The organism is Gaetbulibacter aestuarii (assembly GCF_039537665.1).
GTDB lineage: Bacteria > Bacteroidota > Bacteroidia > Flavobacteriales > Flavobacteriaceae > Gaetbulibacter_A > Gaetbulibacter_A aestuarii.
Genome location: NZ_BAABAY010000002.1, coordinates 57,672 through 115,342, shown reverse-complemented (window position 1 = coordinate 115,342; position 57,671 = coordinate 57,672). Strand labels below are relative to the sequence as shown.

General features: G+C 36.9%; 56 protein-coding genes (2 of these 56 cut by a window edge). 25 read left to right on the top strand and 31 right to left on the bottom strand.

What is annotated here, in order from left to right; all coding sequences use genetic code 11:
• Window positions 1-597: the 5' end (the start) of an acetyl-CoA hydrolase/transferase family protein gene (locus ABD682_RS09110; RefSeq protein ID WP_344740936.1), read on the bottom strand. It extends 669 nt beyond the left edge of the window; the window shows 597 of its 1,266 coding nt (coding positions 1-597); it begins with the start codon at window positions 595-597; the stop codon falls past the left edge of the window.
• Between the two features lie 125 nt (window positions 598-722).
• On the opposite strand from ABD682_RS09110, the gene map reads away from it, so the two are divergent.
• From map to ABD682_RS09095, 3 genes are read left to right on the top strand one after another with little or no spacing between them, the layout of a single operon-like run.
• The gene (gene map / locus ABD682_RS09105) at window positions 723-1,541 is read left to right on the top strand and encodes a type I methionyl aminopeptidase (protein ID WP_344740935.1); all 819 of its coding nucleotides are present in this window, start codon (window positions 723-725) and stop codon (window positions 1,539-1,541) included.
• 3 nt (window positions 1,542-1,544) lie between these two features.
• On the top strand, window positions 1,545-1,862 hold the full coding sequence (locus ABD682_RS09100; protein ID WP_344740934.1) for a cupin domain-containing protein: 318 nt from the start codon (window positions 1,545-1,547) through the stop codon (window positions 1,860-1,862).
• A gap of 5 nt (window positions 1,863-1,867) precedes the next feature.
• Window positions 1,868-2,632, top strand: coding sequence for a class I SAM-dependent methyltransferase (locus ABD682_RS09095; protein WP_344740933.1), 765 nt, complete (start codon window positions 1,868-1,870; stop codon window positions 2,630-2,632).
• A 5-nt stretch (window positions 2,633-2,637) separates the two neighbouring features.
• On the opposite strand, the gene ABD682_RS09090 is transcribed toward ABD682_RS09095, so the two are convergent.
• Together ABD682_RS09090 and ABD682_RS09085 are read right to left on the bottom strand one after the other, a co-directional pair.
• A complete protein-coding gene (locus tag ABD682_RS09090; protein WP_344740932.1) occupies window positions 2,638-3,618 on the bottom strand; it encodes an FAD:protein FMN transferase in 981 nt (326 codons plus the stop codon).
• The gene (locus tag ABD682_RS09085; protein WP_344740931.1) at window positions 3,619-3,996 is read right to left on the bottom strand and encodes a Na(+)-translocating NADH-quinone reductase subunit F; all 378 of its coding nucleotides are present in this window, start codon (window positions 3,994-3,996) and stop codon (window positions 3,619-3,621) included. It abuts the gene before it with no gap.
• Window positions 3,997-4,071: 75 nt separating this feature from the next.
• On the opposite strand from ABD682_RS09085, the gene ABD682_RS09080 reads away from it, so the two are divergent.
• The 4 genes from ABD682_RS09080 to ABD682_RS09065 all read left to right on the top strand — a co-directional run bounded on the left by ABD682_RS09080 (window position 4,072) and on the right by ABD682_RS09065 (window position 7,844).
• Window positions 4,072-5,511: an SLC13 family permease gene (locus tag ABD682_RS09080; protein WP_344740930.1), complete on the top strand. Its 1,440-nt coding sequence runs from the start codon at window positions 4,072-4,074 to the stop codon at window positions 5,509-5,511.
• A gap of 153 nt (window positions 5,512-5,664) precedes the next feature.
• Complete coding sequence (locus ABD682_RS09075; protein WP_344740929.1) at window positions 5,665-6,000, top strand: hypothetical protein; 336 nt, start codon at window positions 5,665-5,667, stop codon at window positions 5,998-6,000.
• 631 nt (window positions 6,001-6,631) lie between these two features.
• The gene (locus tag ABD682_RS09070) at window positions 6,632-7,084 is read left to right on the top strand and encodes a Na(+)-translocating NADH-quinone reductase subunit F (protein ID WP_344740928.1); all 453 of its coding nucleotides are present in this window, start codon (window positions 6,632-6,634) and stop codon (window positions 7,082-7,084) included.
• A 169-nt stretch (window positions 7,085-7,253) separates the two neighbouring features.
• A complete protein-coding gene (locus tag ABD682_RS09065; protein ID WP_344740926.1) occupies window positions 7,254-7,844 on the top strand; it encodes a diheme cytochrome c-553 in 591 nt (196 codons plus the stop codon).
• A gap of 67 nt (window positions 7,845-7,911) precedes the next feature.
• Here ABD682_RS09065 and nqrF read toward each other — a convergent pair whose 3' ends face one another.
• The 6 genes from nqrF to ABD682_RS09035 are packed head-to-tail and all read right to left on the bottom strand — an operon-like array spanning window position 7,912 to window position 14,074.
• Entirely contained in the window at window positions 7,912-9,222 is a 1,311-nt protein-coding gene (nqrF, locus tag ABD682_RS09060) for an NADH:ubiquinone reductase (Na(+)-transporting) subunit F (RefSeq protein ID WP_344741615.1), read from the bottom strand.
• 7 nt (window positions 9,223-9,229) lie between these two features.
• The gene (gene nqrE, locus ABD682_RS09055) at window positions 9,230-9,988 is read right to left on the bottom strand and encodes an NADH:ubiquinone reductase (Na(+)-transporting) subunit E (protein ID WP_344740925.1); all 759 of its coding nucleotides are present in this window, start codon (window positions 9,986-9,988) and stop codon (window positions 9,230-9,232) included.
• A gap of 52 nt (window positions 9,989-10,040) precedes the next feature.
• The gene (locus tag ABD682_RS09050; protein ID WP_344740924.1) at window positions 10,041-10,685 is read right to left on the bottom strand and encodes an NADH:ubiquinone reductase (Na(+)-transporting) subunit D; all 645 of its coding nucleotides are present in this window, start codon (window positions 10,683-10,685) and stop codon (window positions 10,041-10,043) included.
• A 3-nt stretch (window positions 10,686-10,688) separates the two neighbouring features.
• Window positions 10,689-11,459, bottom strand: coding sequence for a Na(+)-translocating NADH-quinone reductase subunit C (locus ABD682_RS09045; RefSeq protein ID WP_344740923.1), 771 nt, complete (start codon window positions 11,457-11,459; stop codon window positions 10,689-10,691).
• Between the two features lie 2 nt (window positions 11,460-11,461).
• Entirely contained in the window at window positions 11,462-12,685 is a 1,224-nt protein-coding gene (locus ABD682_RS09040; protein WP_344740922.1) for an NADH:ubiquinone reductase (Na(+)-transporting) subunit B, read from the bottom strand.
• 33 nt (window positions 12,686-12,718) lie between these two features.
• Window positions 12,719-14,074, bottom strand: coding sequence for a Na(+)-translocating NADH-quinone reductase subunit A (locus tag ABD682_RS09035; RefSeq protein ID WP_344740921.1), 1,356 nt, complete (start codon window positions 14,072-14,074; stop codon window positions 12,719-12,721).
• Window positions 14,075-14,237: 163 nt separating this feature from the next.
• On the opposite strand from ABD682_RS09035, the gene ABD682_RS09030 reads away from it, so the two are divergent.
• Window positions 14,238-15,485 carry a type IX secretion system plug protein gene (locus ABD682_RS09030; protein WP_344740920.1) on the top strand — a complete coding sequence of 416 codons (1,248 nt, stop codon included), beginning with the start codon at window positions 14,238-14,240 and terminating at the stop codon, window positions 15,483-15,485.
• 109 nt (window positions 15,486-15,594) lie between these two features.
• Complete coding sequence (gene apaG, locus ABD682_RS09025; protein WP_344740919.1) at window positions 15,595-15,981, top strand: Co2+/Mg2+ efflux protein ApaG; 387 nt, start codon at window positions 15,595-15,597, stop codon at window positions 15,979-15,981.
• Between the two features lie 108 nt (window positions 15,982-16,089).
• On the opposite strand, the gene ABD682_RS09020 is transcribed toward apaG, so the two are convergent.
• Entirely contained in the window at window positions 16,090-16,800 is a 711-nt protein-coding gene (locus ABD682_RS09020) for an NRDE family protein (RefSeq protein WP_344740918.1), read from the bottom strand.
• Window positions 16,801-16,948: 148 nt separating this feature from the next.
• On the opposite strand from ABD682_RS09020, the gene pruA reads away from it, so the two are divergent.
• Entirely contained in the window at window positions 16,949-18,577 is a 1,629-nt protein-coding gene (gene pruA / locus ABD682_RS09015) for an L-glutamate gamma-semialdehyde dehydrogenase (protein WP_344740916.1), read from the top strand.
• Between the two features lie 128 nt (window positions 18,578-18,705).
• Entirely contained in the window at window positions 18,706-19,692 is a 987-nt protein-coding gene (locus tag ABD682_RS09010) for a tetratricopeptide repeat protein (protein WP_344740914.1), read from the top strand.
• On the opposite strand, the gene rsmG is transcribed toward ABD682_RS09010, so the two are convergent.
• Window positions 19,689-20,318 carry a 16S rRNA (guanine(527)-N(7))-methyltransferase RsmG gene (rsmG, locus tag ABD682_RS09005; protein WP_344740913.1) on the bottom strand — a complete coding sequence of 210 codons (630 nt, stop codon included), beginning with the start codon at window positions 20,316-20,318 and terminating at the stop codon, window positions 19,689-19,691. The genes ABD682_RS09010 and rsmG overlap by 4 nt on opposite strands.
• 140 nt (window positions 20,319-20,458) lie before the next feature.
• Between rsmG and ABD682_RS09000 the strand changes: the two genes are divergently transcribed.
• The 3 genes from ABD682_RS09000 (at window position 20,459) to ABD682_RS08990 (ending at window position 25,633) form a co-directional block, all read left to right on the top strand.
• Window positions 20,459-21,559 carry a fatty acid desaturase family protein gene (locus ABD682_RS09000; RefSeq protein WP_344740912.1) on the top strand — a complete coding sequence of 367 codons (1,101 nt, stop codon included), beginning with the start codon at window positions 20,459-20,461 and terminating at the stop codon, window positions 21,557-21,559.
• Window positions 21,560-21,578: 19 nt separating this feature from the next.
• Entirely contained in the window at window positions 21,579-22,763 is a 1,185-nt protein-coding gene (locus ABD682_RS08995; protein ID WP_344740911.1) for a pyridoxal phosphate-dependent aminotransferase, read from the top strand.
• A gap of 179 nt (window positions 22,764-22,942) precedes the next feature.
• A complete protein-coding gene (locus ABD682_RS08990; protein WP_344740910.1) occupies window positions 22,943-25,633 on the top strand; it encodes a T9SS type B sorting domain-containing protein in 2,691 nt (896 codons plus the stop codon).
• 9 nt (window positions 25,634-25,642) lie between these two features.
• On the opposite strand, the gene ABD682_RS08985 is transcribed toward ABD682_RS08990, so the two are convergent.
• The 6 genes from ABD682_RS08985 to trkA all read right to left on the bottom strand — a co-directional run bounded on the left by ABD682_RS08985 (window position 25,643) and on the right by trkA (window position 31,672).
• Complete coding sequence (locus tag ABD682_RS08985) at window positions 25,643-26,221, bottom strand: YceI family protein (protein ID WP_344740908.1); 579 nt, start codon at window positions 26,219-26,221, stop codon at window positions 25,643-25,645.
• A 92-nt stretch (window positions 26,222-26,313) separates the two neighbouring features.
• The gene (locus ABD682_RS08980; protein WP_344740907.1) at window positions 26,314-27,579 is read right to left on the bottom strand and encodes a hypothetical protein; all 1,266 of its coding nucleotides are present in this window, start codon (window positions 27,577-27,579) and stop codon (window positions 26,314-26,316) included.
• A gap of 29 nt (window positions 27,580-27,608) precedes the next feature.
• Window positions 27,609-28,196 carry a YceI family protein gene (locus ABD682_RS08975; RefSeq protein WP_344740906.1) on the bottom strand — a complete coding sequence of 196 codons (588 nt, stop codon included), beginning with the start codon at window positions 28,194-28,196 and terminating at the stop codon, window positions 27,609-27,611.
• A gap of 194 nt (window positions 28,197-28,390) precedes the next feature.
• Window positions 28,391-28,657, bottom strand: a complete 267-nt coding sequence (locus ABD682_RS08970) for a hypothetical protein (protein ID WP_344740905.1) — start codon at window positions 28,655-28,657, stop codon at window positions 28,391-28,393.
• Between the two features lie 147 nt (window positions 28,658-28,804).
• Window positions 28,805-30,298: a TrkH family potassium uptake protein gene (locus ABD682_RS08965; RefSeq protein WP_344740903.1), complete on the bottom strand. Its 1,494-nt coding sequence runs from the start codon at window positions 30,296-30,298 to the stop codon at window positions 28,805-28,807.
• A 24-nt stretch (window positions 30,299-30,322) separates the two neighbouring features.
• Window positions 30,323-31,672: a Trk system potassium transporter TrkA gene (gene trkA, locus ABD682_RS08960; protein WP_344740902.1), complete on the bottom strand. Its 1,350-nt coding sequence runs from the start codon at window positions 31,670-31,672 to the stop codon at window positions 30,323-30,325.
• Window positions 31,673-31,808: 136 nt separating this feature from the next.
• Here trkA and ubiE point away from each other — a divergent pair, with 136 nt between their 5' ends.
• Both ubiE and porT read left to right on the top strand, forming a co-directional pair.
• A complete protein-coding gene (gene ubiE / locus ABD682_RS08955; protein ID WP_344740901.1) occupies window positions 31,809-32,534 on the top strand; it encodes a bifunctional demethylmenaquinone methyltransferase/2-methoxy-6-polyprenyl-1,4-benzoquinol methylase UbiE in 726 nt (241 codons plus the stop codon).
• A 3-nt stretch (window positions 32,535-32,537) separates the two neighbouring features.
• Window positions 32,538-33,263 (top strand): type IX secretion/gliding motility protein PorT/SprT, encoded by a 726-nt coding sequence (gene porT, locus ABD682_RS08950; protein ID WP_344740899.1) that lies wholly within the window; start codon window positions 32,538-32,540, stop codon window positions 33,261-33,263.
• Between the two features lie 21 nt (window positions 33,264-33,284).
• Here porT and ABD682_RS08945 read toward each other — a convergent pair whose 3' ends face one another.
• Window positions 33,285-34,013, bottom strand: coding sequence for a TrmH family RNA methyltransferase (locus ABD682_RS08945; RefSeq protein ID WP_344740897.1), 729 nt, complete (start codon window positions 34,011-34,013; stop codon window positions 33,285-33,287).
• Window positions 34,014-34,201: 188 nt separating this feature from the next.
• Between ABD682_RS08945 and tamL the strand changes: the two genes are divergently transcribed.
• The 5 genes from tamL (at window position 34,202) to ABD682_RS08920 (ending at window position 41,965) form a co-directional block, all read left to right on the top strand.
• Window positions 34,202-36,730: a translocation and assembly module lipoprotein TamL gene (gene tamL, locus ABD682_RS08940; RefSeq protein WP_344740896.1), complete on the top strand. Its 2,529-nt coding sequence runs from the start codon at window positions 34,202-34,204 to the stop codon at window positions 36,728-36,730.
• Between the two features lie 126 nt (window positions 36,731-36,856).
• Complete coding sequence (fbaA, locus tag ABD682_RS08935; protein ID WP_344740895.1) at window positions 36,857-37,924, top strand: class II fructose-bisphosphate aldolase; 1,068 nt, start codon at window positions 36,857-36,859, stop codon at window positions 37,922-37,924.
• Window positions 37,925-38,138: 214 nt separating this feature from the next.
• The gene (gene accD, locus ABD682_RS08930; protein ID WP_344740893.1) at window positions 38,139-38,996 is read left to right on the top strand and encodes an acetyl-CoA carboxylase, carboxyltransferase subunit beta; all 858 of its coding nucleotides are present in this window, start codon (window positions 38,139-38,141) and stop codon (window positions 38,994-38,996) included.
• 128 nt (window positions 38,997-39,124) lie between these two features.
• The gene (rpsO, locus tag ABD682_RS08925) at window positions 39,125-39,394 is read left to right on the top strand and encodes a 30S ribosomal protein S15 (protein WP_344740891.1); all 270 of its coding nucleotides are present in this window, start codon (window positions 39,125-39,127) and stop codon (window positions 39,392-39,394) included.
• A gap of 291 nt (window positions 39,395-39,685) precedes the next feature.
• Entirely contained in the window at window positions 39,686-41,965 is a 2,280-nt protein-coding gene (locus ABD682_RS08920; protein WP_344740889.1) for a polyribonucleotide nucleotidyltransferase, read from the top strand.
• A gap of 62 nt (window positions 41,966-42,027) precedes the next feature.
• Here the strand turns inward: ABD682_RS08920 and ABD682_RS08915 are convergent, their stop codons facing one another.
• The 8 genes from ABD682_RS08915 to ABD682_RS08880 form a co-directional block, all read right to left on the bottom strand.
• Window positions 42,028-42,417, bottom strand: a complete 390-nt coding sequence (locus tag ABD682_RS08915; RefSeq protein WP_344740888.1) for a hypothetical protein — start codon at window positions 42,415-42,417, stop codon at window positions 42,028-42,030.
• 15 nt (window positions 42,418-42,432) lie between these two features.
• The gene (locus ABD682_RS08910) at window positions 42,433-42,942 is read right to left on the bottom strand and encodes a hypothetical protein (RefSeq protein WP_344740887.1); all 510 of its coding nucleotides are present in this window, start codon (window positions 42,940-42,942) and stop codon (window positions 42,433-42,435) included.
• A gap of 28 nt (window positions 42,943-42,970) precedes the next feature.
• Window positions 42,971-43,348 carry a hypothetical protein gene (locus ABD682_RS08905; protein WP_344740886.1) on the bottom strand — a complete coding sequence of 126 codons (378 nt, stop codon included), beginning with the start codon at window positions 43,346-43,348 and terminating at the stop codon, window positions 42,971-42,973.
• A 111-nt stretch (window positions 43,349-43,459) separates the two neighbouring features.
• Window positions 43,460-44,266: an SDR family NAD(P)-dependent oxidoreductase gene (locus ABD682_RS08900; protein WP_344740885.1), complete on the bottom strand. Its 807-nt coding sequence runs from the start codon at window positions 44,264-44,266 to the stop codon at window positions 43,460-43,462.
• Window positions 44,263-45,249 (bottom strand): NAD-dependent epimerase/dehydratase family protein, encoded by a 987-nt coding sequence (locus ABD682_RS08895; RefSeq protein ID WP_344740884.1) that lies wholly within the window; start codon window positions 45,247-45,249, stop codon window positions 44,263-44,265. Before ABD682_RS08895 ends, ABD682_RS08900 begins: the two co-directional genes overlap by 4 nt.
• Window positions 45,246-45,917 carry a CPBP family intramembrane glutamic endopeptidase gene (locus tag ABD682_RS08890; RefSeq protein WP_344740883.1) on the bottom strand — a complete coding sequence of 224 codons (672 nt, stop codon included), beginning with the start codon at window positions 45,915-45,917 and terminating at the stop codon, window positions 45,246-45,248. Before ABD682_RS08890 ends, ABD682_RS08895 begins: the two co-directional genes overlap by 4 nt.
• 2 nt (window positions 45,918-45,919) lie before the next feature.
• Entirely contained in the window at window positions 45,920-46,567 is a 648-nt protein-coding gene (locus ABD682_RS08885; protein ID WP_344740882.1) for a DUF6134 family protein, read from the bottom strand.
• Between the two features lie 156 nt (window positions 46,568-46,723).
• A complete protein-coding gene (locus ABD682_RS08880) occupies window positions 46,724-47,890 on the bottom strand; it encodes a helix-turn-helix domain-containing protein (RefSeq protein WP_344740881.1) in 1,167 nt (388 codons plus the stop codon).
• 314 nt (window positions 47,891-48,204) lie between these two features.
• On the opposite strand from ABD682_RS08880, the gene ABD682_RS08875 reads away from it, so the two are divergent.
• The 4 genes from ABD682_RS08875 (at window position 48,205) to rpe (ending at window position 51,509) form a co-directional block, all read left to right on the top strand.
• Entirely contained in the window at window positions 48,205-49,206 is a 1,002-nt protein-coding gene (locus ABD682_RS08875; RefSeq protein ID WP_344740880.1) for a hypothetical protein, read from the top strand.
• 101 nt (window positions 49,207-49,307) lie between these two features.
• Window positions 49,308-49,682 (top strand): hypothetical protein, encoded by a 375-nt coding sequence (locus ABD682_RS08870; RefSeq protein ID WP_344740878.1) that lies wholly within the window; start codon window positions 49,308-49,310, stop codon window positions 49,680-49,682.
• Window positions 49,683-49,822: 140 nt separating this feature from the next.
• The gene (locus tag ABD682_RS08865; protein WP_027137161.1) at window positions 49,823-50,686 is read left to right on the top strand and encodes a sigma-70 family RNA polymerase sigma factor; all 864 of its coding nucleotides are present in this window, start codon (window positions 49,823-49,825) and stop codon (window positions 50,684-50,686) included.
• Between the two features lie 160 nt (window positions 50,687-50,846).
• Window positions 50,847-51,509 (top strand): ribulose-phosphate 3-epimerase, encoded by a 663-nt coding sequence (gene rpe, locus ABD682_RS08860; RefSeq protein WP_344740874.1) that lies wholly within the window; start codon window positions 50,847-50,849, stop codon window positions 51,507-51,509.
• On the opposite strand, the gene ABD682_RS08855 is transcribed toward rpe, so the two are convergent.
• From ABD682_RS08855 to ABD682_RS08835, 5 genes are all read right to left on the bottom strand, one after another.
• Window positions 51,506-51,931, bottom strand: coding sequence for a CBS domain-containing protein (locus ABD682_RS08855; protein WP_344740873.1), 426 nt, complete (start codon window positions 51,929-51,931; stop codon window positions 51,506-51,508). The genes rpe and ABD682_RS08855 overlap by 4 nt on opposite strands.
• A gap of 79 nt (window positions 51,932-52,010) precedes the next feature.
• Window positions 52,011-52,856: a zinc-dependent peptidase gene (locus ABD682_RS08850; protein ID WP_344740872.1), complete on the bottom strand. Its 846-nt coding sequence runs from the start codon at window positions 52,854-52,856 to the stop codon at window positions 52,011-52,013.
• A 608-nt stretch (window positions 52,857-53,464) separates the two neighbouring features.
• Entirely contained in the window at window positions 53,465-55,951 is a 2,487-nt protein-coding gene (locus ABD682_RS08845; protein ID WP_344740871.1) for a glycoside hydrolase family 2 TIM barrel-domain containing protein, read from the bottom strand.
• A 16-nt stretch (window positions 55,952-55,967) separates the two neighbouring features.
• On the bottom strand, window positions 55,968-57,578 hold the full coding sequence (locus tag ABD682_RS08840) for a sulfatase (RefSeq protein ID WP_344740870.1): 1,611 nt from the start codon (window positions 57,576-57,578) through the stop codon (window positions 55,968-55,970).
• 25 nt (window positions 57,579-57,603) lie between these two features.
• Window positions 57,604-57,671, bottom strand: the 3' end of a protein-coding gene (locus tag ABD682_RS08835; RefSeq protein WP_344740869.1) for a sulfatase family protein. The gene runs 1,501 nt beyond the window's last position; only the last 68 of its 1,569 coding nucleotides appear in the window; its start codon lies off the right edge, out of view; its stop codon occupies window positions 57,604-57,606.

Here is a 57,671-nt window from a genome sequence, read left to right as displayed (position 1 = left end):
GATCAGGCTGGCAATATAATCGCCGATCTTATCTTCAATTTCGGAAGGTTCGCCAAATTGATGTTCAGGAATAGGTTCATTACATGGTACGAAGTAATCAATTTCAGAATGATGAATAATCCCATCGCCATGAGTTCTAGGCATTTGTTCGTTAACCTGAGCGATCACAATTTTTGCATTTTGTATGGCCGCTAACGTAGCTTCAACAGATACACCTAAAGAACAGTACCCATGTTTATCAGGCACTGAAACATGGATCAGAGCGACATCCAATGGTAATATATTTCGTTTGAATAATAACGGTAATTCACTTAAAAAAACCGGAGTATACGACCCGTTACCCGCCGTTAAGGTATGACGGACATTTTTCCCAATGAAAAAAGAATTGACATGAAAACTCTCCTTGTAATCAGGATTAGCATAAGGCGCCTCACCTTCAACATGTAAATGACAAACCTCTACATGCCGCAATTCATCATGGCAATCACTCATGGCTTTCATTAATAATTGAGGTGCAGCAGCTGCTGCTTGTACATACACTCTATCGTTGTTCTTAATCACTTTTACTGCCTCGGCAGCACTTACATTTTTAAACATAGCATTATTAACTTTTTACGGTACAAAATTATTGATACAATCTATGAAAAAAACTGTCAAAAGTCATAAATCCATAAATATTTGAAGTTTTATTTTAAGTATCTTTGCACATATTTTGATGTATTATGATTCATGTAAAAACAAGAGAAGAAATTGAGTTAATGCGCGAGAGTGCTCTGATTGTATCCAAAACTTTAGGAGAGGTAGCTAAGGCCATCAAGCCTGGTGTTTCAACTTTGGAATTGGATAAAATTGCTGAAGAATTTATACGTGATCACGGTGCTGAACCCGGTTTTTTAGGACTTTACGATTTTCCAAATTCCTTATGCATGAGTCCCAACGCTCAGGTAGTTCACGGCATTCCTAATAAAGAACCTTTGAAAGAGGGCGATATTATTTCCGTTGACTGTGGTGCTTTGAAAAATGGTTTTTACGGAGACCATGCCTATACTTTTGCTGTAGGTGACATAGATCCGGAGACTGAAAAATTACTCCAGATCACAAAAGAATCCTTGTATGTAGGCATTCGTGAATTCAAAAAAAATAATCGCGTTGGTGATGTTGGCTACGCTATCCAAAAATATTGCGAAGACCATGGTTATGGTGTGGTTCGTGAATTGGTTGGTCATGGTTTAGGAAAGAAAATGCATGAAGATCCTGAGATGCCAAATTATGGAAAACGCGGTCGTGGTAAGAAATTTATCGAAGGTATGGTGGTAGCCATTGAACCGATGATCAATTTAGGAACCCATAGAATACAACAACATAGAGACGGTTGGACCATTACAACGTTAGACAATAAACCAAGTGCGCATTTTGAACATGATGTGGCATTAGTTGATGGTAAGCCCGAATTACTTTCAACCTTTGCCTATATTTACGAGGCTTTAGGCATTGAAAGTGACGAAGAAAATGAATTTCGTAAAGAGGCGCTTGTTCTTTAATTTATGAACTACAACATAAAAAATATTCCATCAAAAGAACTTGCTAAAGGCATTTCAGGACGTTATATCCATACCGATCATAATACTATCGGTTTTATTACGGTTGAAAAAGGAGCCATTCTACCGGAGCATTCACATATTCATGAACAAATTACTCAAATGGTTTCCGGAAAATTCGAAATGACTATAGATGGCGTTACTCAAATTTTAGAAGCCGGTAGCGTTTGTGTGATTCCTTCAAATGTAACTCATAGCGCCGTGGCGCTGAGTGATTGCGAAATTATCGACACCTTTTATCCTGTTCGGGAAGACTATAAATAGCGATTTTGAAATCTGTTTTTAAGTTCATACTAAATCGTATTCCAAGACCTGTTCTGATCAGGTTAAGCTATGCGGCAAGACCTGTTTTAGCGTTTATTTTAAAAGGAAAAAAATATACCGATCCTATTGATGGAAAACAATTTAAATCCTTGTTACCCTATGGTTATGGCAAGCAGCGCCCGAATGCCCTTTCCCCTTCTACGCTGAGTTTAGAGCGGCATCGTCTCCTTTGGTTGTATCTAAAAAATGAAACTGATTTTTTTACTTCTCCAAAAAAGGTATTGCATTTTGCACCGGAACAGGCCTTTTACAAACGCTTTAGAAAACTTAAAAATCTCGATTATACCACTACTGATTTGAATTCGCCTTTGGCGGATGTAAAAGCTGATATCTGCGATCTTCCATTTGAGAACAACCAGTTCGATGTTATTTTATGCAACCATGTTTTGGAGCATATTCCTGATGATACTCAGGCCATGAAAGAGCTTTATCGCGTTCTGAAGCCCGGAGGCATGGCCATTCTTCAAATACCACAAGACCTAAGTAGAGAGCAAACGTTTGAAGATAATAGCATTACCGATAAAAAGGAGCGCGCTAAAATTTTTGGCCAATATGATCATGTTCGCGTTTATGGAAAAGATTATTTCGATAAACTTCGTCACATAGGTTTTAAAGTAGATCCGGTGGATTATACCAAAACATTAACGCCGAAACAGGTAAAATCTTACTGCCTCGCTAATGGCGAAATTATTCCTGTTTGTTTTAAATAGTCTTATTACTCCGGGAAACCGTTTAGAGATTTTGTTTCCATTTTCTGCTCATTATTTTCATAAATGAAAAACACCTTCAACTCAGGATGTGTTTTTAGAAATTCTGTAACATTTTCTACTCCCATAGCTTGAAATGCCGTAGCATAGGCATCCGCAGTCATACAATCAGGAGCAATTACAGACACACTAAGAATATGGGTTTTGGTTGGATAACCTGTTTTCGTATCGATAATATGTGCATAACGATTACCGTTGTCGTCGATCTTGAATTTTCGATATGTTCCAGAGGTCGCTATGGCTTCATCCTTTAAAACAATAACTTTCGAATAGCTCTGAGACCCGTCAAAATTAGGGTCGTCAATACCAATGGTCCAACCCGAATGCCGTTCTAAATTTGTGCCTGAAACCCGCATATCGCCGCCAATATCAACTAAATAATTATGAATATTCTTAGATTCAAGAAAATTACTGATAACATCGATTCCATAACCTTTAGCGATCGCGTTAAATTCTAGATAAGTTGAAGACGGTTTTTCAATAATATGTCCTTTTCGTTTCACCTTATCAAAGCCTACAAATTGCATGAGGCTATCAATGGTTGTACTATCTGTTAAAAATTTATTGGTTTCTGCACCAAAATTCCATGCATTCACGATGTTTCCAATCGTTGGATCAAAAACACCTTTGGTATTTTCATAAATTTCCTTGGATGCCTTGAAAACATTTACGAAATGATCATCAACTGAATCAAGTTCGTTTCTGTTCAATTTTGAAATATCAGAATTCGGCTGATAAGTTGATAGAGACCCATTAATCACATCAAACAAACTATCGATCTCTTCAATATAATTAGTCTCATGAGGTGCGTAATATTGGATATTATAGGCAGTACCAAAAACAGGGCCTCGAAGTTTTACATTTTTGGGTTCCTTTTCACAAGAAAGGAAAGCCATTAATAAAATTATAAGAATGGTAATCTTTTTCATTTAATTCAAATTAGTTTCTAATACTTGCAAACCGTGGTATTCAATCAAAAAATCTTCATTTAAATAAACCGGTAAATTTTCACCTTCAGGATTACCCAAACCAACCCCCGCATATAATACTTTCGCATTCTTTTCTCGGGCATGTTTTTTAAAAGATTCCATCCAAACTACATCATAATTGTTTGGATTATTGGGTAATAAAACCGCTCGTACAATAACAAAAAAATAGTTGCTTTTTTTATCTATACACACAAATTGCGGATGCTTTTTAAGCTGACTATTAACCGCAATAAACTCAAACCCACGCTGTTCTAAATCCTTTCCAACGTGGTTCATAGCCAAGTTATGTAGTTCCTGCTTTGAAAGTGCTTTTCGCATGTTGCAAAATTAATACTATTATCAATGGCAATAAAATTTTGATTACATTTAAATATTAAATAACCAACTTCATTAATGGTGCATCATCCATACTCTAAGCAAACAGGTCTTTTTTTAGGTCCATTACTGTTTTTAATTGTTCAATTTTTACCTTTTGAAATTCTTTCCGCCCAGGCTACAACCGTAATAGCTACAGCCCTTTGGATGGTTTGTTGGTGGATTACTGAAGCCGTTTCCATTTCTGTAACAGCGCTATTACCATTGGTATTATTTCCGCTTTTTAAAGTGATGCCAATAGGTGATGTTGGCGCCAATTATGGAAGTCCCATTGTGTTTTTATTCTTTGGTGGATTTGTACTCGCCCTGGCTTTAGAGAAAGTGAATTTACATAAACGTATTGCTTTGAATATTATTAATAAAACCGGTACCAGCCCAAATCGTGTGGTGTTAGGTTTTATGATTGCCACAGGTTTTATGAGCATGTGGATTAGTAATACAGCGAGTACGGTAGTGATGCTTCCTATTGCCATGTCGGTCATTAAATTATTAATAAACGACGCTGATGGCTTTACTAAGGCAGACAAAAATTTTGCTTTGAGTGTCATGCTGGGTATCGCCTTTTCTGCAAATGCCGGCGGAATTGCCACCATTATTGGTACACCACCAAATTCTGTTCTTATTGGTTTATTGGAAAATGAATACAATATTCAAATTTCATTCTTAAAATGGATGATTATTGGTTTACCCATCACCATCGTTCTTATCAGTGTCATTTATTTTGTTTTAGTGAAGTGGATGTTCCCGAATAACGGCATAACATTTACAGCAGATCATGATGTGATTAAAGATGAACTACAAAAATTAGGTAAAACCACGCCGCATGAAAAACAAGTACTAATCACCTTTGGAATAATAGTATTTTTATGGGTCTTTCGAAGTTTGATCAATACGTTGATTCCGAGTTTAGATTTATCAGATACCATGATCAGCATCATTGGTGCTTTGGCTTTATTCGCTATCCCACACCATCTTAAACGTGGGGATTTTATACTGAAATGGCGTGATACCGAAAAATTATCCTGGGGTATCCTTATATTATTTGGAGGTGGTTTGGCATTGGCCAATGGCATGTCGGAAAGCGGCATAGTTGATGCTGTAGCCAATGCCATAGCCGAAAGTCAGATCAGTATTTTTGTTATGACTGCATTATTGATCACTTTGATGCTATTCATGACCGAGCTAATGAGCAACGTTGCATTAACAGCCGTTTTGGCTCCTGTAGTCGCCGGAATTGCTTTGGGCTTGAATATTCCAATACTTTATCTTTTAATTCCGGTTACCATCGCCAGTAGTTGTGCTTTTATGTTACCCATGGCAACACCCCCAAACGCCATAGTATTTGCGAGCGGCTACGTGAAAGTGAATCAAATGGCCAGAGTGGGTATCATTTTGAATTTGTTTTCCATACTATTTTTAATGCTGGTATTTAAATTCTTTATTCCCTTTGTTTTTTAAAAAATAAAACTTGTAAATTTAGTACCGCTATGGGTTTGATTTTAAGCCTATATAGCAACCTGCCCTCTTCATCTACCTCATAAATATTGAGATTTTCCCTGAGAAGATTAGAAGTTAAATTACTAGAACAAAAACAACATAAATCAATAATATATGAAATCCGATATTAATTCCTGGAGTAAAAAAGAATTAGAAACCTATATTTTTTTAATGTGCGCAAATGCAGATGACGTAGAAATGGCGGAAGAGCTCAACTTGATCAAATCCAGAGTAAACATAAAATCTTTTGAAAAGATCTATCGGGAATTCAAGAATGATTCGGAAGATGAACGTTTTGAAAAAATAGAAGCAGGAATAGACCAACATCATTATTCACATATGGAGCTTATGGAATTACAAAAAGTGATGCAACAAATTTTTATGAGAGATTCTAAATTAACCATGATGGAAGCCAACTTAAAAAAGATTCTAAACAACATGCTGTATTAATTTTTAGGAGATTCAATCCTTCCATTCAGACTTCCTTAATTTAAACCAAACATGAATAGAATCTTCAGTCCGGTACGTAAAACCTTATTTAAATCAGGGAAATTTACAGGGTAATTATCTTATGCTATAGGCGAAATTATACTGGTAGGTTTAGGAATGCTACATGTACACAGAAGGATCATTATGGAATGTGAACAAAAAATCCAATCGTTACAATATCTTTTTGGTGAAAGACCTTGGAAAAGAATATTACCTTGAATTTTGTTTTAGGGCGTAAAAAAGCGCCATCCAAATCTGCATTGAGAAGTATCGCAGACCTAATGAATGGCGCCCAACCACCAAAATTATTTTTGTTACTCGAAAATCCTTTAGAACTTTATGGTTGAATACTAACTTGTATCGAAGATAGATGTATTACTAACTGCGATAATTATTTTTTTGCGGAAATCAGCACTTTTCAAACAGTGACAAAAAAAAAGTATCGACAAACAGCATGTTTTTACCATTTTTTAATTTTTTTTCTAAATATTGAAAAAACCAGGACTTGGTAAGGTGTTTGTGTTTTGCAAAAAAACCGAATTGCCTAGGATAGTTTTCTGTTTTTTAATAATTTTAAAAAAAGAATTTTGTTATGACTACTATTCCTAATCGATTACAAACTGCTTTAGAGAATTTGTACAATGCTTTCCACAATGGGAATTTAAATCCGGAATGTTGTAAACAATGCGCTGTAGGTAATATTTTGGGTCAGACTGATTCCTGGAAACACCTTTCTGACGATCACGGATCTCTAAAACTGAACTACCTTGGGATGGTACATCAAAATTTAGGTCGAAAGTTTAATGGGTATTCGCCTCTGGAACTTTTACAGATCGAAGCTACTTTCTTAAAAGCTTGTGGCTTTCAGGTTCCACTTCACCACAAAAACAAAAAACCAAATAATCCAACGGATAAAGCAGTATTGTTCGAGGGCCTTTCTGCTGTAATAGAACTCCTTTGCCAACTGGACAATGTTCCGAACGTTATGGATTACAAAAAATTATTTGAGGTTGAAATTGATGAACCCAAATGTGTATTGGTTTAAACCTGATACATTCCGAATTTTCTTGAACAAACCGTTTCCCATTCTTATCGGTTTGTAGTGCATTAAGTATTTTTTTAAATAACGGAAATTTTTCCATCTTCTTTTATAAAAAACCTTGAGATTTATTTCTTAAATTAGAGTGTAAATTAACAACAAACCAGCTAATCTTATGACAACAAACCACCTCCTCATGGTAGCAGGTTGCTGCCTTGTTTTATCTGCATGTAATTCAAAAGATAAAAAAGAAAACATTTCGGAATATGAATCCGTAGACACTGAAATGACTGTCGAGGATCCCGTATCACGTGGCGAACACCTTGTGAATTCGATAGGATGCCATGATTGCCACACCCCTAAAAAATTTACTGAAAACGGAATGGAACTTGATTTTGATCGATTACTTTCCGGTTACCCGGCCGATGAAGTTTTACCTGAGTATGACCCTAACACGGCCAAGTCTTATATTTTGTTCAATATGGGACTAACTTCTGCCACCGGTCCGTGGGGAACCTCCTTTGCCGGAAACTTAACACCTGATGATTCAGGTATTGGTACGTGGTCTGAAGAGCAGTTTTTACGGGCTATTAAAAAGGGCCTGTATAAAGGTTTGGAAGGTAGCAGACCATTGTTACCCCCAATGCCCTGGCAATCATACAAAAATTTACCGGACGACGATCTCAAAGCTATTTTTGCATATTTAAAAAGTATAAAGCCGATAGAGAATGTTGTTCCCTCCCCGCTTCTTCCTAAAATGTCTTAGAATAAAAGGTTAAGCATAAAAAAAACCAACGCATGGCGTTGGTTTTTTATTTATTATAATTGAAGAATTAACCTCCAAAGTCATCAAATCTGATATGTTCATCAGGGATTCCGAAATCTTCTCCCATTTTCTGAACGGCTTTGTTCATTAAAGGTGGCCCACAGAAATATAATTCTATATCTTCAGGAGCATCATGATGATTTAAGTAGTTATCAATCACACAGTTGTGAATAAACCCTACAAACCCATCGCCTTCTTCATCGTTAATATCTTTCTTTACTTTCCAGTTATCTTCTTCTAAAGGCTCAGATAAAGCCATGTAGAATTTAAAATTAGGAAAATCCTTTTCTAATGATTTAAAGTGATCGATATAGAACAGTTCACGTTTAGAACGTCCGCCATACCAATAACTCACTTTACGTCCCGTTTTTACAGTTTTAAAGAGGTGATATAAATGCGAACGCATTGGTGCCATACCTGCACCACCACCTACATAAAGCATTTCACTTTCAGATTCATTAATAAAGAATTCACCGTAAGGACCTGAAATAGTTACTTTATCACCTGGTTTTTGTGCAAATATGAAAGATGATGCAACACCTGGATTTACATCCATCCATCCGTTTTTGTTACGATCCCATGGTGGGGTAGCTATACGAACGTTCAGCATGATCTCACGCCCTTCAGCAGGGTAAGAAGCCATAGAGTATGCACGTTCTACAACTTCATCATTTTTCATAACCAATGGCCATAAATTGAATTTATCCCATTCTTCCTGAAACTTGTCTGGTTTCTCATGTTCTTCAGGATGCGCTGTTATGTCGATATCTTTATATTTTATCTCACAAGGCGGAATTTCAATTTGAATATAACCACCAGCTTTGTAATTCATATCTTCAGGAATTTCAACTACAAATTCCTTAATAAATGAAGCTACGTTATAATTTCGAACAACTGTGGCTTCCCACTTTTTAATACCAAATACCTCTTCAGGAATGGTAATATCCATATCCTGTTTTACTTTAACCTGACATGCTAAACGAGCGCCTTCTTTTAATTCTTTTCTGGAGAAATGCGGTGTTTCCGTTGGAAGTGCTTCACCTCCACCTTTTAGAACGTGACATTCACATTGAATACAAGTTCCACCCCCGCCACAGGCAGATGGTAAGAATATTTTTTTACCACCTAAGGTTGAAAGTAATGATCCTCCGGAGCCCACTTCAATTTCTTTTTCACCATTAATGGTGATCTTTACAGGTCCTGAGGGTGATAATTTTTCTTTTACTACCAGTAATAGTGCTACCAACAGCAGGGTAATTACTAAAAACACCGATACTGTGGCTATTACTGTTCCTAATGTTTCCGAGGCTAAAATAATCATCTTATTAGTTTACATTTATGTTGTTTGCAATCTCTTTTTTATTTTTTACGTCGCCTTTTTTTGCATCCTCTTTTACGACATTATCAGTTTTAGGCATTGTTTCAACCTGAGCTGTTTTTTCTTCTTTTTTCTCAGCAGCATCGTCACTTCCTGTAAGCATTCCACCGAAACTCATAAATCCAATCGCCATTAACCCAGTAATGATAAATGTAATACCAAGACCTCTTAAAGCAGGTGGAACGTTTGAATATCTGATCTTTTCGCGAATAGCTGCAATAGCTAAAATGGCCAGGAACCAACCAATCCCGGAAGCAACACCATAATTTAAAGCTAAGCCCAAGGTTGGAATTTCTCTGGACTGCATAAATAAAGATCCCCCAAGGATCGCACAGTTTACCGCAATAAGTGGTAAAAAGATTCCCAGAGAGTTATATAATGAAGGTGAAAATTTTTCTACTACTATTTCCACGAGTTGCACCATAGTTGCGATCGTGGCAATAAACATGATGAATGACAAGAAACTCAGATCGTAACTTGCGTATTCCTCACCTAACCATTTTAAAGCACCGGGTTGTAATAAATATTGATCTAATAACCAGTTTAAAGGCACCGTAATTGCCAATACAAAGATTACAGCGGCACCTAAACCAATGGCAGTACTCACTTTTTTCGATACAGCCAGAAACGAACACATTCCAAGGAAGGTGGCGAATACCATGTTATCGATAAAAATAGATTTGAAAAATAACTCTATATGTTCCATGTTCATTTAATATTTAGTGTTGTGTCATAACTCAAATGACTCACAACTTTATTTAATCTTCTATAAGGTCTTTATTTCTGCTACGTTGTACCCAAATGATGATACCCAATACAATCAATGCCATGGGCGATAACAACATAAATCCGTTGTTTTCGTATCCAAAGGCGTATAATCCCGTTTTACTGATGGGGTCACCAAGTACAGGAATTCCTAATAAAGTACCTGATCCTAAAAGTTCTCTGAAGAACGCCACTATGATCAAAATAATCCCATAACCGGCTGCGTTTCCAATACCATCTAGAAAGGATCTCCAGGGACCATTACCCAATGCGAAAGCTTCAAAACGTCCCATGATGATACAGTTTGTAATAATCAAACCAACGAAAACCGAAAGCGTTTTACTGAGTTGATAAGCAAAAGCTTTAAGAATAAGGTTCACGATAATTACCAAAGCGGCAACCACAACGAGTTGCACAATAATTCTGATCTTGGAGGGAATTACATTTCGCATTAAGGAAATAACCACGTTACCCACACTCAAAACAGCCATTACTGAGATCGCCATTACAATAGCCGCTTTTAACTCGGCAGTAATCGCTAAAGCAGAACAAATACCTAATACCTGGATCGTGATCGGGTTATTATCCGCTAATGGATCTGTAATTAATTTTGCGTCTTTTTTTGATAAAAGTCCCATATTCTATTGATTTTCTAATTTTTTGAAATAAGGAATGTAAAGCTTCAAATCGTTCTTGATCATGGCTGTGATACCATTACTGGTAATCGTTGCACCGGAAAGCGCATCCACCTTATTATCTTTTTTATCTTCGTTATTTGGATCGCCATTACCTTTTACGACATTGATCCCTACAAAATCACCTTCATTATTTTTAAGGTTTTCACCTGTGAAATCATCCATGAAAAAACGTTTGTTCATGTTCGCTCCCAACCCGGGTGTTTCACCGGCATGATCAAAGTAAGCGCCTTCAACTACCATATCTTTATCCATGGCGACATAAGCCCAAATGGCATCCCATAATCCTTTTCCTCGAATAGGAGCGATGTAGAAAGTTCGTCCATCTTTTTCACCTATAAATAAAGGTAACTTACGAACACCTCCGTTTTTTGCGATTTCTTTTTGTTTTTTAACGTCAATTAGATAAGCCTGATCATCATCTTCAACCTTTAATCCATCAGGACCATTGGTTATAACAACTTGTTCTTTGATATACTTATTAAATAAGCCGGGTGCTTCTTTGGTAGAAACGAATTCAGCATTACTATCGCCTTCAACGTTCTGATTAATACCCATGGCATATAATATGTTTTGTTGCTTTTCTAAACGCTCATTTTCGGTAATGGTTGGCTCGAGTGATTTTGCAGCAAAGGCTAGCAAAGCACCAACAACGAACACCATAACAATAGCGAAAATTACGGTATAAGAATTTTTTTCTGTTCTACTCTCTCCCATGATTACGCAGTTTTAACTTTTAAACGTTTCATTCTTTTCTTAATATTCGCCTGGATCACATAATGGTCGATCGTTGGAGCAAATACGTTCATCAATAATATGGCTAGGAATACGCCTTCCGGATAAGCCGGATTGAATACCCGGATCATGATCGACATAAACCCGATAAGGAAGCCATAAATCCATTTACCCCTATTCGTTTGCGAGGCCGTAACAGGATCGGTAGCCATATAAACAGCTCCGAACAAAATACTACCAATGATAAGATGTTGCCAGAATGGAACACTCATTAATCCATAGAATTTACTGCTTTCTGTTATGATTCCTGCATCTACAATGCTATTAAAAATGAGACCCATACTTAGCGCTCCTATCACTGTAGAAAGCATGATACGCCAGCTTCCAATCTTGGTAAAGATCAGGAACAAGCCTCCAATGATGATTAAAAATTTTGAAGTTTCCCCCACAGAACCCGGTATCAAGCCCCAGAACATATCCCAGGTACTGTAGATAATTGAATCTTTCTGAGCGAAGGCCCCTAAAATAGTTTCACCAGAAATGGCATCAAGATTCTGACCGGCAGCAATGGCTTGATCGCGCGCCACAGCACCATGAACCCAAACTTTATCTCCAGACATCCAGGTTGGATAAGCAAAGAATAGAAAAGCTCTGATGGTAAGGGCAGGATTGAGAATATTCATTCCGGTTCCTCCAAAAACCTCTTTACCTATAATAACACCAAAGATCACTGCTATGGCTAACATCCAAAGTGGAATATCAACCGGAACAATCAATGGCACCAACATACCTGTTACCAAGTAACCCTCTTCAACTTCGTGTCCTTTGATAACGGCAAAAATAAATTCTACAGCCAAACCAACACCATAAGAAACAATTACCAACGGTAGAATGTTCCAGAATCCAACCATAAAATTATCTAAGGTCCAAAAGGACGCACTTAAAAATCCATGTGTAGCCTGAATTTCTCCCAAGGCACGATAATGCTGATATCCGGCGTTGAACATCCCGAAGATCAAACAAGGGATCAAGGCCATAATCACGGTATTCATTGTACGCTTAAGGTCGTCAGCAGCTTTAATATGAGTGCCGCCGTGTGTTACCTCATTAGGCGTGTATAAAAAGGTATGTAAGGCATTGAAGGCCGGAGCCATCTTTTTACCTTGATACTTTTCTTTAAGTTTATGTAAGTTTTGTTTTAAACCCATGTTATCATGTTTTTATTTCTCGTAGCTTGTTTTTTAACCAATTTCTTTAATCATCAGATCCAAACCTTCGCGGATGATTTTTTGATGTGGTTGTTTGGAAATACAAATAAACTCTGTTAATGCAAAATCCTCAGGAGCCACCTCATACATACCTAAAGCTTCCATCTCATCAAGGTCTTGATACATACAAGCTTTTAAAATTTGCATTGGATAAATATCTAAAGGAAAAACCTCTTCGTAATTTCCTGTTACCACAAAGGCACGATGCTCTCCATTAGTGTTTGTATCAAGAGCGTACTTTTTATTAGGTTGCAACCAGGAAAAGGTTAATGCTCTTGTTGTAGATACTTTATCGAAAACAGGTTTATTCCAACCGAACAATTCATAATCATCGCCTTCAGGGATAATGGTAATAAGATTACTGTAATATCCTAAGAAACCATCAGGTTTCACCTCACGACCGGTAAGCACATTTCCAGAGATCACACGCACGTGATTCTCCTTGGCAATACCTTTATCATATATAATCGTCGCAACTTCACTACACATTTTTGTTTTGAAATAGCGAGGTTTTTCAACCGCCGATCCTGCCAAAGCAACAATGCGTTCCGGATTGAATTTTCCCGTTAATAACAATTCACCAATAATGATGAGGTCTTGGGCATTTACAGTCCAAACAATTTCGCCTTTATTAATGGGATCCACTTTGTTTATCAAAGTACCTACATTCCCTGAAGGATGTGGTCCTGAAACGCGGTGCGTTTTAACACCATTCAGACTTGTTAAAGGCGAACTTGAATTTTTTCCAACAGAAACATGAACATCACCATCAGTTAATTTTCCTAAAGCCGTAACAGCTGCCTGTAACTCGGCTTCCTTACCTGTTAGCGTAAAATCTAAATCGGCTGCTAAGGGCGCACTGGCATAACCAGAGATAAATATACCCTTTGGGGTATTATTAGGTTTAGCAATAACATCATAAGGACGCTGCTTGATAAATGGCCAGCATCCTGAAGCTAATAGGTGTGCTTTAATTTTCTCCGCATCTGAAGATTCCAAATCAAACTTACCATGATCTACTGCATCCTGGGTTTTGTTCGCCTGGATCTTGATAGACATAATACGTCTTCTGGCACCGCGCTCAACCTCAACAACCTCACCGGCTACCGGCGACACAAATTTCATGTCTTCGTTGTCTTTGTTGTAAAAAACAGTTTCACCTGCTTTTAGTTTTGCACCTTCTTTTGCTATGAGTTTTGGAATAATTCCATGGAAGTCTTCAGGTCGTATCGAGTAAAAGTTGCTCACCACTGCAGTTTCAATGGTTTTTTCAGCTTCACCCTTAAGTTTAATGTCTAGACCTTTTTTAATTCGAATGTCGTTTGACATATGTCTTAATTGAAATTAGTTATCAAAAAAATCGGTGCAAAAATACGAATTAATAATAATAAATGTTTTAAAAGTGGATAACTTTTTTATTTATAATCATTATAAACAATACGACATATCTTAAGGTATGAAATTTGATTATATTTGTTCATAACCCTAGCAAATGACTCATAAATTACTTATTTATTGCACCCTGTTACTTTCATGTTTCAGCATGGCTCAGGTTCAGGAACTTAACCCTCCCGAGACCATTAAATCCATTACCTTTAAAAGCAAGAGCAATCCGCTTGGCGAATTACCAATCTTGAAACTAGGGGAAGCCTTCGATCTGGAGTTTGACGCTTTGGTTTCCCACGAACCGGATTTCTATTATACCATTGAACATTTCAATTACGACTGGACCCCTTCCGTGCTCGTAAAAACTGAATTTCTTCGCGGTGTAGATAATCAACGCATCCAAAATTACCGCAATTCCTTCAATACCTATGAATTGTATTCCCACTATAAATTAAGCATCCCAAATGCACAAACACAAGGCCTGAAAGTTTCCGGGAATTATCTGATCAGCATTTACGATAGTTCCGGTGAAAAGATTTTTTCAAGAAAATTTATGGTCTATCAAAATTTGGTAACACCCGGTATCAGTATTAAACGTTCCAGAAATGTAAAAACAATTGAAACCACACAAACGGTAGATATAGAGGTGTCCGGTGGCAACAAGATCAACAACCCAAAACAAACCATTAATACGCTTATCATTCAAAATAGCAACCTGAATACAGCCATAACAAATGTAAAACCGCAGTATACCATTGGTAATAAACTTATTTATCGATATACAGATAAAACGGCCTTCCCCGGAGGCAATGAATATTTATTTTTTGAAACCAAAGACGTGCGCTCGGCTTCACAAGGCGTGCAGTTCATCGAACTTGAAGATATTTACAATTCCTTCCTTTTTGTAAACCGCTCCCGAGCCCTGTTGCCTTACACCTATAATCCGGACATTAACGGGCGCTTTTTTATTACCGCTCTGGATACCGACAACCCTGAAGTGGAAGCCGATTATACCATGGTGCATTTTGCTTTAAATTATCCGGAGTTAACTGATGGCTCAAAAATATACGTGTATGGCAATTACAACAATTACGCCCTAGATGATTACAATCAAATGCTTTACAACCCGGAAACACGCCGATACGAAACCCAGTTCAAACTCAAACAAGGTTTTTATAATTACAAATATGTGGTTGTAACAGCCGATGGAAAATTAAACGAAGGCCAAATAAGCGGTAATTTTTGGCAAACCGAAAATGATTATAAAGTGCTTATTTACTATCGGGATTTGGGCGGTCGTTACGATCGGATCATCGGATTTAACCAAACCTCCTCTACCCACATCTCGAATTAAAACTACCATTTAGCTAAAAATTGCATCAAATTCGTTAAAATACATCACAAAACCACCAAGATTTATTACTTTTACCTCCGTAAACACATGGTTTATTTACAGTTAATACATGGTTCAACAAATAACAAGTGGTATAAAAATTTCGGTAGAGACAACCTTCGAGGGGTCGTTCTATAAAAATTACAAGATCCAATACGCCTTTGGCTATACCGTAACTATCGAAAATCAAAGCAAAGATTCTGTGCAGCTCAATGCACGCCACTGGGAAATTATGGATGCCCTAAATAATGTCGAGATCGTTACCGGCGAAGGCGTTATTGGCAAAAAACCCGTATTAAAACCCGGTGAATCTCATACCTACACGTCCGGTTGTTTGCTCGGGTCGCCATTTGGCGCTATGCACGGTCACTACGATATGATAAATTTCACCACTACCAAAAAATTTCAGGTTACCATTCCTACCTTCAAGTTAAGCGCACCATTCGCTATTAATTAGGGCGTTCCCCTGCGGGTCGTGCTTTCCGCTAAATCTTTTTTATCGTACCTCAAAAAAGGATACCGCTACAATCACTAACGCACTTTTCAATAAAATTTAAACCTATTTTTAAGATAATTGTAACCGCTGCTCCGTTATAACATCCTGTTGAAGGCTTTCAAAATGCATAAAAACATCAGAACCCTTTTTTTCAAGCTGCGTAATACTCGTAGTTTTCACAAATCCACGATCCATAATTACACCATAATCTTCAGTTTCTGCGCCGGCCGTTTTATGAAATTCAAGCACAGATTTTGCATCTAATTTAGAATTTGCTTTAAAATCATCAAACCATTCCTGCCGTTCCGATTTCATCTTGGGAGTGTACAACGGACTTGAAGACCAAATTTTAGATTCCATCGGTAGATCTGTAATGTATCTTTCATTTCCATCCCACACCAATTCCACACAACGCAACAAGATATTCCAATCTACCAAAATAGCAGTGAAAGGTTCAATATCGTGTAGATCATAATCCTTTAAAGTAGCATCCAAATGTTCAGCAAATAAAAGATCCAGGGCAATCAGCCCTCTGCTTTTGCGATATTCCGCTTTGCGTTCGTGTTTCTCAAAAGCGCCATTAAGCACACATACCAACCTACTTCGTTCACTTACCCCGATCCAGGTTCCACCGGAGCGCAAATCTTTTGGATATAAACCCGTTACCCCATGTCGACTGTAAAAATCCGGTGCTCCGGATGCCCTGCGCGGGTCTTCATCACGATTTGAGGTCAGGATAAAATCTAAATTATTTTTAGGAATAAAAGTTACAGTACACATATGATTTTTAGTCTTTAAGCTCAAAATAAACTTACAAAAACAGAATAAACTTTAACGTGCTTTTAAGGGTAAATCCATTCGACTAATCACTTTAAAATTCATAGATTTGTAAATTAATTAAAATTAGAAACGAAAAAACAAAAAAATTATGGGAAAAGGCTTTTTTAATGTGCCGATTGCAGTTAACGAACCTGTAAAATCCTATGCACCGGGATCACCGGAACGCGCCGAGGTTTTAGAGGCTTACAAAACAATGTTCAACAGCCAGGTGGAAGTTCCTTTACATATTAATGGTAAAGATGTAACCACAGGAAATACACGAACGATGTCGCCACCTCATGATCATAAGCATATTGTTGGAACCTATCATGTTGCCGATAAATCGCATGTTGAAGAAGCTATAGCCACAGCATTAGAAGCCCGTAAAACCTGGAGCTTAATGCCATGGGAACAACGTGCCGGGATTTTCTTAAAGGCCGCAGAACTGATTGCAGGTCCGTATCGCGCTAAAATAAATGCAGCAACCATGATCGGGCAGTCTAAAAATATTCACCAGGCAGAGATCGATTCAGCTTGTGAGTTGGTAGACTTTTTGCGTTTTAATGTACAATACATGCAGGAGATCTATGAAGAGCAACCTGAAAGCACAAGTGCCGCATGGAACCGTATCGAATATCGCCCATTGGAAGGTTTTACCTATGCTGTAACACCGTTCAACTTTACAGCTATTGCGGGTAATTTACCGTCTTGTATGGCCTTAATGGGTAACGTTGTGGTTTGGAAACCAAGTGATAGCCAGGTGTATTCTGCGAAAGTCATTATGGATGTCTTTAAAGAAGCCGGTGTTCCTGAAGGTGTTATCAACATGGTGATGGGCGATCCGGCTATGATTACCGGGGTTATCCTGAGCAGCCCTGATTTTTCAGGCTTGCATTTCACCGGATCAACAACAGTTTTCAAGAATTTATGGAAGCAAATCGGAAATAATATTCATAATTACAAAACGTACCCACGCATCGTTGGGGAAACCGGTGGAAAAGATTTTATTGTAGCACACAAAACTGCCAATGCTAAACAAGTAGCAACAGCTATTGCCCGTGGTGCTTTCGAATTCCAGGGTCAAAAATGTAGTGCTGCTTCTCGAGCTTACATTGCAAAATCTATTTGGCCGGATGTTAAAAAGTTTGTTATTGAAGATGTGAAATCCTTCAAAATGGGATCACCGGAAGATATGAGTAACTTCATCACCGCTGTAATCCATGAAGGCGCTTTTGATAAATTAGCAGGATATATCGATCAAGCTAAAAAAGATGATGATGCCGAAATTATTGTTGGTGGAAATTACGATAAGAGTAAAGGTTATTTTATAGATCCAACCATTATCGTTACCACAAATCCGCAGTACAAAACGATGTATACAGAGTTATTCGGACCTATCATAACCATTTACATTTATGAAGATGATGCATACTCTGAAACCTTAAAACTTGTTGACCAAACCAGTGAATACGGTTTAACCGGTGCTATTTTAGCAACAGACAGATACGCCATTACAGAAGCGACTCAAGCCTTACAAAATAGTGCAGGTAACTTCTACATTAATGATAAACCAACAGGTGCCGTTGTTGGGCAACAACCTTTTGGTGGTGCCCGAAATTCAGGTACAAACGATAAAGCAGGTAGTGCGCAAAACTTATTGCGCTGGGTGTCTCCAAGAATGGTAAAAGAAACCTTTGTAACTCCTACAGATTATCGTTATCCGTTTTTAGGAGAATAAAATAAAACAGCTGTTTTTGAAATAAAAAACCACCTTTTAAAGGTGGTTTTTTTCATATAAACCTCTGGTTTTATCGTATTTTTAATGGCATATTTTTTGTACATCATAAAAAAATTATTCTAACTTTAATGACACAACCACTTAGTTCCCCAATACATATGAATTGGAAAAAATTAATGCTTTGTTTATGCCTGATTACAGGTATGTCAGTTTTCGGACAGGCTAAAAAATTGATGCGTCAGGCAGATCGAGCTGACAATGTCGATACCAAAATAGAATTATATTCTCAGGCTCTTGAATTAGAACCTGAAAATTTAGACGCTTTGTTCTATAGAGCTTTGGCTAAAACTGAGCAGGGTGATATTTCCGGAGCTATCGTAGATTATTCCAAAATAATTCTGATCAAACCAGATCCTGACACCTATTTTAATCGAGGTAATTTACGATACAGTTTAAAGGAATTTGAAGGCGCTAAAGAAGACTACCAAAAAGCCTATGAACTCGATCCCGGTTTTGTGGATGCCCTATTCAGTTTGGCCTGCGTGAAATTTGACCTGGGAGACTATCAGGAAGCCATAAAAGATTACACAAAAGTAATTGAATTAAACTCCTATTATCCTAAGGTCTATACCCTGAGAGCTTCGGCTTATGAGGCTTTGGAAGACTATAAAAAGGCCATTGAAGATTACACCGTAGCCGTATTTGTTTTTGGTACTCCCGAAGCCTACATGAACAGAGGACAACTATTTTTAGGCATTAACTATTACAAGGAAGCCTACATTGATTTTAACAAAGCCATTAGTTTGGATAAAAATAATCCGTTTGGCTACTTTTACCGCGGCACCGCTGCGCTGATGCTTGGAGGTTTTGATGACGCTGCCGGTGATTTTCAAAAGGCACTGAGTTTCGATCCTAATGATTTCGACGCCTTATTGGGTTTATCCTTAGCGTATCTCCGATTGGGAAATACGAATTTAGCAAAACTTAACTTTGAAAAAGCTAAAGAGGTTCTCGGCATTTCCACAGATGATCCTGAAGCTTATGCAAGCACCTTTTGGTACCAAAATCAATATTACTTTTTTGTAAATAAACTACGGGAATTACAAGGACTTTAACCCCTGGACTTTAGCGGTAAATGCACCACTTTTTTGGTTTCAAAGAAGGGTTCATTAAAAAAAGAACTTAACTCGTAAACCTTAGCGGTTTCATAGGTTTGGAGTTCTTCACTGAGATCACCGCCCTTAAGGTATAAGATACCATTTTTGAGATTGTTATTCTGATTTTTAGCTATTTTACCTTTTACCCAATGCACAAAAGTAGGCATGTAAGCCACTGCTCTACTCACAATAAAATCATATTGCCCCTCGATATCTTCCACACGACTATGGGTGGTTTTAACATTACAGAGACCTAAACCGGCAACCACCTCATCCACTACTTTAAGTTTTTTAGCAATACTATCTACCAGATGAAAATTACAATCTGGAAACAAAATAGCCAGGGGAATTCCGGGAAATCCGCCACCGGTTCCAACATCTAAAATACGAGTCCCAGCTTTAAACTCAATAACCTTAGCAATGCCAAGAGAATGTAAAACATGACGTAAATACAATTCATCAATATCCTTTCGTGATACGACATTGATCTTCAGATTCCAGTCTTGATATAAGTCCTCTAAAGCCTTGAATTGCTTGATTTGTTCGTCAGTTAGATTAGGAAAATATTTTAGAATTAGGTCCATTCCTGTTAAATTTTCAACAAAAATATAGTTTTTAAATACATTATTTTACATCAAAACGTTATTAGTTCACTTGGTTTATATTTATATTTGCCATAGATATGATATACCAACCATCTAAATATCACATTTAATTTAATAGCATGACAAAACAAACAGTTTCATTTTCAAGAACAGATTCTGCTAAATTTTTTAGAACCCTGAATAAACGTGTGAATTCCTACTTCAAGGAAAATCAAATAAAACGTACCGGTAATTGGAAACTTTGGCTTAAAACCATCGTAATGTTCTCCATTTTCTTAACACCTTATTTTTTAATTTTAACTTTAGAGATCCCCGGCTGGGCGCAACTTTTGCTTACCATAGTTATGGGCATCGGAATGGCAGGTGTTGGCATGAATGTAATGCATGATGGGAACCACGGTTCATTCTCAAATAAAGAATGGATAAACCGATTAATGGGAAGTAGTATTTACATTTTGGCAGGAAATGTATACAACTGGAAAGTACAACACAACGTACTTCACCACACTTATACCAACATTCACGGCCATGATGAAGACCTTGATGCCGGACGTATTTTACGATTTACAGATCATTCCGAGTGGAAATGGTATCATAAATTTCAACACTACTACTCCATTTTACTCTACGGATTATTAACAATTAATTGGGCCATCACTACTGATTTCCAACAAATGAGACGTTACATGAAGCGTAAACTCTCTTATGGAAAATTTCCAAATCCTGTTTGGAACTGGAGTAAATTAGTGATCTCAAAAATTATTTATCTCAGCGTATGGATCCTTATTCCAATCCTGTTTTTAGATCTTGCCTGGTGGAAAATCCTTTTAGGCTTTTTTATAATGCATTACACCGCCGGATTAATCCTAAGTGTTGTATTTCAATTAGCCCATGTTATGGAAGATGCTGAAATGCCTTTACCGGAAAAAGATGGTACCATGAAAAATACCTGGGCGGTACATCAATTGCATACAACCATTAATTTTGGCACAAAAAATAGAATTGTAAATTGGTTTACAGGTGGTCTTAATCATCAGGTTGAACACCATATATTCCCACACATTAGCCACATTCACTACAACAAAATATCAAAAATTGTCCGTGAAACAGCTAAAGAGTTCAATCTACCTTACAACGAATATAAAACAACACGTAAAGCTATTATTGCCCATTTTAAACACTTAAGAGAAATGGGTATGAAACCGGCTTTGCAAGTTTAAATTGATGACTTTTAACTAAATGAATTTACTCTCAGAACGCATTTTAAATATGGCTACATCGGCGACTCTAGCGATGGCGGCCAAGGCTCGAGAACTCAGAGGAGAAGGCAAAGACATTATCGGACTAAGTTTGGGTGAACCCGACTTTAATACCCCGGATTACATAAAAGATGCCGCTATTGAAGCCATTAACGAGAATTACAATTCATATTCCCCGGTTGACGGTTATGGCGAGTTAAAAGAAGCCATAATCACGAAATTCAAACGGGATAATAATCTGAACTACACGCCAAATCAAATTGTGGTATCTACAGGCGCAAAACAAAGTTTGGCCAATATTGCCGGGGTGATGCTCAATCCCGGTGACGAGGTTATTCTACCATGCCCCTATTGGGTTAGTTATGCGGATATTGTAAAATTATTTGAAGGTACTCCGGTTGAAGTTCAAACGAGTATTGATAATGATTTTAAAATGACCCCGGAGCAGCTCGAAGCTGCCATTACCCCTAAAACAAAAATGATCTGGTATAGCTCTCCCTGTAATCCAAGTGGATCAATTTACAGTGAGGCAGAACTTCGTGCTTTAGCCGATGTTTTAGTAAAACACCCAAATATATACGTTGTTTCCGATGAAATTTACGAACATATCAATTATGTTGGCGGTCATGCAAGTATGGCGCAATTCGATGATATGTACGATAGAACGATTACCGTAAATGGTGTATCCAAAGCTTTTGCGATGACGGGTTGGCGTATTGGTTATATAGGCGGACCTGAAAAAATAGCAAGAGCCTGCAATAAACTCCAGGGACAAATTACCAGTGGGGCTAATTGTATCGCCCAACGTGCTACAATTACAGCTTTAATAGAGCCACCATCTCGTGTGCAATATATGGTCGATCAGTTTAAAGCGCGTCGTGATCTTATTTTAGATCTTTTAAACGATATCGAAGGATTTAAATCTAATACTCCGGAGGGTGCCTTTTATGTTTTCCCGAACGTTTCTTATTATTTTGGAAAAATACTTCGAGGAAAAACTATAAATAATGCCACAGACTTTTCGTTATATCTTTTAGAAGAAGCCTTAGTGGCTACCGTAACAGGTGAAGCCTTTGGAAACCCGGATTGCATTCGCATTTCCTACGCAGCATCCAAAGAACAAATTGTGGAGGCCTTAAAACGAATTAAGGCTGCTTTAAGTTAGACTGAAGAAACTTATAATTTAAAAAAGTTACCGTTAACGCGGTAACTTTTTTATTTACAACAATTTATAATTTGAATTCTAAAATACCACTTATCAAGTTTATTGATTGATCGTCCAATATTAAATAGTTTTCAATATTTTAATATTATTTTCACCAAAAAAAACGCTAAGTTCAATTTATGTTCATAAAACGATTACTAATAATTATTTCGTTTTTTACCTCTTCTATTGTTTTATCACAAAATGAAACGATCAATTGGTATTTTGGCGATTACGCCGGATTGAATTTTAGCGCTTTAAACCCTAGAGTTACCGTTTTAAATAATGGGGCTATGTCTACTCCAGCCGGGTGCTCCTCCATCTCAGACGACCAGGGGAATCTTTTATTTTACACGAACGGCCAAACAGTTTGGAATAAAAATCACGAAATTATGGATAAAGGCGACAATCTAGCTGCCGATATAAATAATTCTCAAACCTCGATCATTATTCCAAAACCGAACGATCCCAACACCTATTATATTTTTTTAACCAGAGAAAATAGTGCCACGAATCCTTTGGTAACATCAGGACTTTTCTATTCAGAAGTTACATTTTCCAATCAGTTTCCACTGGGTTCACTAACCATAAAAAACAGACGCCTTTTAAACACAACCACAGAAAGACTCACAGCGATACATGATATTGCAACGGAATCTATTAAGGTTATAACGTTTGGAAGTGAAAACAGCTCTGGAGACCCTCGAGACACCTTTTTCATCTATACCGTAGATAGCAACGGTGTAAATAACATTCCCGTAAAATCCAAGGTAACCCCAATAAAATCATCGAAAGGCGCTATGAAAATCTCCCCTGATGGAACAAAAATAGCCCTGGCAAATTATGATGGTGCCCAAATTATATTATACAACTTTAATATAGCCAATACTTCAATTACAGAAGATAGAATCGTTAGCCCTAATATTCCTTTTGTTGAAGTTTATCCATACGGTGTAGAATTTTCTGCAGATTCCAGAATTCTCTATTTTACCGGACACATTTCATCCAGTAGTTATTTATATAAATACCACATGTTTAGCAATGATCCACTTAATGAAAGGATTATTATTGCATCGTCTTCAGATTACTTTTTCGGAGATCTGCAACTGGCAGTAGATAACAAAATCTATGTGGCTAATTTTGATCCAAAAAACCCTCAATTATCAGCAGATTATTTAGGAGTAATCGAGGAACCTGAAAATGAATTTGAGGACTCAAAATTTGTTTATCAATCTGTAAATTTGAGTCCCAACGGATCTTTTAAAGGTTTACCTATTTTTATCAGTTCCTATTTTCAAAATAGAATTATTGCTGAGAATACTTGTGTGGGTGATCCTACCCCTTTTGAAACCGAATCGTATATGCCGGTAGATGCCATATCCTGGGATTTTGGTGACAATGCAACTTCAACGGACCTTATGCCTTCTCACGCCTTTAATTCAAGTGGAAATTACGTAGTTAAAGCCACCATAATGTATAATGGCAAACCCTATTACCTGGAAAAGAACATTAAGGTTTATGAAAATCCAATTATTGATCCCGGCGAGACATTAACGCAGTGCGGCACGAATTTGAATGATGACTCATTTTTTAATCTAACGGATATTTCGACCAAAATCAAAAATTATAAAAAAGATTACACCTATTTCTTTTACCATACCCTAAGCGATGCGCAGGATAATTCGAACATCATTCAGAACCCGGAAGCTTATCAAAATGACGGCACAACTGAAGAGCTTTTTGCCAGAATTGTAACCGTGGAAGGCTGTGATACCATTACTAATTTTTTTCTTGAAACCCTAAACGGAAATGTTATAGAAGAAACGCCCATTTATACCTGCGACGAATCCGACGCTATTCCTAATAATGGGATTGGGAGTTTCGATATGGCTACAAAAGAACTTGAGATCAGAGCGAGTCAAAACCTGCCGAGCAGTACAAAAGTTATTTTTTATCCAAGTCAAAAAGACGCGCAAACAAAAACTAACACCTTACCCTTATTTTATAAATCGGTTTCTACGGAACTTTGGTTTCGCATTGAAAATCAAAATAATGATTGTGCCGGAATAGGGCGTTTTGAGGCCACGGTAAATTCCGGTTTAACCCTAAATGTTGAAGAAAGCTACACATTATGTTATTCGAATGCCTCCTCAGGAATTAATTTAAATGGAGGAGCTACAAATGAAGCCTGGGAATGGCGCGATGAAAATGACAACATTATTTCTACAGCACAAAATATTTCATTAGCTAACCCAGGAAAATATTCTGTAAGTGTTTTAAAAACGGAGAATAATCTGGTTTGCAGTAGAACCGTAAAATTTATTATTAAAGAACCACCGATTCTTGTTTTTCAGGAACTAAAAGTAGAAAACAACCAGGTTATTATTGCCGTAAATGGCAGAAGTACTTACCAATATTCTTTGGATGGCACGACCTATGTAGGATCGGGGAAAACACATATTTTTCAGCAGGTAGAACCTGGTTTATACACGGTTTATGTAAGGGATATTTACAACTGCGAAGCACCTATTTCTAAAAATATAGCATTTGTTGGTTACCCGAGATACTTCACTCCAAATAATGATGGTATCAATGACATTTGGAAAGTGAAAGGTATTTCTTATGAATTCTATAACGGTGCTGAAATATTTATTTACGACAGGTTTGGAAAGCTTTTACATCGCATGGATTTAATTTCTAACCCCATGGGCTGGGATGGTACTTTTAAAGGAAAGAAACTGGAAACAAATGACTACTGGTTTAAAGTAATATTAACGGATAAAGAAGATCATCAAATAGTTACCATGGATCACTTTACTCTGAAAAACTAAAGTTATTATTTAGACTTCGGCTATATTCAAGTGCAGATCAATTTTAATAAATTCACTCACCACAATAAGACCTAAAGCTTTTCTTGGCGCTTCAATATTAAAATCGTTAATATTTAACTCCAAAGTACCGGTTACCACCATTTTATCCTGTTGATCAATTTTTAAAGGAATCTTATAAGAATTCATTACTCCGGAAATATGAATATCAACAATGGCATTTACGGTGTTAGAAGTATTGGTATCCAAAGAAACGGACCGAAGATTCAATACGATCTCAGGATAAGTATCGGCGTGAAGTAAATCGTAAAAATCATCATTCATATGTTTATTACCACAATCGAAACAACGGGTATTTAAAACTAAATGGGTTTCCTGAAACACCATTTTACCGTTCTCATTTTGAAAATAAACCGGAATAGGATTTTTTAAATTGGTGGCATCAAACTCACAACTGAACCGGTTGATGTTGGTTTTCCCTTTAATGACCAATTGACTTTCGGGCGCAACATAAACTCGGGTACGTTTGATGTAATCCGATGAGAATCCGAAAACACAAAAAACCAAAATTAAAATTACAAACCGTTTCATGGTCTTAAGGTATTAAAAAAAAAAACAAGCCTCTGTAATACTCATTCTAAATTTAGAATTTACAGAGACTTGTTTCATCATGGGCTAAATTTTTAGAAACTTATCACGGCCTCAGCGGTAAACCCGTCAAACTGACCGCCATCTAATATATCTCCTGTTGGGAAATCATTGTATTTCTGGTTCACATATTCTACTTTCATTAAGATGTTTTTGGTCATGAACCAACCGGCACCTAATTGAACTCTGTTAATAGTTGCATCAGTTCCGCCTAACAATTCCGCATCTACAGTATTATAACGTCCTCCTATGTAGAAGTTTTCGTCGTTTCCAAATCTATAAAGTAGTTCTCCAGCATATTGATTTGTTTTACGTCTGTCTACTTCATCTTGTCTTTTACCAGAAGTTAATTCCACTGTTCCAAAGAACTCTAATCCACCATATTTCAAGAATGGATTGATCATTACAGCTGTAATAGTGTTTTTAAACCCAGGATCAAAACGACCAGAACGGAAGTTATCACTAGTAGCGTCAGCAGCTTGCATCACATCATAATATCTGGCTCCTGCTCTATCGGCAGTGTATAAATATACACTTTGAGCATATCCTGTATTATATAAAGATCCTGTAAGTCTGAATCTAAAGTCGCTATCAATTTGTTTATCGAAACCTAATTTAGCTAAGAAGGCAGCCCCTCCTGTTGTTCCATTAGATTCTTTCACATTTTGATTTAATTTTCCATTTGAAAGACCTACCATTCCAAAGAAACCGCTAGGTGTTCTGTAAAGAACCTCAGCACCAACTTCAGTTGTAAATGAATCCATGATCAAGTTGCCAACAAATGGGTTATAAATGGCTTGTGCGTTATCAGTTCTTCTAAAATGTGCATCACCATAATTGTTTTCCATATGACCTATTTTAATAGTGGTTTTACTCATAAAATCACTTAATAAGCCCTCACTAATGAAATCTAAATTATCGATTTGGAAATATCCTCCTTTTACATAGGTTTCATGGTGGTGACGAGATGACAAGTAAGTTCTTAAATGCATTCTCACACCGGCAGCTAAAGCAACATCTAGATCAAGGTTGGCAGTTGCTAAGTTAAAGTTGCTGCCTATCTCTTTAATTGGTGCGCCATCAGTTGAATTCGAGATGGCTTGAAATTGTAGTGTTGATGCACCTCCTACGCGTACTTTTACGCCATCAAAGGTTGATACGCTATCCTTTGGAGCTTCAAACACATCCACGCCATTTTTATTAGGTGGTCTGAAGTTATCTAAGTTCCTGTCTTGAGCATACATACTAACGCCTGCCAGTAATGCTACGAATAATACACTGTGTTTAAATATTGTTCTCATGATTTTGTTTTTTTTTGGTGTTATAGTTTTTATTGATAAATGTTTTTAAATTCTATGGTTAATTCGTCGCCTGTAGTAATGGCGCCAAATAAGGCTGTTGGTGGATCTACATTATAATCTGTCATTTTTATTTTTTTGGTTCCTTCTAAAATGATTTTTCCCTGATTTATGTCCACATTGAATTCAATAGGAATCCGTTGGGTTACGCCAGTAATGGTTAAGTCGCCATGGCCTTTTACCAGGTACTTGTTTGCGCCCTTTTCAAGAACATTGTCCACTTTAACTAAATTGAATGTGATGTTTTTGTATTCATCGGTTTTTAGCGCTTTGAACGTGTTTTTGTCCATGGCTTTTTTCCCACTTAAAAGGGCTTCAGATTTCACTTTGAAATCGCAGGTTTTAATGGCACATTTACCAAGATCTTCAAAAGTGATTTCACCACTTTTTTGTTCTCCCTGTAAATGCCAGTCATGCAAATTCGAGGTACCCAAAACCTTTAAAGTAGAAGCATTGTCATTAAGTTTAAACTCTTGGGCTGAAACCAGATTGACAGTTAATAACCCCAAGGTAATTAAGGCTATTAAAGCATAATACTTACGTGTTTTTGCGGTTTTCATGATTTGTAGTTTTAATATTACGATACAAAGTTCCTTCAAAAGAGCGGGGCAAAATATGACTTTTGTCATAAGTCAATCTTTTTTTAATAAAATGAAAAAAGCCTGAAAAAAATCAGGCTATTAATACCTAAGGAGATTTTGATAAGAAGGATCTTTTTTAAGTATCTAAATTACTTGTTTTGAAGTTAAGAAATTTAATTCAAATATAAAAATATGAAAGAGGTTACAACGATACTAATAAGTGCAAACGAAATGATCAGAATTATTTTGTTCCTTCTATTTTCGGCTTGCATGCGTTTCCTTATTTTTTCCAGTTGTTCACTGGTTGCTTTCGGGAATTTTGCCAGTTTTACCTTGGCATAACTTCCTTGTAAATTTTGTTTGTCTTTGCGTTTGGCCAACAAGGATCGATTTTCCTTAAGAGATTTATTGGCATGCATCATAAAGCCTTCGCCGCCCATAATGTGTAAATATTAAATTGAAATGTCATCCTGAGAAGTTTTCAGGTAAGTATCAAATACCTCATGAAGTATGTATTTATAAGTAATAAAATGCTTAGAAATGTTACATTATATTATTCAAAAAAAGAAAACAAAAAAAGCGCGCTATTAACGATTCCGCCAGAAGAAAGGCGTGAACAAAATCAGGACAGTAAATAATTCCAAACGGCCGATAAGCATTAAAAAAGAAGCCCACCATTTACCCAAAGGTGGCAAGGCTGCATAATTATTTACAGGACCAAAACTTCCGAAGGCCGGCCCCACATTTCCTAAACTGGAAGCAGAAAGTCCTACAGAAGAATGAAAATCGATCTGAAACATAGAAAATACCAGTGCACCAATTATAAAGGAAAGCATATACAAAATAAAAAAGCCAAGGATATTAAATACGATATCTCCGGAAATGGCTCGCATATTATAGCGAACCGGTAAAATGGCATTGGGGTGTAAGGTGCGTTTAAACTCTAAAAAACCATTTTTAATGAGAATCAAATGACGAACCACCTTTACCCCTCCGGAAGTACTACCGGCCGAACCACCAAGGAACATCAAACCGAAAAAGAATACGATCAAAAAAGGCGTCCATAAGGTATAATCAGCAGAAACAAAACCTGTGGTTGTAACGATAGATAACACCTGGAAAAACCCATGACGAAAGGCACTTTCTCCTTTACCCCAAACCATCGGATGATGTATCGTTGACTGGCTCAGATCAGCCCTGAAATAAATGATCAGCGTAGCTATTGCTGTAAAAATTACAATGAATTTAAAATAGAGTTTGAATTCTTCATCGTGCAATACCTTTTTAATCTTTCCTTTGAAAGCGAAATAACTCAGAACAAAGTTGGTTCCGGCAAGAAACATAAATACAATAATGATATACTGGATCAAGGGTTGATGATTCCAATAAGCAACACTGGCGTTTTTTGTTGAAAATCCGCCGGTAGACAAGGTGCTTAGCGCATGGTTCATCGCATCAAAAAAAGACATCCCCGCAACGTTTAAAAGGATAGTTTCAGCAGCTGTGTAACCAAAATAGATTAACCACAAACGCTTTGCCGTATCTGTAATTCTAGGATGTAATTTATCAGCACTGGGGCCCGGAGCTTCCGCGGCAAATAACTGCATACCACCAATGCCTAATAACGGTAAAATGGCAATGGCTAAAACAATGATACCCATGCCACCGATCCAATGGGTTAAACTTCGCCAGAATAAAATACCCTTCGGAAGAATTTCAATATCATTTAAAATCGAAGCTCCCGTTGTGGTGTAGCCCGACATCGTTTCAAAAAAGGCATTGGTAAAACTGGGAATACTTCCGGAGATCACATAAGGTAAGGTTCCGGAAAGCGACATGATGATCCATCCAAAAGCCACAACAATATAGCCTTCACGTTTGTTGATTTCCTTTTTATGATTTCGGGTAAATATCATACTGATAGCGCCAAAAATCATGGTGATCAGGCCGGCTAGAGCAATTTGCATGGAAACTCCATCTTTATAAATAGCACCTACCAAAGCCGCCAGCAACATAAAGGCACCGTTAAAAACGAGCAATAAGCCCAGGAAATGAAATATGATCTTATAATTGAGTCTCATTTGTTCTTTTATGAATAATGCCGCCTAGCGAAAAAGCTTTTCAACACCTTTTATTGATTGTAGTAAGCTGCAAACCACAACGCGGTCTCCTTCCTGAATTTTGAAATCCCCCAGGGCAATCACCCCAAGTCCATTTCGGATCACACCACCAATAATGGCAGATCGTGGAAAATCAACCTTTTTTATGAGCTTGTTGCATATTTCTGAAGAAGATCTCACCTCGAATTCCAATAACTCAGCATTCATATTGTTAAGTTTGGTCATAGCGACCACCTCTCCTTTCCGAATGTATCTGAATATATTGTTAGCAGCTAAGAGTTTTTTATTAATAAGCGTTTCGATACCAACAGAATGAGATAATTCAAAATAATCCATATTTTCTACCAGGGCAATCGTTTTTTTCACACCCTTGGATTTGGCCACCAAACAAGACATGATATTGGTTTCGGAATTTCCGCCAACGGCTATAAAAGCATCCATATCACTGATATTCTCTTCCTCAAGTAGATCTACATTTCTACCATCACTATGGATAACCAAAACTTCAGGCAGATCGTCTGCAATATCAAACGCGCGTTCTTTATTAACCTCCAAAAGTTTTACATTGAAACCTTTATCACTGAGATCTCGAGCGGTTTTAAAACCAATTTGACCACCACCGAGGATCATAACATTTTTAATTTCACTATTTTTCTTACCTGTAAGTCGGCATAACTCTTCCGCACCACCTTCCGAGGTAATAAATACCACATTATCTCCACGTTTAAACATCGTATCTCCTCTGGGAATAATTGTGTATTGCGATCCAAATCTTTGAATAGCAATGGGCACAAAATGTATTTCAGGGAAAATCTTAGCAGCGTCCTTAACGGTTTTACCCACAAAGGATGCCGAACGTGAAAGCGTTAAACCTACCATGGTTAAAGCTCCATTTTCAAACTCATAAGTATCATTAAATGAAGATTGTTTTAATGACAATTGAATTTCTGAGGCCGCCAGCGACTCCGGAGAGATCAACTCATCAATACCAAACTTTGTAAATCCGCCCTCTTCTTTAAAATTGATAAATTCTGTGTTGGAAATACGTGCAATCGTGCGCTTAGAACCCAGTTGCTTCGCTAAAACACAAGCCGTGATATTTGTTGTTTCACTTGCAGTAACGGCAATAAACAGGTCACTTTGTTCAATACGGGAGTCTCGTAAAATTGAAATAGATGTTGCATCGCCTTTTATCACTTTAATATCCAAATGGGTATCGGCATAGGCCAAACTTTCCTTATTAATATCGATCAGCGTAATTTCCTGCGATTCATAAGACAATAATTTAGCTAAATGAAATCCAACTTCACCAGCACCTGCAATGATAATTTTCATGTGTTTCTCGTTGATAAAAGGTCTTAACAAATATAGTATAAAATTAGTTTCATGATTTTAGTGAAAAATGATTATCCTTTTTGATATATTGGCGCTTGAATTTTTAAGATTATCTTTACCAAAAATTTGATACGATTTGTCGAAAGTTAAACCATATAAGGATAGTGAATTAGGAAAAAAAGCTCAGGTTACCGAAATGTTCGATACTATTTCGGGTGAGTACGATGGTTTGAACCGCGTTATTTCCTTTGGAATTGATATAAAGTGGCGTAAAAAAGTAGTAAAACTAGTTGGTGAAACAAACCCGGAAAATGTTTTGGATATTGCCACTGGAACTGGTGATCTGGCCATAGAGTTAGCCAAAACCGGGGCTTCAAAAATTATAGGTCTCGATATAAGCAGCGGCATGCTTGAGGTTGGTAAAAACAAGATAAAAAAACGCGGTCTGAACACTAAAATCGAGATGGTTTTAGGAGACAGTGAGCAAATGCCTTTTGAGAACGATACTTTTGATGCGATTACGGTAGCCTTCGGTATACGTAACTTTGAAGATCTGGAGCAAGGTTTAAAAGATATTTACAGAGTTTTAAAACCCGGCGGTATCTTTGTAATCCTGGAAACTTCAGTGCCAACAAAAACGCCTTACAAGCAAGGTTATAATTTTTACTCGAAAGCTATTCTTCCGCTAATTGGTCGTGTCTTTTCAAAAGATAAAAGTGCCTACCGGTATTTATCCGAGTCGGCTTCTGTTTTTCCCTATGGTGAAGCATTAAACAATATTTTACGTAAAATTGGGTTTAATAGTGTTGAAGATTTCCCTCAAACCTTTGGTGTAGCTACAATTTATAAATCAACCAAATAAAACATGAAGAACGCCTTAATACTTATTTGTGCCTTATTTGTAATGCAAACAACACATGCCCAGTTGTTTACTAAGGAAAAAGTTATGTACGATGGGAATTCAGGGCGTGGGACCACAGACTACAATTTGTTGCGTTGGGGGTACTTTCTGGGAATCAATTTCATGGATTTTAATTTCGATTATAATCAGGATATGCGCGATATTTACATTAAGCGCACTCCGGGATTTAATGTGGGATTAATTGGAAATTTGCGCGTAAACGATTATTTCGACCTGCGTTTAGAGCCCGGATTAGTAATGACGAATAGAAAATTTTACTACAGTCGATCCTATTTTTCCGGAACACCATCGAACAATGATTTATTTCGTGAGGTTCGATCCACCTACATTTATGTTCCCCTGCTCTTAAAAATCTCTACCAAGCGAATCAATAATTTCAAACCTTTTATAATCGGAGGTTTTGCGGCAGCCATCAATTTATCGAGTAATGAGAACAATGTTGATGACAACAAGAACGGGCAATTCCGAATGAAAAGTCATCCCTTCTTTTACGAACTCGGCTTTGGTATTGACTTTTATTTGTTCAACTTTAAGTTTTCACCGTCAATTCGTGGTGTTTTCAGTATGACTGATGAATTGGTGCGCGATGAAGATCCGAGCAGTCCATGGACAGGAAACGTAAAAAGTATGCAAACCCGAGGGGTGTATCTTAATTTTACATTCCAATAAACTTCCTTTTTCCAGGGTTTTCTACAAAGCTAGATTTCTTTTAAATTCACTCAATAGGATACTGGTAGCCGTGGCCACATTCAAACTTTCAGTTTCCTGACGATCCCCAAAACGTGGAATCGCAATTTTTTGAGTAACCAAATTGGCAATGTCTTCAGAAATACCATTGGCTTCATTACCCATGATCAGAATACCTTGATCAGGTAATGGTGTTTTATACACATTTTTACCATCCATAAAAGCACCGAAAACCGGTCCGTTTTGATTATTAATAAAGCTCGGTAAGTCCAGGTATGAAATATTCACTCGCGCAATCGACCCCATAGTAGCTTGGATAACCTTTGGATTGTAACAATCTGCGGTTTCATTACTACAAACCAGATCAGTAACTCCAAACCAATCACATAACCGGATTATAGTGCCTAAATTCCCCGGATCACGAACGTCGTCCAAAGCTAATACAAGTTGATTTGTATCAATGGGTTTCGATTCAGGAATTTTGAAAAGGGCCAGTGCCTTTTGGGGTGATTTTAAAAAACTTATCTTTTTAAGTTCACTTTCAGCAATTAAAACTTCATTTTTGGCATTAAGATTGAAGGACTCCGTAGTATATAACTGGTATAATTCCAGGTCTGATTTCAAAAGTTCATGAATAGTTTTGAGGCCTTCAACAACAAATAATTTATCCTGGAGACGGAATTTTTTTTGTTTTAACCGGGTAATATGTTTGATTTGATTTTTTGACAGCATAACACAAAGACCTGTGCGAATTTATATTTTATAAAGAAAAAGAAAAAATATTAGTAAAATTGACTTTGTTCGAAATTAATATCTCATCATATTAGGTTGAAAAAATGTATTTTTGGCATAATAAATCGGAATTCCGAGGGGTTAACACAAGTAAATCGGTCGAAGCTAAATAAATTAAAAATAGTCATTTGAAGAACTTATCCTTTAAAATACTGGCATCACTAGTAATACTTCAAAGCTTTACAGCTTGTGATGCTGTTAAACGGGTATCGGATAAGGAGTACTTGCTCACCAAAAATACCATCAAGGTTAATGGTAAAACCAATAATTCAGAAACGCTAAACAATTTATTATACCAACATGCCAATAAACGTTTGGCTGGAGTTCCGTTGCGCTTATATTTCTACAACCTGGCACGACCCAATATTGACTCCATATTAGAAAGCAACATAAATGCCAGACCAAAAAAAAGACAACATCTTGAAAGTTTCCTCTCAGAAAAGCAGTTAAATAAATATATAGAATCTCGAAAGGGATTGAATAACTGGTTTAAAAAAACGGGTGAAGCTCCCGTTATCTTAGATGAGAATAAGGCTGATAAATCTCTGGATCGCATTGATAGTTATTACATAAATAATGGTTGGTTTGATGTTGATTCACATTACAACATTACGCGAAAAGATAATAAACGGGCTTCCGTGGAATACGATATTAAAACAGGTCCGGCCTTTATTATTGATTCAATATACACCGACATAAAAACACCCATTGTTGACACCATTTACCAAAAGAGCAAAAAAGAAGCTTTGATTGCTACAGGACAGCAATACCGTACGGCCAATTTTGAAAGTGAACGTGAACGCATTGCGACTAAAATGCGAAATTCCGGTTTATATCATTTTAAACAAGATTACATTACCTTCGAGATGGACACTATAGGCACGAACAAAAAGGTTAATGTAGGTTTGAAAATTCAAAATAGGGAAGTTCGAAATCCTGATGAAACTTTTTCCAGAGAACCCTTTAAAGTTTATCAGATTAGCGATGTTAACATCATTACGGATTATACTTTTGAAAACCGAAACAAACCCTTTCAAGATTCTATTCGTTATGCCGGGTTCAATTTATATAGCTATGGCAAAATGCGCTACCGACCCAAGGCTATTACTGATGCTGTTTTTATTACTCCAAATCGTATTTTCAGGGATATCGATAGAACCCGAACCTATCGCTACATCAGTGAGTTGCGTACTTTTAAATATCCAAATATTCAGTATTATGAAAATGCGGAAGACAAAACGCTTTCGGATACCATTAAACTCACGCCGCTTAAAAAATTCAGTTTAGGATTTAGCACTGATGTTTCACAAAGTAATATCCAAACTATTGGTTTATCATTGAATCCCAGTGTGCTTATTCGCAATATTTTCAGAGGTGCTGAAACCTTTCAAATTTCAGCCTTTGGATCCATTGGTTCATCCAAAGACAAAAATAGTTCAGATCCCTTTTTCGATATCAAAGAATATGGCTTGGATCTGAAACTTACTATTCCGCGATTGTTTTCTCCGTTTTATACCGAAGGAATTATTCCTAAATATATGTCGCCAAGTACCAGGATCAGTCTATCTACTTCGAGTCAAACCAATATAGGTCTCGATAAACAAACCTTAAGTGGAACCTTCAATTATAACTGGTATCCCAATGATAAGGTAACGAACAAATTCGATCTTTTCAATATACAATACGTACGAAATCTGAACATCGATAATTATTTTGGAGTGTATCAAAACTCCTTCAAACTATTGAATCAGATTGCGCAGGATGTAAATTATATTCCTAATGATGAAAGTTTGAGCATTCCTACAGGTGCAGAAGGTTTCATTACTTATGCGCTTGATCCTAATCCACCTCAAGAATTTTCGAGCTCGCAGCGCCAAACTATTAATAACATCAACGAGCGTAAAAAACGATTAACCGAAAACAACCTGATCTTATCTTCCAACTTCAGCTTTGTAAATGATGAGCGTACTAATCTTTTTGATGAAGATTTTTCAATATTTCGTTTCAAACTCGAACTAGCCGGGAATTTATTGAATACCGCTTCGAAACTTATTGGTTTACCTAAAGATGACAAAGGCCGTTATGAACTATTCAATGTGGCTTACTCGCAGTACACGAAGGCTGAAGTAGATTACATTAAGCACTTCGATCTGGGTAAAAAAAATGTATTAGCCTTTAGAGGTTTTGTAGGTATTGCTGTCCCCTACGGAAATTCAACCAACATTCCGTTCGCGAAGAGTTTCTTCGCCGGAGGACCCAACGATAACCGTGCCTGGACGGCCTATAGCCTTGGTCCGGGACGCTCCTTATCCACCAATGAATTTAATGAAGCTAACTTTAAAATATCCTTCAATGTAGAGCAGCGCTTTAACCTTTTTGAAAATCTGAATGGGGCCATTTTTGTTGATGTAGGCAATATTTGGAATGTTTTTGACGACATTACCGATCCTAACGCAACCTTTAACGGCTTCAGCTCTCTTGAAGATCTCGCCGTAGGTTCAGGATTCGGACTGCGTTACGACTTTAGTTTCTTTGTTTTCCGTTTCGATATTGGCTTTAAAACCCACGATCCGGCATACGATGCCAGTAATCGTTGGTTCAACGAATACAACTTTAAAAATGCCACGTATAATATTGGTATCAACTATCCGTTCTAAGGCCTTTTTTTACTTGATAAAACTATAACGTTTTAGTATCTTTTAGAGCTTTCAAAGCACAAAAACACAGGTATTTATTCAAAATTTAATTACTTTTGATATCTAATTAAAAAATCAAACTTAAACATGGGACACAATATAAAACCAGGCGTTGCTACAGGTAAAGAAGTACAGGCTATTTTTGATTATGCTAAGGCTAATAACTTCGCACTACCCGCAGTAAACGTTATCGGATCGGATACAATTAACGGCGTTTTAGAAACGGCCAGAGATCTAAACGCCCCCGTTATCATTCAATTCTCAAACGGAGGAGCGCAATTCAATGCCGGAAAAGGCTTAAGCAACGATGGCCAGAAGGCAGCTATTGCAGGTGCCATTGCCGGTGCAAAACACGTACATACTTTGGCCGAAGCATATGGTGTTCCAGTTATTTTACATACCGACCACTGTGCAAAAAAACTTTTACCCTGGATCGACGGTTTATTGGATGCCAGTGAAAAACATTTCGAAGAAACCGGAAAATCGTTATTCAGTTCTCACATGATCGATCTATCGGAGGAACCTATCGAAGAAAACATCGAAATATGTAAAGGATATCTTGAGCGTATGAGTAAAATGGGAATGACCCTCGAGATCGAATTAGGTATTACCGGCGGTGAAGAAGATGGTGTAGACAACTCGGATGTTGATGATTCTAAACTTTACACCCAACCTGAAGAAGTAGCTTACGCTTACGAGGAATTGAGTAAGGTAAGTCCGCAATTCACCATTGCTGCTGCTTTTGGAAACGTTCATGGTGTTTACAAACCAGGAAACGTAAAATTAACGCCTAAGATCTTAAAGAATTCTCAAGAATATATCACTAAAAAATACGATGTGGAACACAACCATATCGATTTCGTATTCCATGGTGGATCCGGCTCCACAGTTGAAGAAATTCGTGAAGCTATTGGGTACGGTGTAATAAAAATGAACATTGATACCGACCTTCAATACGCGTTCATGACCGGTATTCGTGATTATATGGGCTCTAAAGCCGATTATTTAAAATCACAGATCGGTAATCCTGAAGGTGAAGATTCACCAAACAAAAAATACTACGATCCACGTGTGTGGTTACGCGAAGGTGAGAAAACCTTTGTAGCCCGTTTGAAAAAGGCTTTTGAAGACCTAAACAACGTAGATACTTTATAATAGATAAAACATCATAATTAAGGAATCCTGCCAATGGCGGGATTTTTTTTGCTGGAAAAAGTTCCTGGGCGTTACCCCAAAATTAAAATAAAACTTTAATTTTGCTGTCGGGCTTTCCGCTGTATCTTTTTTTCGTAACCTCAAAAAAGGATGCCGCTACAATCCCTAACGCGAAGGTAGTGCGTTTAAACTAACCCTAAGAAAAGCAAATTGTATGTCTTGGTTTAAAAGAAAAACAAAAGGTATAACCACCACCACCGAAGAAAAAAAAGACACTCCTAAAGGTCTTTGGTACAAATCTCCCACCGGTAAAATCGTAGATGCCGAAGAGTTAGAGAAGAACTTTTATGTAAGTCCGGAAGATGGTTACCATGTGCGTATTGGCAGTAAAGAATACTTTAAAATATTATTTGACGATAACAAGTTTGAGGAACTCGATGCCAACATGGAATCGAAAGATCCGTTAAAATTTGTAGATACTAAAAAATATCCGGATCGTTTAAAAGCAGCTCAGGAAAAGACCAAATTAAAGGATGCCGTGCGCACCGCCGTTGGAAAATCTAAGGGTAAAGACCTTGTGATTGCCTGTATGGATTTTTCATTCATTGGAGGCTCCATGGGAAGCGTTGTTGGTGAAAAAATTGCACGCGCTGCAGATTATTCCCTGAAAAATAAAATACCATTTATGATCATTTCCAAATCCGGAGGTGCCCGTATGATGGAAGCTGCATATTCGCTAATGCAATTAGCTAAAACCTCAGCAAAACTGGCTCAGTTGGCTGAAGCCGGAATTCCTTATATTTCTTTATGTACTGATCCCACTACCGGAGGAACCACGGCGTCTTTTGCCATGTTAGGCGATATTAATGTTGCCGAACCGGGAGCGCTGATTGGTTTTGCAGGACCTCGTGTAGTAAAAGATACCACAGGAAAAGAATTACCGGAAGGCTTCCAAACCTCAGAATTTTTATTAGAACACGGTTTCCTGGATTTCATTTCGCACAGAAAGCAACTTAAGAATAAAATCAATCAGTATATCGATCTGATCACAAATCAACCGTTACGAGCCTAAGCCGTTAGCACAAAACTAGAAAAAAGGTTTTTTTTCAGATGCGCTTGTAAATCAGTAATATTTACTATATTTGCCGCCTGAAAGAAAGCCTTTCAACATACATAACAATCATTTACAATAATATTAGCATGTATATAGCAAAAGAAGTAAAAGAAAAAATTTTCGAGAAGCACGGTAAAGGAAAGAATGATACCGGTTCTGCGGAAGGTCAGATTGCGTTATTTACGCATAGAATTAACCACTTAACGAAACACCTGAAAAACAATCCAAAAGATTTCAATACAGAGCGTTCGTTAGTAAGTTTAGTAGGTAAGCGTCGTGCGCTACTCGATTACTTAACTAAGAAAGATATCTTAAGATATCGTGCGATAGTAAAAGAATTGAACTTAAGAAAATAAAAGGAAAGAGGCTTTTTAAGCCTCTTTTTTTTTACATTTGCGTTAGGGATTGTAGCGGCATCCTTTTTTGATTTCAAAAAAGATACAGCGAAAAGCCCGACCCTTTAGGGTAACGCCCATAAAAAATAGAACTCTTGCGTGAGAGTTTAAATACCGCGCTAGAAGAAGCTTATACAGTTTTTCATTGGTCTAAATTTGGCATTTTATTGCCGCTTACAACTACTACACAACACAACGACCATTGTTTAATTATTTCAAGCCTTATTGTGCTTGATTGTCAAGAAAATATTTATGATTCCAAAAGTTTTTAAAGAGGTCATAGACCTTGGTGACGGTAGAGAGATTTCTATTGAAACCGGAAAATTAGCAAAACAGGCGCATGGCTCAGTTGTGGTGCAGTCTGGAAATTGCATGTTGCTTTGTACGGTAGTTTCAAATTACAAAGCGAGTGATGTAGATTTTTTACCGTTAACGGTAGATTATCGTGAAAAATTTGCCGCAGCGGGACGTTATCCCGGCGGATTCTTTAAGCGTGAAGCACGCCCGAGTGACGGCGAAGTGTTAACCATGCGTTTGGTAGACCGCGTACTACGCCCGTTATTCCCTAAAGATTATCATTCTGAAACTCAGGTGATGATCCAATTGATGTCTCACGATCCGGAAGTTATGCCGGATGCGATGGCCGGATTAGCAGCATCTGCAGCAATCCAGTTATCAGACTTTCCATTTGAGTGCCCTATTTCTGAGGTACGCGTAGGTCGTGTAAATGGTGAATTTATCATTAACCCTTCATTTAGTCAATTAAAAGAATCAGACATCGATATGGTTATTGGTGCTTCTGAAGATTCTGTGATGATGGTGGAAGGTGAAATGAAAGAGATCTCTGAAGAAGAAATGACCGAAGCGATCAAGTTTGCACACGAAGCTATTAAAGTTCAGTGCCAGGCACAGGTGAAATTAGCTGAGGCCTTTGGTAAAAAGGAAACACGCGAATATGAGCCTGAAGCTGAAGATGAAGCTTTAGAAAAGAAAATTCACGACATGGCTTACGATAAAGTATATGCCGTGGCGAAAGCTGGATCCTCAAAACAAGAACGTGGTGCTGCATTTGCGGAAATAAAAGAAGAAATCATCGCGTCTTTCTCTGAAGAAGAGCGAGAAGAATTAGGTGAAATGATCTCTAAGTATTACGCTAAAGCTGAAAAAACTGCTGTTCGTGATCTTACTTTAAATGAAGGATTACGTTTGGATGGTAGAAAAACTACCGATATCAGACCAATTTGGTGTGAGGTTGATTATTTACCGGCAACTCACGGGTCAGCAATTTTTACCCGTGGTGAAACACAAGCTTTAGCCACTGTAACACTTGGTACTTCAAGAGAAGCTAACCAAATTGATATGCCATCTTTTGAAGGTGAAGAGCGTTTTTATTTACACTATAACTTCCCTCCTTTCTCAACCGGAGAGGCACGACCAATTCGTGGAACATCACGTCGAGAGATCGGACATGGTAACTTAGCGCAACGTGCTTTAAAAGACATGGTGCCAGAAGATTGTCCTTACACTGTTCGTGTGGTTTCTGAAATCCTGGAATCCAATGGATCATCATCAATGGCTACCGTATGTGCCGGAACAATGGCGCTTATGGATGCCGGTGTACAATTGAAAAAACCGGTTTCGGGAATTGCCATGGGCTTAATCACCGATACAGATACCGGAAAATACGCTGTACTTTCTGATATTTTAGGTGATGAAGACCACTTAGGTGATATGGACTTTAAAGTAACCGGAACGGCTGATGGTATTACCGCTTGCCAAATGGATATTAAAGTTAAAGGTTTGAGCTACGAGATTTTAGTGAAAGCACTCAAACAAGCTCGTGATGGAAGATTACATATCCTTGAAAAATTAACCGATACTATTGCGGAACCAAACCCAACGGTGAAAGAGCATGCTCCTGTAATGGTAACAACGCGTATTCCTAACGAATACATTGGTGCCTTGATAGGACCTGGTGGAAAAGTAATTCAGGAATTACAGAAAGAGACCGATACAACCATCGTGATCAATGAAGATCCTGAAACCGAAGAAGGTATCGTAGAGATCTTAGGTGTTGGTAGCGCAGGTATTGATGCTGTTATGGCAAAAATTGATGCCTTGATGTTCAAGCCTGAAGTTGGAAAAACTTATGAAGTGAAAGTGATCAAGATGTTAGATTTTGGTGCCGTAGTAGAATATACACAAGCACCGGGTAACGAAGTATTACTTCACGTAAGTGAATTGGCCTGGGAACGCACTGAAAATGTAAGTGATGTTGTTAATATGGGTGATATTATTGAAGTGAAATACTTTGGTATCGATCCAAGAACCAAGAAAGAGAAAGTCTCTCGCAAGGCTTTATTACCTAAACCTGAAGGTTACGAATCTAAACCTCGCGGTGGGCATTCCCATGGTGGCGGTCATCGTGATAACCGCGATAACCGTGGTAGAGATAATCGCGGTAGAGATAATCGCGGCAGAGATAATCGTGGACGCGATAACAGAAATTCAAGAGATAACGACAACGATTAATCGTTTTGAATTCATAAGAAAAACCGCTTCAGTTACTGAGGCGGTTTTTTTGTTTTAATTATTTAATTTGAGTTGCCCCAGTAACTTCCCTGATCAGATAAACCAACAGCTAAAACTACTCCAGCCATAACAGCAATTGGGATACCAATTGAAGCAACAACGGTCATGGTTTTATTTTTTGGGTTAATGCGTTTAATTTGATCAGCCTTTAATTTAATTTTAATGAGGTTTCCTTTAGATCTTTGAATCCCAAAATAATCACCCTCCTCATGGTAGATTCTGGCAAATCTTATTTTTTTTCCATTAGCTGACTCTACTCTTGATTTTACATTGCTTTTAGAAGCTTCTTCCAATGAAATCGTTTGAGATTGATATACCGTACAACTTTGAAAGAAGATCAAAATAGCTAAAAGAAATCCCAGATGATTTATATGATTTTCTAAAGGTTTCATAAGATGGCGTATTGATTATTTTTTAAAGTGAACCATTACATTTTTAAAGGTTTGCCAGTTGCCTTCGTTTCCATTAATCATAAATACCATGGGTTCTTTAACGAGTCCCGCAAGTCCTCCTATAAGACCACCTCCCAGAGCCCCAAGAATACCAAAACCTAAAGCTCCTTCCCCGGCCGAATAACCAAACCAGGAATCAGGGTCTGCCGTACCTACTCCCAATGCAATTCCGATAGCCCCCCCTGCCGCAGCACCAATCACCACGTTATGTCCACCGGAACGTTTTGTTTTAACAAATCCAATAACAGACTTATTAATGGTAGACACTTCTTTAAGTCTTTTTATTCCCAGAACACTGTCATTAATAAATACAAATTGCCCTTTTGAAATCATTTGACCTGTTTGTGAATAGACTCTCAAAAATCCTTTGTAAGATTTTGAAGAAGGTTGAGAATGAACTCGAATACTTAGTAATACGAAAGAAAGTATGATTGCTAGTTTTGAAAAATTGAATAACGATTTCATAATATTTAATTTTTAAGGTTGATTTTATTTAAAGTGTATAACAAATACTTAACTGAAGGCTATAACCCGCGGCAAGACCTGAGCCGCGATTTTTCAAATTTAGGATGCTATGGAGGTAATGGGTTTTTAATTTCCATTGTTTTTTTAATGGAATTACTGCACTAAGTTTTATACCTAAATCAGTATCGTCATATATGTTTTGCCATTTAGTAAGGTCATTAATACGATTAAAACTATTTTGAAATAATCCTGAGAAAGCAGGTGCGAATTGCGTTTTAAATTCTTTATGAACCTTAAGAGACCATTCTTTTTTCTCTAGATGCTCCGCACTGAAATCAATATCCATTTGTGCCCCAACAGGTCCACATAAAAAAAGGAAGATTAAAATTGAAATTGAAGTTTTCATGATAGAATGATTAATGGATTAAACAACTGATACAAAGATGTTTGATATCATCAGTTTTTATGTCCTAAAAATTCTTTGAAGAACCATTTCGGACAAAGTTTATTACTTGTACTAGATACCCGGTTGCAGTTTTCCGGGTGGAAACTTATTTAATTCGCGATTGGCCAAATAGTCTTTAATAAAATCGGGTAATAGTTTATTAAGGAACATCAAACATTGATTTACAAAACCAGGAACCAATATGGTTTTGTTCTTAAGCATCGCATCGATGGCTATCCTGGCAGCGTCCTCAGGATTTAATACAGATTGCCGAGTGATCCAGCCTACCAATCGATTTTGATAACATAATCTGGTTGTGGTATTCAACCCCCCCGGACAAATGGTAGTTACCGAAATATGATGCTGTTTCAACTCTTTTTTCAAAGTTTTTGAAAACGCTGTAACATATGATTTTGTAGCGCCATAAACCTGTTTTTTAGGTAATGAAAAAAAACTGGCCATACTACTAATGTTCAAAATAGCGGAAGGTCCGGATCGTTTGAGATTTTCCAGAAGCAACCTTATAAGTAAGGTTGGAGTAGTCACATTTACAGCTATTTGTCTAAGGATAAATTTAGGATCAAGTGTATCGAACATGCCGCGACTTAAAACTCCTGCATTATTGATCAGGTATCGAATATTTAATTTTTGTTGAGAAACATATTTAGCAATGTTGTAACAACTCTCAGTGGTACTTAGATCGCACTCCAAGAAATGCACCTCAACATTAAGATTCTTTTCAATAAATGCTGCCAACGGTCCTAAACCCGATTGCGGTAGTGCAATTAGCAATAAATTCATTTTTCGTTGGGCACATTCTAAAGCCATGGCTTTACCAAAACCCTGACTTGCCCCGGTAATTAATGTGAATGTTCTCATGACTGTAATTTTATATGATTAATAGTATGTTCTAATCCCATTTTTAATTGGGTGGCTTCATATTTTAATTTTTCAATGGCTTTCCCGGAACTGGAAACACGGTGTACAAATAGTGCATCTAAAACCTGGGGTCTGATTTTTATTGGCATTTTAAATACCACCTGTAGTATATTCAGAATGGAAAAAACCGATCTTAAAATCTTGTAGTTAACCTTAATGATCTTCACTTTACTCCGCGTCATGATCTTGATGAGCTCGAATAAATTTGCGTAATCCGTATTCTCACCACCAATAATAAATTTCTCGTTTACTACTTTAGGTTTCATCGCAAGAATATGGGCTTGAATCACATCTTTTATAAACACGTAATTCGAACTCACATGCAACCTATCAGGAACTAAAAGATACCGTTGTGATAGCATGAGACGGATTAATCGATTCACACCATTGGAAAAAGTATTTAATCCCGGACCATAAACTTTAGTGACACAAAGGGTAACACAGGATAAACCCTTATTAATATAGCGTTCTACGAGTTCCTCAGCCATACTTTTAGTAAGCTCATAATCATTGGCGTATGAGGTAAGCCTTGGCTGTGATTCAATAATGGGTACCGTTTTATAAGAAGGTCCAAAAACGGATAGCGTACTCGTGTAAATCACTTTTTTGATCTTTAACTCCAAAGCGACCTTTAATATGTTTTCGGTTCCGAGCACGTTGGTCTCGTAGAAACACGAAATATCTGTACAATTGAGATTTGTGAACGCCGCTGTATGAAACACATAATCGCAGTGCTGCATTGCTTTGTAAACAGCATGATCGTTACAAATATCACCTTCAAAAGGAATAATATTTTTATGTTCAGGAATTTTTGGAGATTCTAAATCTCTTACCAAAGCATGAACAGTAATATCCATGCGCGCTAATTCTAAGGCCAATTGATGGCCAATATATCCTGTAGCACCAGTTAAAAAAGCTTTCATGATAATAAAGTTGTTTTAGTTTGTTTGAAAAAAATAGTTATTTCATAAACCGTAGATAAGGTCGCGTGCATTATAAAAGCGTACCAAACACTTTGTGTGAGGTAGGCAAACAAGCATAGAACGATACCAAATGGGATGGCTCCTATGATCTCTTTTCTGGAATCGAACGCGTGAATCAATACATATAACAAGGTGTTATAAGCAATGGCTTCGGATATGCTGAAATATTCTAAAAACGAAAAGAGAATAACGATTCTGAAGAAAAATTCATAAGCCAGCAAGAAAACCAAACGAATTATGAAATAACTCCAGGCACTGGAAAGGGTATACGGACTTCGATCTAAATAGTCATTTTCAATGTTACCCGCACTGCGATATGCTAAAAAAGCACAAACGAACAGTAATATCAGGTAGGGGATCAACGTATTTAAGGGTGCAATCTCGATAGTGTTCACAGTGTGTTGCAACTGAGGTAAAGACAAATAAAAAAACACTCCAAAAATCATAATCCCCAGGGCGTGTTTCATATTTAAAAACACCAGACCGTTTCGTAGCTTTAAAGCCTTCTCAAGATTCGTAATTCCAAGATTTTTATATATCCAGCTTATGGCAAAAAAGGTTGAAAAAACCGTTGCGATAAGCACCCAAAGTGTGGTTGAAACGCTCATGACTAAGCAGGTATTAGGTTAACATCAAATAATTTACTATTTGCCTCTACTCCAACACATTTACCATCCTTATAATGGTATATATTGTACTTACCTGATTCAAAGACAACTTTATATTTTCCCTCTCCTAAAGGTTCCACGGTAACCATTTTTCTGGCATTATCGCAATACACAAACCTTAAGGATTTAGGCTCTTTAAAATACAGGCTAACCAAGTTTGCAGTAATAGGTTTTAATGATAGAAAAGTTTCACCACTAGCTTCCTTCAGTAGATATTTTTTATTTTGAAAAACAATCTGGTGATTTGATTTTATATTATTGTTTACAGTGCGATAAACTCGGGAATAAACCAAAATTCCCTTTTTATAAACAGCCTTCTCCTCACCTTTGATACAGAAATTTATCAGGACCTTGGCATTAATATCACTTTTTAAATGATATACTATTTGGCTTTCAAAGGCTTGCTTATTAATAGTAATGGTTCCAATTACCTTATCGTTCTTAATAACATTAAAGGTTTTTTGATTTGGAATCGTATCAGCTTTAGCGTAACAAAAACTCAATAATATCGCGGCTGTAATCAGTTTTAACTTTAATAACCTTTTAACAAACCATGATTTCAATTTTAAAAAGAACGAATTTTTTTTCATTCTTTTGATCACATAAAGAAGAAGCATCGGTATCATAATTATACGTTTTAGATTTTTTGATAATCCAAAAGTATTTGAGCCCAATGGTTCTAATATCCAATAAAGTCTAAGGTGTAATAATTCGGATGTCCAACGATAATCTCGGACATTAATTCGCTAAAATTGTTCGCGATATGAGGTTGGAGTCTCTGAAGTGAATTTTTTAAAGGCCGAGTAAAAGGTGGATTTTGAGTTAAATCCGCATTCCAAACCAATAGCTACTATGGTATAATCGCTAAATGTGTCATCCGATAAAAAGCGCTTGGCCTGCTTAACCCGAAGTGAATTGATAAAATCAGAGAAATTATAATCACTATAGGAGTTTACGAGTTTTGAGAAGTAACTTTTACTCATTCCCAATTCAGCTGCCACTGTTTCCATACTTAATAGCGGATCGAGGTATAATTTATTTTTGATAATATGCTTTTTAATGGCATTGAAATCATTTTCATGTTTATCATTAAAAAAGTCATCCGGATCATTTGAAGTATGTTGCACATTAGGTGAAGGAATCAAATCTTCACCTTGAGCAATGGTACTCCGTAACACGATCCGATCTTTTAGTACATTGTATTTATAAATTCCCTGATAACCAATCCAGTATAATAACATAGAATCGCTCAACCGGAGGAACATATAAGGGATCTGATTACAGGTTTCTTCATCCGTACCAAAGCAAAGTTTTAAATCTAACCCAAGGGCAACCACCCAGATCAAAATAACAATACCACCAAGTCGGATAAACCATTTGATCCAATTTAAATCGTCAAAGGACAATACATAAGAAATTAAATGGTTTCTTCGAAAAATCAGTAAACAGGCATTAAAGAAAAGAAACGAACCAAAGAACAAATTAACCACATCTTCTATCCGGGTATAATCCGCGACCAAGGAAGAATGTATGCCATAAATTTCGTTTTCATAATATTCATAAGAAATGAAACAAAGTCGAATAGCGATTTCAGCAGTGAAAATAATCAAAGAAGGTTTTAAAAAATCTTTAACCTTATCCTGAACCTTCAAATAATGCGTGGTAAAGGAATAAAACATAGGGAAAATTAGGAAGTACCAGGGAATTAAAAGATTCTTTAAAAGAAAAACATTCTGAAAGAATTGATATTCTGATAAAACAGCCTGAAGATTATTTAAAGAAATAAAGAGAACAGTAAGATTAAGAAATATGATAACCTTATCATATTTCTTTTTAACGAATACGGTGACCAGGTTGAAACCGAACCCTTGTAGAACACCTGCAATGAGTAAAAAATTTACAATTTTAACCAATGACACTCTGTAAATGTTTACCTAAATATAAGTATTTCAGGCATTTATTCGAATGTCGGCTTTAAATTTTTTACTCATCAGCACATGATACATGTATTTATCAATCATAGGAAGTAGATGTATCCATGGTTTTTTTGATGGTTGTATGTCGCTTTTTTTAAACATGACCTAAAATTTAAATCACACAATAGTAATTTTCTGGTACTAAATTACTTGTAAAATTTACCTTTAGATATAAAAAATGTCTAATTATATCTACTTTTTTTATTAAATTTCACAAACCCAGGGCCATGTTCTTTTAATTTTTTCAAAAAATGCAAGAACAATTTTTCAGTTATTTAAAAAGCAAGACCCCGGACACTTCCTCTTTTGTAGATGAAGTAGCGGGTGTTTTGGACGTTGGCTATGATGCCGCTTACCGCCGAATCAACTTAAAAACCACGTTATCCATAGACGAAGCCGTAAAGCTTGCCAGATATTACAAAATATCCCTTAATAAATTATTTGAGGTAGGAAGTGAGCATAGTATTCTTGCTGATCTTTCCCCGCCACTTCAAAGTATCGACGGGATAAATATGTGGATGAAAAAATCCTACGAAAATTTAATTCCACTTACCAAGATCAAAGGCTGCTCAGTCATTTATTCGGCTAAAGATATTCCGGTTTTTCATACGCTTAAAGACAATTACTTATCTCGCTATAAAATATATGTCTGGCTAAAGGATATAGAACCAGAGATCACGAAGAAAAAAATAACCTTTGATGACTTTATTAAAAGCATTCCTAAGGATTTATTAGATAATGCATTTCGATTAGGAAATATATATAAAGACATCAACATCACTGAAATTTGGAACAATACGACTATAAATGGAACCTTACAACAGGTTTTATATTATTTTGAAGCTGGCGCTTTATCAAAAGATTTAGCACTGAAAATTTGTTCTGATATCGAAGATGTTATCCGGGATATTGAAAAACAAGCCATAAAACAATCTCTTGATGCTTCGAAGGGTCAAGCTATCTATAACCTTTATGTGAATCATATTCATAATATGAGCAACACCATGATGGTTATAACCCCGATGCAAAAAGTCTTTTTTATTCCTTTTTCCGTTATTAGTTATATAAAAATAGAACATCAACCCACCTGTGAAATGCGTTATGACATTTTTAAGAAAGAAATGAGTAGTTCTAAGCTTTTAGTTAATGCGGGTGAAAAGGACAGATCCTTATTCTTCAACAGAATACATCATAAAATCAACCGATTACGAGAGCGTATTCGAATAGATGACGACGCTTTCGATTTCGAATAACCTCTACCAAAGGGAACTAAAACCGTTAAACACTGTTAAAAATTTGGATATCAGCCAATTTTAGTTATATTATCTCTTACGAGAATAATTAAATTTGAAATATGATACAGGCAGATAAAGATAAATACGCAGACGTTTTAGAAGATTCCATCCACTATCTGGAAAATCGGGGTTTTGAGGATATTAAAGCTGATTTTGAAGGCTATGAAACTCCAAAATCATTTAAAAAAGCAGGTAGTGATATTAGTGTAACTCCCGATATTGTGGCCACTAAAGAAGGTCGTAAACACTACTTTGATATTAGTTTAAAATCAGAAAAACCAAATCTTCTGAAATCAAAATGGTTGTTTTTAAATACTTTGAGTAATTTAAAGCAGCATCGCTTCAAACTGATCACCAAACGTGGACACTACAAATTCACTCAGGATATGCTTGAAGATATCAATCTTACTAATAATGCGTTAATAAAAATCTAATATATATCTGTTTGAATAACAGATGCATGTCGTGATTTTTAGTTTTAATTTTATTATATTACAAAACATTTTGTAACATTTTCGTTCTTTTGTACGTATAACTAAATGAACACCTATTTATACAATACAGGAGAATTTAGATGAGACAATTAAAAATTACGAAGCAGGTTACCAACAGAGAAACCGCTTCGTTAGACAAGTATCTGCAAGAAATCGGAAAGGTAGATTTAATTACCGCCGATGAAGAAGTTGAATTAGCACAACGCATCAAAGCAGGTGATCAGGTAGCTTTAGAAAAGCTTACCAAAGCGAATCTTAGATTCGTTGTTTCTGTTGCAAAACAGTATCAAAACCAGGGCTTAACCCTTCCTGATTTAATTAATGAAGGTAACCTTGGATTAATAAAAGCGGCTCAAAGATTTGATGAAACCCGTGGTTTCAAATTCATTTCTTACGCTGTTTGGTGGATTCGTCAATCGATTCTTCAGGCATTAGCTGAACAATCACGTATTGTACGTTTACCACTTAACAAAATTGGTTCTATTAACAAAATTAACAAGACGTTTGCCTTTTTAGAGCAAAGTCACGAACGTCCGCCTTCGGCTGAAGAAATTGCCAAAGAACTGGACATGACAATTAACGATGTTAAGGAATCCATGAAAAACTCGGGGCGCCATGTAAGTATGGATGCGCCATTGGTTGAAGGTGAAGATTCAAACCTCTATGATGTATTAAATAGCGGCGAATCACCAAATCCGGATAAGGAATTATTACATGAATCCTTAAGAACTGAGATTGAACGTGCACTTGAAACCTTAACACCTCGTGAAGCTGATGTTATTCGCTTGTACTTCGGTTTAGGAAATCAACATCCTATGACCTTAGAAGAAATAGGTGAAACTTTCGATCTGACTCGTGAGCGTGTGAGACAAATTAAAGAAAAAGCTATTCGTAGATTAAAACATACGTCTAGAAGTAAAATATTAAAAACTTATTTAGGCTAAGGCCTGAATTACGGCAACAAACAGTTACACATATAACTGTTCGTTTTTTGATTGATGAAAGAACCCCCGGCTGATTACCGGGGGTTTATTCTTTTATAAAATTCAGGAGAATCCAAGTAAAGAACTTTACTATCTTTGCTAAAAATTAATACTTAAATTCATGTCTTCAAAACTTATAGCACCCTCTATTTTAGCTGCTGATTTTGCCAATCTGGAACGCGATATCCACATGGTTAATCATAGTGATGCCGATTGGTTTCACATTGATATTATGGATGGTGTTTTTGTTCCAAATATTTCCTTTGGTATGCCGGTTTTAAAAGCCATTACCAAATACACAAAAAAGCCTGTTGATGTGCATTTAATGATTGTGGATCCCGATCGTTACATCAAAACCTTTGCTGATCTTGGAGCTAATATTTTATCGGTCCACTATGAAGCCTGCACCCATTTACACCGAACCCTTCAAGCTATTAAAGCAGAAGGCATGCAAGCAGGTGTGGCCTTAAACCCGCATACCAATGTTAGCTTATTAGAAGATATTATTAACGACATCGATTTGGTTTGTATGATGAGTGTGAATCCAGGTTTTGGAGGTCAAAAATTTATTGAGAATACATATAACAAAATCGCTCAATTAAAAGCTTTGATCGAGCGTCGCGGCGCGTCAACACGCATCGAGATAGATGGTGGCGTAACTGATAAAAACGCAAAAGCACTTGTTGATGCCGGAGCCGATGTTTTAGTAGCTGGTAGTTTTGTATTCAAAAGCGAAGATCAGATCAAAACTATTGGAGATCTTAAAGCCTTAGCCAATTCCTAAAACTGGTTAATTAAATATTTTATAAGGTCTGTTGTTGTAACGATCCCTACTAATTTATTGTATTTCACTACCGGTAAAGCGTGAAATTCTCTTGACGCTAATATTTCAGCCACTTCTTTGATGGAGTTTGATGTTGTAACAGTTACAATATTCTGTGTCATAACCTGTTGGATCGTTAGCATATTATAAACGGAAACATCAGGATCGTCTTCCTCCTCATTTTCATTAAAGATATTCACAAAACTTAACCGTAGCATATCCGTGTAACTCAGCATCCCAATTACAGCCCCGGAAGAAACAATAGGAATGTGCCGAATATGATGCTTTTTAAATAAAGATTCTGCCTTTTTTAAACTATCAGTTTTTTTCAAAGTAATAACAGGCTCTGTCATTATTAATGAAACCGGTGCTTTGCGTATCATGGTGGTTTACTTTAAATATACAAGTTAAAATTACCATATAAAACAAAGCCATTTCATGACAAATGTCATGAGTCCCAGTTTAATATCCTCTTACGTTGAAATTTAGCATCTGCTTCACTTTACCGTAAATCTGCGGAAATTGATCTTTGAAAAGATGAGGCGTTTCAATAAAATTTTCAATGATTACTGCTAAGAATTCAAATGGATTAGTATAGGCGTAACTTCTTAAATAATGCGAGTTTACAAGATCGTCCCTCAGTTTTTTATCATTTGAAAGCAAGTGCAATAATTCATTGATAGATTCCCTGAATATTACGGAGCTAATATCTGATTCCGTTTTACTATTAAAATGAATAGCATGTGCGAATTCGTGAATCCCTAGATTTAAATTATCATTTTCAATGGCGTAACCTTCTTTAAAATCTTTCCAAGATAATACCAGAGCACTTAACAAAGGGTTAAATTCTCCTTTGTGATATTCTTGCTTGATCTGAGAAAAAAACTTTTCCGGATAAATTATGATTGTCGAAACAGCCCCGATCAGATAATCACGAAATCCAAAGGTGAGCATTACAGCAGTGGCAGCAATTAATACTTCAACATCGCCATCAACTGCGATACCATCTCTTCCTAGGAACTTTTTGTTTTTAATGAAGGTTGCCACCCGGTGTTCAAAAAAGCGCTTCTTCCTTTGTGATAGCTTGTTGTAAAACAAAAATTGTTCTTGTAATATTTGTTTTTGATCGGGATTAATAGTTCGTAATTTGAAATACCAGTGAACAAAAATCGGTCTTTTATAGATTAACGAATAGATACGCTCTACCAATCTAAAAGCGAAAAAGGTCATCACACCGATACAGGCAAGAAAGATTATTCCTGAGATAATACCTGATTCTAAGTTTTGATCTAAGAGAAGAAATAACATGGATTTGGTGGCTATTAAACATTTATTAAGAAGCAATATAGAATAAAATTTGTAACTTTTTTAATAAGTTGATACAAACCACTTTATATATGGATACAAAATAAAGTTCAAAAGTCCGTCTTTAAACCATTGGCTTTTTTGTTTAACTACCAATCTGAAAACACCTTGGCAACCAAGAAAACTCTAATTTCAAACCCCATTTTTTACTTTTTCCTGATCGTTATTCTTTACTCCTGTTACGATTATTACGACCATATTAGCCGTCCGGAATCCCAATTTGAAATGTATCCTGTGGACTGGGCATTATTTTGCATAGCCGCAATTTCTTCCCTTATAATAATCATGTTTTCTTTAAATAAGCTGTTGGCACGCATCTTCAAGAAAGATTGGTTATTTTTCGAAGTTATTGCTTTAGGAATTTGGCTTTCAACTTATATCCTAGTTTTAGGACCTTTGTTCAACACCCTTTTTTGGAAGCATTCTGAGCTTCATTTCAGTTTTAAACCAACTGCTTTTTTAATCGTTTTAGGCATCTATTTTTTGTTTCGCTCAATAATCTACCTAATTTTTCAGCGAAAGATATTTTCATTGAGAACAAAAAGACCTCATTAACTCTTGGTTTTAATTTGAATTGTACTTGAAACCAAACCTTCAGACATGGCTTCTATTGTAATATCGCCCGGGAAATCTTTTTTACTCTTGACAACCAGTAAACACAACCCATTAAAGGCTTTTCTGTAATTGGCCTGGAAAGGTTCTGTAGAAGTCGCATTTCCGTTTCCAACAGCCTCAATTGTTCCAGGCCCGGTTACTTTAAAGGTAACTTTGTTATCTGCCAGGGGACAAAAATTAGAATCCTTATCTTCAATTTTAACTGTAATAAATGAAAGGTCCTGTCCATCGGCCTTGATCACATTTCGGTCTGGAATTAATCTTATTTTATTCCGAGCTTTGGCCGTTCTAACACTTTCAGTAGCTACAATAGAATCATTCCTATAGGCCACAACTTTTAATTCTCCCGGAGTATAAGGCACATTCCAGCTCAAACGATAGGGTGAATCAAAATATTTCGGTCGATTTCCCCAGGCATGGAAAGACACCGGAATTCTTGTTGTATCTACCCCTTTTACTTTTTTTCCTAATGACTTACCATTCAGAAATAACTCGGCACTGTCGGCATTGGTATAACAATACACCGGGACTGTTTTTATTCCTGAATTTTCCCAATTCCAGTGTGGCAATAAATGTACCATGGGTTCTGTGGTCCACTGACTTTGGTACAGATAAAATCGGTCCTTCGGAAAACCCGACAGATCAACGGCTCCAAAATAAGAACTACGCGCAGGCCAATCAGTATTCCAACTTCCGGTAGTTTCATTATCTTTTCCGCCGTAAGGCGTAGGTTCACCTAAATAATCAAAACCTGTCCACATAAAATTACCGATTACTTGGGGTAAAGCATCTTGAAAATGAAATTCTATATCGGGCGGATAAGCCCAGGGTGGCGCAATAATATCGTAACTGTTTACCTGAAGCGACGGGTCTTTATCATATTTCTGAAGTGGTAATTGATAAACACCTCTGGATGATACCGCCGACGCCGTTTCAGAACCGTAAACAATCCAAGTAGGATGTTGCTTCATAACACCGGAATATTGCGTTGGCTTGTAATTGGCTCCTACCAGATCTACAGCTGCTGCCAAACCGTTCTTTATGGCGGCACTAAGCTGATTAAAACCGGCAGTGGTAGGTCTTGTGGGATCTTCATCATGACAAATAGCAACCAATTCTTTCGCTATATCTGCACCATATGGCTCCTTTTGTTCCTTAATTTCGTTGCCTATACTCCACATGATAATTGAAGGATGGTTATAATCTCTTCGAATCATATCCTTCAAATCCTGACGATGCCAGGCATCCCAGTCCGTGTGGTAGTCATTTTTAGTTTTAGGTAATTTCCAAACATCAAAAGCTTCACCCTGAACCAACAAACCTAGTTTATCGCAAAGTTCCAATTGCTCCGGAGATGTCGGGTTATGGGAGGTTCGTATGGCATTCACTCCCATTTTTTTCATAATTTGAAGTTGGCGTTCCGTAGCTCTATAGTTTACCGCAGCTCCCAAGGGTCCCAGATCATTATGAAGACAAACCCCATGTATTTTTTCTTTTTTCCCATTTAGAAAAAAGCCTTCTCTCGTATACTTAATGGTTCTAACCCCAAAAGTGACCTCGGTATTATCAATGGCATTATCGTTTTTATAAAGTATTGAAACCGCTTTATACAAATTTGGCCTTTCAAAATGCCATAATTTAGGATTTTCAATTTCCATGGTTTGTGACACCTCAACTACTGGTTCATCAATTCCCAACTTAATTATGTCCTCCGCGACTTGTTTATTGTTATTATCATACAACGTCGTTTTTAATTTGTAAGGCCCCTTATTTAAATCTTTATTCGAGAGTTTCGTTTTCACCTCAACTTTGGCCATGTCCTCAGTTACTATGGGAGTTGAAATTCTACTTCCCCAATGGGCAATATGAATGGGATTTTTAATTTCCATCCACACATTCCTGTAAATTCCGGCTCCCGAATACCAACGGGCCGAAAGTGGTTTTGGATCTACAAGAACGGCAATACAATTTTTTTTATTGAAGTTGATAAATGGCGTAATATCTATCTCAAACCCGATATATCCATTATGCCGATGATACACTTTTTTTCCATTCACATAAATGGTTGCATTCGACATTATACCATCAAATTCCAAAGTAATTATACTGCCTTTTTTTGATGGATCTATGGTAAAATACTTTCGATACCATGCCATTCCGAATACAGGCAAACCACCGGTTCTTGAATTATACTCCGGTTTAAAAGGCCCTTCTATCGCCCAATCATGAGGCACAGAAAGCCGGCGCCAGTTGGAATCATCATAATCCATTTGATAAGCCAAAGTATCTTGTGTTTTTTCAAATAACCAATGATTATTAAAGGAAATGCGTTCCCGTTTTTGTGGTTCCGTAGAATCACAACTAAAAATAAAAAAGGCCAGTAAAAAAATCGCTAAGTATTTTAAAGGGGTGGTTGAAAACATACTGCAAAATAGGAATTTAATCATTAGTTAATTTACTTCCCCACCAGTCCTTATTGGGTTGGAAATCTTTTGAAAGCATTTCCAATCGTTCCTTCTCTAGTTTAGGCAACATTTTTTCAAGAATATTTTCATCCCGCCTGGCACGTTTTATACTATCGAATTCAGGGTCTTTTTCAGGGAATTTTGCGTTAACGGATTGAAGCCAATCCATGAGTTTATCATGCATGGTTTTGGTAACTTCAGGAAAATTATCCGAAATATTTTGTTGCTCTTCCGGATCTAACTCTAGATCATATAATTCATCACTATCATCTTCATAATAATGAATAAGTTTCCACTGCCCTTCCCGCATTACGGAAGAAGGATCACCTCCCTGGTTGCCGTAGTGGGGATAATGCCAGAACAAAGGTCGTGGATCAGGAACAATTCCTTGTTCAATAATAGGTTTTAAGCTTATCCCATCTTTATGTTGATCAGGCATAAGATTAATATTAGCGTAATCCAATAATGTTGGAAAAAAATCAGCGCCTGTAACCGGATAATCACTGGATTTGTTCTTTAGATCTTCGCCGGGAATGTAAATAAAATAGGGTTCTCTGGTACCGCCTTCCCATTGGTATCCTTTTCCTCCACGAAGTGGTAAATTTGAAGTAGAAAAGGAATCTCCGGAAGCTACCCCACCATTGTCTGACGTAAACACTACAATGGTATTTTTATCCAGACCCAAGGCTTTCAATTGGTTTAAAACGATCCCCACTGCATCGTCCATAGTTTCAACTAATCCACCATAAATTGGGTTATCCTGCGTTACCCTAATTGGTAGTTTTCGCTCCATTTCAAAACCATGATCTTTAATTTCTTGAGCCTTGGCTTTTGATCGATATTTTGCCCATTTAGATTCTGTAGTTTGAATCGGACCGTGAACAGCATAAAATGACAAATAGGCGAAAAAGGGTTTATCCTTATATGTCTTTAAAAAATTTGCAGTTTCATGTGCCAGTCGAATGGATAAATTTTCGCCCGGGACCGAGTCCTTCAAACTTGGATTTTGATACGGTGAAAAATAACCACCCTTCGGACTTCCGGCACTCCAACCTCCTTTGTTAATATCAAAACCATTGTTTTCAGGGTAATGTCCCTCTCCACCAAGATGCCACTTTCCGGCAAAAAATGTAGTGTATCCATTAGCCTTGAAGGCTTCTGCGATCGTGGTATCTTCTACTGGTAAATCATGAACATAATCTGCAGGTAATAATTTGTCATAGCGTTTCAAACTACGCCAGTCTGTTCCGGATTTTTCACCGATCCAATCTGTAATCCCATGACGTGCAGTAAATTGCCCGGTCATAATCGTTGCTCGTGAAGGACTACAAACACGACTTCCGGCATACCCTTGAGTAAATTGGAAACTTTTTGCAGCCAGAGCATCAATATTTGGGGTATCGTAATAGGTGCTTCCCGTGCAACCCAAATCATTTACACCAAGATCGTCCACTAAAATAAAGAGCACATTGGGTTTTGAAGTGCTGCCAGTGGAAAGGCTTTTGTTGTCATTTTTACAACTCCACAGAAAAAGTAGTACGATCACACTTAATCCAACTCGAGTATTATTAATTAATGACTTCATCGCGAAGAGATTCATAATCTTACTTTTATTTCAATTCCAGCTTTTCAACATTGGAATAATTCTTACCTCGTATTTTTTCAAAGGACTTCAGCA

Excerpts from the sequence above, each read along its gene's own strand:
- map (WP_344740935.1), top strand. The coding sequence starts at position 723 with ATGATTCATGTAAAAACAAGAGAAGAAATTGAGTTAATGCGCGAGAGT.
- ABD682_RS09100 (WP_344740934.1), top strand. The coding sequence starts at position 1,545 with ATGAACTACAACATAAAAAATATTCCATCAAAAGAACTTGCTAAAGGC.
- ABD682_RS09090 (WP_344740932.1), bottom strand. The coding sequence starts at position 3,618 with ATGAAAAAGATTACCATTCTTATAATTTTATTAATGGCTTTCCTTTCT.
- ABD682_RS09085 (WP_344740931.1), bottom strand. The coding sequence starts at position 3,996 with ATGCGAAAAGCACTTTCAAAGCAGGAACTACATAACTTGGCTATGAAC.
- ABD682_RS09080 (WP_344740930.1), top strand. The coding sequence starts at position 4,072 with ATGGTGCATCATCCATACTCTAAGCAAACAGGTCTTTTTTTAGGTCCA.
- ABD682_RS09075 (WP_344740929.1), top strand. The coding sequence starts at position 5,665 with ATGAAATCCGATATTAATTCCTGGAGTAAAAAAGAATTAGAAACCTAT.
- ABD682_RS09070 (WP_344740928.1), top strand. The coding sequence starts at position 6,632 with ATGACTACTATTCCTAATCGATTACAAACTGCTTTAGAGAATTTGTAC.
- ABD682_RS09065 (WP_344740926.1), top strand. The coding sequence starts at position 7,254 with ATGACAACAAACCACCTCCTCATGGTAGCAGGTTGCTGCCTTGTTTTA.
- nqrE (WP_344740925.1), bottom strand. The coding sequence starts at position 9,988 with ATGGAACATATAGAGTTATTTTTCAAATCTATTTTTATCGATAACATG.
- ABD682_RS09050 (WP_344740924.1), bottom strand. The coding sequence starts at position 10,685 with ATGGGACTTTTATCAAAAAAAGACGCAAAATTAATTACAGATCCATTA.
- ABD682_RS09045 (WP_344740923.1), bottom strand. The coding sequence starts at position 11,459 with ATGGGAGAGAGTAGAACAGAAAAAAATTCTTATACCGTAATTTTCGCT.
- ABD682_RS09040 (WP_344740922.1), bottom strand. The coding sequence starts at position 12,685 with ATGGGTTTAAAACAAAACTTACATAAACTTAAAGAAAAGTATCAAGGT.
- ABD682_RS09035 (WP_344740921.1), bottom strand. The coding sequence starts at position 14,074 with ATGTCAAACGACATTCGAATTAAAAAAGGTCTAGACATTAAACTTAAG.
- ABD682_RS09030 (WP_344740920.1), top strand. The coding sequence starts at position 14,238 with ATGACTCATAAATTACTTATTTATTGCACCCTGTTACTTTCATGTTTC.
- apaG (WP_344740919.1), top strand. The coding sequence starts at position 15,595 with ATGGTTCAACAAATAACAAGTGGTATAAAAATTTCGGTAGAGACAACC.
- ABD682_RS09020 (WP_344740918.1), bottom strand. The coding sequence starts at position 16,800 with ATGTGTACTGTAACTTTTATTCCTAAAAATAATTTAGATTTTATCCTG.
- pruA (WP_344740916.1), top strand. The coding sequence starts at position 16,949 with ATGGGAAAAGGCTTTTTTAATGTGCCGATTGCAGTTAACGAACCTGTA.
- ABD682_RS09010 (WP_344740914.1), top strand. The coding sequence starts at position 18,706 with ATGACACAACCACTTAGTTCCCCAATACATATGAATTGGAAAAAATTA.
- rsmG (WP_344740913.1), bottom strand. The coding sequence starts at position 20,318 with ATGGACCTAATTCTAAAATATTTTCCTAATCTAACTGACGAACAAATC.
- ABD682_RS09000 (WP_344740912.1), top strand. The coding sequence starts at position 20,459 with ATGACAAAACAAACAGTTTCATTTTCAAGAACAGATTCTGCTAAATTT.
- ABD682_RS08995 (WP_344740911.1), top strand. The coding sequence starts at position 21,579 with ATGAATTTACTCTCAGAACGCATTTTAAATATGGCTACATCGGCGACT.
- ABD682_RS08990 (WP_344740910.1), top strand. The coding sequence starts at position 22,943 with ATGTTCATAAAACGATTACTAATAATTATTTCGTTTTTTACCTCTTCT.
- ABD682_RS08985 (WP_344740908.1), bottom strand. The coding sequence starts at position 26,221 with ATGAAACGGTTTGTAATTTTAATTTTGGTTTTTTGTGTTTTCGGATTC.
- ABD682_RS08980 (WP_344740907.1), bottom strand. The coding sequence starts at position 27,579 with ATGAGAACAATATTTAAACACAGTGTATTATTCGTAGCATTACTGGCA.
- ABD682_RS08975 (WP_344740906.1), bottom strand. The coding sequence starts at position 28,196 with ATGAAAACCGCAAAAACACGTAAGTATTATGCTTTAATAGCCTTAATT.
- ABD682_RS08970 (WP_344740905.1), bottom strand. The coding sequence starts at position 28,657 with ATGGGCGGCGAAGGCTTTATGATGCATGCCAATAAATCTCTTAAGGAA.
- ABD682_RS08965 (WP_344740903.1), bottom strand. The coding sequence starts at position 30,298 with ATGAGACTCAATTATAAGATCATATTTCATTTCCTGGGCTTATTGCTC.
- trkA (WP_344740902.1), bottom strand. The coding sequence starts at position 31,672 with ATGAAAATTATCATTGCAGGTGCTGGTGAAGTTGGATTTCATTTAGCT.
- porT (WP_344740899.1), top strand. The coding sequence starts at position 32,538 with ATGAAGAACGCCTTAATACTTATTTGTGCCTTATTTGTAATGCAAACA.
- ABD682_RS08945 (WP_344740897.1), bottom strand. The coding sequence starts at position 34,013 with ATGCTGTCAAAAAATCAAATCAAACATATTACCCGGTTAAAACAAAAA.
- fbaA (WP_344740895.1), top strand. The coding sequence starts at position 36,857 with ATGGGACACAATATAAAACCAGGCGTTGCTACAGGTAAAGAAGTACAG.
- accD (WP_344740893.1), top strand. The coding sequence starts at position 38,139 with ATGTCTTGGTTTAAAAGAAAAACAAAAGGTATAACCACCACCACCGAA.
- rpsO (WP_344740891.1), top strand. The coding sequence starts at position 39,125 with ATGTATATAGCAAAAGAAGTAAAAGAAAAAATTTTCGAGAAGCACGGT.
- ABD682_RS08920 (WP_344740889.1), top strand. The coding sequence starts at position 39,686 with ATGATTCCAAAAGTTTTTAAAGAGGTCATAGACCTTGGTGACGGTAGA.
- ABD682_RS08915 (WP_344740888.1), bottom strand. The coding sequence starts at position 42,417 with ATGAAACCTTTAGAAAATCATATAAATCATCTGGGATTTCTTTTAGCT.
- ABD682_RS08910 (WP_344740887.1), bottom strand. The coding sequence starts at position 42,942 with ATGAAATCGTTATTCAATTTTTCAAAACTAGCAATCATACTTTCTTTC.
- ABD682_RS08905 (WP_344740886.1), bottom strand. The coding sequence starts at position 43,348 with ATGAAAACTTCAATTTCAATTTTAATCTTCCTTTTTTTATGTGGACCT.
- ABD682_RS08900 (WP_344740885.1), bottom strand. The coding sequence starts at position 44,266 with ATGAGAACATTCACATTAATTACCGGGGCAAGTCAGGGTTTTGGTAAA.
- ABD682_RS08895 (WP_344740884.1), bottom strand. The coding sequence starts at position 45,249 with ATGAAAGCTTTTTTAACTGGTGCTACAGGATATATTGGCCATCAATTG.
- ABD682_RS08890 (WP_344740883.1), bottom strand. The coding sequence starts at position 45,917 with ATGAGCGTTTCAACCACACTTTGGGTGCTTATCGCAACGGTTTTTTCA.
- ABD682_RS08885 (WP_344740882.1), bottom strand. The coding sequence starts at position 46,567 with ATGAAAAAAAATTCGTTCTTTTTAAAATTGAAATCATGGTTTGTTAAA.
- ABD682_RS08875 (WP_344740880.1), top strand. The coding sequence starts at position 48,205 with ATGCAAGAACAATTTTTCAGTTATTTAAAAAGCAAGACCCCGGACACT.
- ABD682_RS08870 (WP_344740878.1), top strand. The coding sequence starts at position 49,308 with ATGATACAGGCAGATAAAGATAAATACGCAGACGTTTTAGAAGATTCC.
- ABD682_RS08865 (WP_027137161.1), top strand. The coding sequence starts at position 49,823 with ATGAGACAATTAAAAATTACGAAGCAGGTTACCAACAGAGAAACCGCT.
- rpe (WP_344740874.1), top strand. The coding sequence starts at position 50,847 with ATGTCTTCAAAACTTATAGCACCCTCTATTTTAGCTGCTGATTTTGCC.
- ABD682_RS08855 (WP_344740873.1), bottom strand. The coding sequence starts at position 51,931 with ATGATACGCAAAGCACCGGTTTCATTAATAATGACAGAGCCTGTTATT.
- ABD682_RS08850 (WP_344740872.1), bottom strand. The coding sequence starts at position 52,856 with ATGTTATTTCTTCTCTTAGATCAAAACTTAGAATCAGGTATTATCTCA.
- ABD682_RS08845 (WP_344740871.1), bottom strand. The coding sequence starts at position 55,951 with ATGTTTTCAACCACCCCTTTAAAATACTTAGCGATTTTTTTACTGGCC.
- ABD682_RS08840 (WP_344740870.1), bottom strand. The coding sequence starts at position 57,578 with ATGAAGTCATTAATTAATAATACTCGAGTTGGATTAAGTGTGATCGTA.